The 56,998-nt window shown below is 64.5% G+C and carries 54 protein-coding genes and 1 tRNA gene (2 of these 55 cut by a window edge); 27 read left to right on the plus strand and 28 right to left on the minus strand.

Annotated elements, in window-relative coordinates; all coding sequences use genetic code 11:
* From QM797_RS09205 to QM797_RS09230, 6 genes are all read right to left on the minus strand, one after another.
* Positions 1-821 carry the 5' portion of a DEAD/DEAH box helicase gene (locus tag QM797_RS09205; RefSeq protein WP_283275041.1) on the minus strand. 562 nt of this gene lie to the left of the window's left edge, so the window shows 821 of its 1,383 coding nt (coding positions 1-821); the start codon lies at positions 819-821; the stop codon falls past the left edge of the window.
* Positions 822-1,043: 222 nt separating this feature from the next.
* Positions 1,044-2,390 (minus strand): HNH endonuclease, encoded by a 1,347-nt coding sequence (locus QM797_RS09210; RefSeq protein ID WP_283275043.1) that lies wholly within the window; start codon positions 2,388-2,390, stop codon positions 1,044-1,046.
* A 103-nt stretch (positions 2,391-2,493) separates the two neighbouring features.
* Positions 2,494-2,569: transfer RNA gene (locus QM797_RS09215), tRNA-Arg, on the minus strand.
* A gap of 407 nt (positions 2,570-2,976) precedes the next feature.
* Complete coding sequence (locus QM797_RS09220; RefSeq protein WP_283275045.1) at positions 2,977-5,394, minus strand: ABC transporter permease; 2,418 nt, start codon at positions 5,392-5,394, stop codon at positions 2,977-2,979.
* 50 nt (positions 5,395-5,444) lie between these two features.
* Positions 5,445-6,146, minus strand: coding sequence for an ABC transporter ATP-binding protein (locus QM797_RS09225; RefSeq protein WP_057479335.1), 702 nt, complete (start codon positions 6,144-6,146; stop codon positions 5,445-5,447).
* An 87-nt stretch (positions 6,147-6,233) separates the two neighbouring features.
* Positions 6,234-7,433, minus strand: a complete 1,200-nt coding sequence (locus QM797_RS09230) for a PucR family transcriptional regulator (protein ID WP_230592574.1) — start codon at positions 7,431-7,433, stop codon at positions 6,234-6,236.
* A gap of 360 nt (positions 7,434-7,793) precedes the next feature.
* On the opposite strand from QM797_RS09230, the gene QM797_RS09235 reads away from it, so the two are divergent.
* Positions 7,794-8,699 carry an acyl-ACP desaturase gene (locus QM797_RS09235; protein ID WP_283275047.1) on the plus strand — a complete coding sequence of 302 codons (906 nt, stop codon included), beginning with the start codon at positions 7,794-7,796 and terminating at the stop codon, positions 8,697-8,699.
* A gap of 98 nt (positions 8,700-8,797) precedes the next feature.
* Positions 8,798-9,658, plus strand: a complete 861-nt coding sequence (locus tag QM797_RS09240) for a universal stress protein (protein ID WP_283275048.1) — start codon at positions 8,798-8,800, stop codon at positions 9,656-9,658.
* On the opposite strand, the gene QM797_RS09245 is transcribed toward QM797_RS09240, so the two are convergent.
* From QM797_RS09245 to QM797_RS09255, 3 genes are read right to left on the minus strand one after another with little or no spacing between them, the layout of a single operon-like run.
* Entirely contained in the window at positions 9,651-9,977 is a 327-nt protein-coding gene (locus QM797_RS09245) for a cupin domain-containing protein (RefSeq protein WP_032395790.1), read from the minus strand. The genes QM797_RS09240 and QM797_RS09245 overlap by 8 nt on opposite strands.
* Before the next feature lie 54 nt (positions 9,978-10,031).
* Positions 10,032-10,541 carry a dihydrofolate reductase gene (locus QM797_RS09250; RefSeq protein ID WP_283275049.1) on the minus strand — a complete coding sequence of 170 codons (510 nt, stop codon included), beginning with the start codon at positions 10,539-10,541 and terminating at the stop codon, positions 10,032-10,034.
* Positions 10,538-11,338 carry a thymidylate synthase gene (locus QM797_RS09255; RefSeq protein WP_283275333.1) on the minus strand — a complete coding sequence of 267 codons (801 nt, stop codon included), beginning with the start codon at positions 11,336-11,338 and terminating at the stop codon, positions 10,538-10,540. Before QM797_RS09255 ends, QM797_RS09250 begins: the two co-directional genes overlap by 4 nt.
* 29 nt (positions 11,339-11,367) lie before the next feature.
* Between QM797_RS09255 and QM797_RS09260 the strand changes: the two genes are divergently transcribed.
* Positions 11,368-12,234 (plus strand): DNA-formamidopyrimidine glycosylase family protein, encoded by an 867-nt coding sequence (locus tag QM797_RS09260; RefSeq protein ID WP_283275050.1) that lies wholly within the window; start codon positions 11,368-11,370, stop codon positions 12,232-12,234.
* Here QM797_RS09260 and QM797_RS09265 read toward each other — a convergent pair.
* A complete protein-coding gene (locus QM797_RS09265) occupies positions 12,227-13,771 on the minus strand; it encodes a carboxylesterase/lipase family protein (protein ID WP_283275051.1) in 1,545 nt (514 codons plus the stop codon). The two genes, QM797_RS09260 and QM797_RS09265, sit on opposite strands and share 8 nt — an antisense overlap.
* A gap of 74 nt (positions 13,772-13,845) precedes the next feature.
* Between QM797_RS09265 and QM797_RS09270 the strand changes: the two genes are divergently transcribed.
* The 4 genes from QM797_RS09270 (at position 13,846) to QM797_RS09285 (ending at position 17,800) form a co-directional block, all read left to right on the plus strand.
* Complete coding sequence (locus tag QM797_RS09270) at positions 13,846-14,406, plus strand: molybdenum cofactor biosysynthesis protein (protein WP_283275052.1); 561 nt, start codon at positions 13,846-13,848, stop codon at positions 14,404-14,406.
* A gap of 263 nt (positions 14,407-14,669) precedes the next feature.
* Positions 14,670-15,890 carry a CaiB/BaiF CoA transferase family protein gene (locus QM797_RS09275; protein ID WP_283275054.1) on the plus strand — a complete coding sequence of 407 codons (1,221 nt, stop codon included), beginning with the start codon at positions 14,670-14,672 and terminating at the stop codon, positions 15,888-15,890.
* On the plus strand, positions 15,891-16,814 hold the full coding sequence (locus QM797_RS09280; protein WP_283275056.1) for a hydroxymethylglutaryl-CoA lyase-like TIM-barrel protein: 924 nt from the start codon (positions 15,891-15,893) through the stop codon (positions 16,812-16,814).
* Positions 16,811-17,800: a 2-hydroxyacid dehydrogenase gene (locus QM797_RS09285; protein WP_283275057.1), complete on the plus strand. Its 990-nt coding sequence runs from the start codon at positions 16,811-16,813 to the stop codon at positions 17,798-17,800. Before QM797_RS09280 ends, QM797_RS09285 begins: the two co-directional genes overlap by 4 nt.
* Here the strand turns inward: QM797_RS09285 and QM797_RS09290 are convergent.
* The gene (locus QM797_RS09290) at positions 17,788-18,564 is read right to left on the minus strand and encodes an IclR family transcriptional regulator (protein WP_283275058.1); all 777 of its coding nucleotides are present in this window, start codon (positions 18,562-18,564) and stop codon (positions 17,788-17,790) included. The two genes, QM797_RS09285 and QM797_RS09290, sit on opposite strands and share 13 nt — an antisense overlap.
* A gap of 9 nt (positions 18,565-18,573) precedes the next feature.
* Positions 18,574-18,741: a hypothetical protein gene (locus QM797_RS09295; protein ID WP_283275059.1), complete on the minus strand. Its 168-nt coding sequence runs from the start codon at positions 18,739-18,741 to the stop codon at positions 18,574-18,576.
* An 81-nt stretch (positions 18,742-18,822) separates the two neighbouring features.
* Between QM797_RS09295 and QM797_RS09300 the strand changes: the two genes are divergently transcribed.
* Positions 18,823-20,229, plus strand: coding sequence for an APC family permease (locus tag QM797_RS09300; protein ID WP_283275060.1), 1,407 nt, complete (start codon positions 18,823-18,825; stop codon positions 20,227-20,229).
* Here the strand turns inward: QM797_RS09300 and QM797_RS09305 are convergent.
* A complete protein-coding gene (locus tag QM797_RS09305) occupies positions 20,223-21,665 on the minus strand; it encodes a dihydrolipoyl dehydrogenase family protein (protein WP_283275061.1) in 1,443 nt (480 codons plus the stop codon). The genes QM797_RS09300 and QM797_RS09305 overlap by 7 nt on opposite strands.
* 29 nt (positions 21,666-21,694) lie before the next feature.
* Here QM797_RS09305 and QM797_RS09310 point away from each other — a divergent pair, with 29 nt between their 5' ends.
* The gene (locus tag QM797_RS09310; RefSeq protein WP_283275062.1) at positions 21,695-22,453 is read left to right on the plus strand and encodes an SDR family oxidoreductase; all 759 of its coding nucleotides are present in this window, start codon (positions 21,695-21,697) and stop codon (positions 22,451-22,453) included.
* Between the two features lie 37 nt (positions 22,454-22,490).
* On the opposite strand, the gene QM797_RS09315 is transcribed toward QM797_RS09310, so the two are convergent.
* The 3 genes from QM797_RS09315 to QM797_RS09325 are packed head-to-tail and all read right to left on the minus strand — an operon-like array spanning position 22,491 to position 24,764.
* Positions 22,491-22,736, minus strand: coding sequence for a DUF2630 family protein (locus QM797_RS09315; RefSeq protein ID WP_283275063.1), 246 nt, complete (start codon positions 22,734-22,736; stop codon positions 22,491-22,493).
* A 16-nt stretch (positions 22,737-22,752) separates the two neighbouring features.
* Positions 22,753-24,003: a hypothetical protein gene (locus QM797_RS09320; RefSeq protein WP_283275064.1), complete on the minus strand. Its 1,251-nt coding sequence runs from the start codon at positions 24,001-24,003 to the stop codon at positions 22,753-22,755.
* Positions 24,000-24,764, minus strand: a complete 765-nt coding sequence (locus QM797_RS09325; RefSeq protein WP_283275065.1) for a crotonase/enoyl-CoA hydratase family protein — start codon at positions 24,762-24,764, stop codon at positions 24,000-24,002. The genes QM797_RS09320 and QM797_RS09325 overlap by 4 nt, the downstream gene beginning before the upstream one ends.
* A gap of 62 nt (positions 24,765-24,826) precedes the next feature.
* On the opposite strand from QM797_RS09325, the gene QM797_RS09330 reads away from it, so the two are divergent.
* On the plus strand, positions 24,827-25,429 hold the full coding sequence (locus QM797_RS09330; protein WP_283275066.1) for a TetR/AcrR family transcriptional regulator: 603 nt from the start codon (positions 24,827-24,829) through the stop codon (positions 25,427-25,429).
* On the plus strand, positions 25,416-27,032 hold the full coding sequence (locus QM797_RS09335) for an acyl-CoA dehydrogenase family protein (protein ID WP_283275067.1): 1,617 nt from the start codon (positions 25,416-25,418) through the stop codon (positions 27,030-27,032). The genes QM797_RS09330 and QM797_RS09335 overlap by 14 nt, the downstream gene beginning before the upstream one ends.
* A gap of 15 nt (positions 27,033-27,047) precedes the next feature.
* On the opposite strand, the gene QM797_RS09340 is transcribed toward QM797_RS09335, so the two are convergent.
* Positions 27,048-28,088: a type IV toxin-antitoxin system AbiEi family antitoxin domain-containing protein gene (locus tag QM797_RS09340; protein WP_283275068.1), complete on the minus strand. Its 1,041-nt coding sequence runs from the start codon at positions 28,086-28,088 to the stop codon at positions 27,048-27,050.
* Positions 28,089-28,214: 126 nt separating this feature from the next.
* Complete coding sequence (gene pgi, locus QM797_RS09345) at positions 28,215-29,864, minus strand: glucose-6-phosphate isomerase (RefSeq protein WP_283275071.1); 1,650 nt, start codon at positions 29,862-29,864, stop codon at positions 28,215-28,217.
* 83 nt (positions 29,865-29,947) lie between these two features.
* On the opposite strand from pgi, the gene QM797_RS09350 reads away from it, so the two are divergent.
* Positions 29,948-31,399: an NAD-dependent succinate-semialdehyde dehydrogenase gene (locus tag QM797_RS09350; RefSeq protein WP_283275334.1), complete on the plus strand. Its 1,452-nt coding sequence runs from the start codon at positions 29,948-29,950 to the stop codon at positions 31,397-31,399.
* Between the two features lie 46 nt (positions 31,400-31,445).
* Here the strand turns inward: QM797_RS09350 and QM797_RS09355 are convergent, their stop codons facing one another.
* Complete coding sequence (locus QM797_RS09355; RefSeq protein ID WP_283275336.1) at positions 31,446-31,736, minus strand: chorismate mutase; 291 nt, start codon at positions 31,734-31,736, stop codon at positions 31,446-31,448.
* Positions 31,737-32,067: 331 nt separating this feature from the next.
* Here QM797_RS09355 and QM797_RS09360 point away from each other — a divergent pair, with 331 nt between their 5' ends.
* The gene (locus QM797_RS09360; RefSeq protein ID WP_283275073.1) at positions 32,068-34,548 is read left to right on the plus strand and encodes a UvrD-helicase domain-containing protein; all 2,481 of its coding nucleotides are present in this window, start codon (positions 32,068-32,070) and stop codon (positions 34,546-34,548) included.
* Positions 34,549-34,620: 72 nt separating this feature from the next.
* On the opposite strand, the gene QM797_RS09365 is transcribed toward QM797_RS09360, so the two are convergent.
* Complete coding sequence (locus tag QM797_RS09365; protein ID WP_283275074.1) at positions 34,621-35,631, minus strand: M23 family metallopeptidase; 1,011 nt, start codon at positions 35,629-35,631, stop codon at positions 34,621-34,623.
* 222 nt (positions 35,632-35,853) lie between these two features.
* Between QM797_RS09365 and QM797_RS09370 the strand changes: the two genes are divergently transcribed.
* The 10 genes from QM797_RS09370 (at position 35,854) to purH (ending at position 47,947) form a co-directional block, all read left to right on the plus strand.
* Positions 35,854-37,734, plus strand: a complete 1,881-nt coding sequence (locus QM797_RS09370; RefSeq protein ID WP_283275077.1) for a hypothetical protein — start codon at positions 35,854-35,856, stop codon at positions 37,732-37,734.
* A gap of 146 nt (positions 37,735-37,880) precedes the next feature.
* Complete coding sequence (gene sucC, locus QM797_RS09375; RefSeq protein WP_283275079.1) at positions 37,881-39,044, plus strand: ADP-forming succinate--CoA ligase subunit beta; 1,164 nt, start codon at positions 37,881-37,883, stop codon at positions 39,042-39,044.
* An 8-nt stretch (positions 39,045-39,052) separates the two neighbouring features.
* Entirely contained in the window at positions 39,053-39,964 is a 912-nt protein-coding gene (gene sucD, locus QM797_RS09380; protein WP_222096109.1) for a succinate--CoA ligase subunit alpha, read from the plus strand.
* Between the two features lie 154 nt (positions 39,965-40,118).
* Positions 40,119-40,463, plus strand: coding sequence for a DUF2200 domain-containing protein (locus QM797_RS09385; protein WP_502942305.1), 345 nt, complete (start codon positions 40,119-40,121; stop codon positions 40,461-40,463).
* Positions 40,464-40,531: 68 nt separating this feature from the next.
* The gene (locus QM797_RS09390) at positions 40,532-41,755 is read left to right on the plus strand and encodes an acyl-CoA dehydrogenase family protein (RefSeq protein WP_283275080.1); all 1,224 of its coding nucleotides are present in this window, start codon (positions 40,532-40,534) and stop codon (positions 41,753-41,755) included.
* A gap of 23 nt (positions 41,756-41,778) precedes the next feature.
* Entirely contained in the window at positions 41,779-42,903 is a 1,125-nt protein-coding gene (gene sfnG / locus QM797_RS09395) for a dimethylsulfone monooxygenase SfnG (protein WP_283275081.1), read from the plus strand.
* 95 nt (positions 42,904-42,998) lie between these two features.
* Entirely contained in the window at positions 42,999-44,186 is a 1,188-nt protein-coding gene (locus QM797_RS09400; RefSeq protein WP_283275082.1) for a DUF5336 domain-containing protein, read from the plus strand.
* Positions 44,187-44,257: 71 nt separating this feature from the next.
* Entirely contained in the window at positions 44,258-45,697 is a 1,440-nt protein-coding gene (locus QM797_RS09405; protein ID WP_283275083.1) for a cell division protein PerM, read from the plus strand.
* Positions 45,698-45,779: 82 nt separating this feature from the next.
* Positions 45,780-46,394, plus strand: coding sequence for a phosphoribosylglycinamide formyltransferase (gene purN, locus QM797_RS09410; protein WP_283275085.1), 615 nt, complete (start codon positions 45,780-45,782; stop codon positions 46,392-46,394).
* Positions 46,391-47,947 (plus strand): bifunctional phosphoribosylaminoimidazolecarboxamide formyltransferase/IMP cyclohydrolase, encoded by a 1,557-nt coding sequence (purH, locus tag QM797_RS09415; protein WP_283275086.1) that lies wholly within the window; start codon positions 46,391-46,393, stop codon positions 47,945-47,947. Before purN ends, purH begins: the two co-directional genes overlap by 4 nt.
* A 67-nt stretch (positions 47,948-48,014) precedes the next feature.
* On the opposite strand, the gene QM797_RS09420 is transcribed toward purH, so the two are convergent.
* Positions 48,015-48,878, minus strand: a complete 864-nt coding sequence (locus tag QM797_RS09420; protein WP_283275087.1) for a PDDEXK-like endonuclease domain-containing protein — start codon at positions 48,876-48,878, stop codon at positions 48,015-48,017.
* A 237-nt stretch (positions 48,879-49,115) separates the two neighbouring features.
* On the opposite strand from QM797_RS09420, the gene QM797_RS09425 reads away from it, so the two are divergent.
* Together QM797_RS09425 and QM797_RS09430 are read left to right on the plus strand one after the other, a co-directional pair.
* Positions 49,116-50,501 (plus strand): sigma 54-interacting transcriptional regulator, encoded by a 1,386-nt coding sequence (locus QM797_RS09425; RefSeq protein WP_283275088.1) that lies wholly within the window; start codon positions 49,116-49,118, stop codon positions 50,499-50,501.
* Entirely contained in the window at positions 50,501-52,447 is a 1,947-nt protein-coding gene (locus QM797_RS09430) for a vWA domain-containing protein (protein ID WP_283275089.1), read from the plus strand. Before QM797_RS09425 ends, QM797_RS09430 begins: the two co-directional genes overlap by 1 nt.
* Before the next feature lies 1 nt (position 52,448).
* Here the strand turns inward: QM797_RS09430 and QM797_RS09435 are convergent, their stop codons facing one another.
* The 7 genes from QM797_RS09435 to rpmB form a co-directional block, all read right to left on the minus strand.
* The gene (locus QM797_RS09435; RefSeq protein ID WP_283275090.1) at positions 52,449-53,021 is read right to left on the minus strand and encodes a DUF1707 SHOCT-like domain-containing protein; all 573 of its coding nucleotides are present in this window, start codon (positions 53,019-53,021) and stop codon (positions 52,449-52,451) included.
* A gap of 25 nt (positions 53,022-53,046) precedes the next feature.
* Complete coding sequence (locus QM797_RS09440; protein ID WP_283275091.1) at positions 53,047-53,511, minus strand: metal ABC transporter substrate-binding protein; 465 nt, start codon at positions 53,509-53,511, stop codon at positions 53,047-53,049.
* A gap of 46 nt (positions 53,512-53,557) precedes the next feature.
* Entirely contained in the window at positions 53,558-54,484 is a 927-nt protein-coding gene (locus QM797_RS09445) for an AEC family transporter (protein ID WP_283275338.1), read from the minus strand.
* 82 nt (positions 54,485-54,566) lie between these two features.
* Positions 54,567-54,821, minus strand: a complete 255-nt coding sequence (rpsR, locus tag QM797_RS09450) for a 30S ribosomal protein S18 (RefSeq protein ID WP_008719028.1) — start codon at positions 54,819-54,821, stop codon at positions 54,567-54,569.
* A 14-nt stretch (positions 54,822-54,835) separates the two neighbouring features.
* The gene (rpsN, locus tag QM797_RS09455; protein ID WP_283275093.1) at positions 54,836-55,141 is read right to left on the minus strand and encodes a 30S ribosomal protein S14; all 306 of its coding nucleotides are present in this window, start codon (positions 55,139-55,141) and stop codon (positions 54,836-54,838) included.
* Positions 55,142-55,143: 2 nt separating this feature from the next.
* Positions 55,144-55,314 (minus strand): 50S ribosomal protein L33, encoded by a 171-nt coding sequence (gene rpmG, locus QM797_RS09460; RefSeq protein ID WP_170944568.1) that lies wholly within the window; start codon positions 55,312-55,314, stop codon positions 55,144-55,146.
* The gene (gene rpmB / locus QM797_RS09465; RefSeq protein WP_032395753.1) at positions 55,311-55,547 is read right to left on the minus strand and encodes a 50S ribosomal protein L28; all 237 of its coding nucleotides are present in this window, start codon (positions 55,545-55,547) and stop codon (positions 55,311-55,313) included. The genes rpmG and rpmB overlap by 4 nt, the downstream gene beginning before the upstream one ends.
* Before the next feature lie 137 nt (positions 55,548-55,684).
* Here rpmB and mrf point away from each other — a divergent pair, with 137 nt between their 5' ends.
* Together mrf and QM797_RS09475 are read left to right on the plus strand one after the other, a co-directional pair.
* Entirely contained in the window at positions 55,685-56,917 is a 1,233-nt protein-coding gene (gene mrf / locus QM797_RS09470) for a ribosome hibernation factor-recruiting GTPase MRF (protein ID WP_283275339.1), read from the plus strand.
* Positions 56,914-56,998: the 5' end (the start) of a type B 50S ribosomal protein L31 gene (locus QM797_RS09475; RefSeq protein ID WP_283275094.1), read on the plus strand. It continues 176 nt past the right edge of the window; only the first 85 of its 261 coding nucleotides appear in the window; the start codon lies at positions 56,914-56,916; the stop codon falls past the right edge of the window. Before mrf ends, QM797_RS09475 begins: the two co-directional genes overlap by 4 nt.

The following is a 56,998-nucleotide window of genomic DNA, read 5'->3' on the forward strand; positions in this document are numbered from 1 at the left end:
GGGATTCCGGCGTCGGTGAGCTGCTTGGCCAGCTTGCGGGCCTGGTGCTTGGTGCGCATGAACAGGATGCGTCGTCCGGTGCCCGAGGCGAGCTGATGGACGAGCTTCTTCTTGGCTTCGACGCCGTCGACCTCGAAGACGCTGTGTGTCATGGCCTCGACGTGTGAGGTGGCCTCGTCGACTGAGTGCGTGATCTGGTTGTGCAGGAAGCGCTTGACCAGCTTGTCGACGCCGTTGTCCAGGGTCGCCGAGAACAGCATGCGCTGGCCCTTGTCCGGGGTGGCGGCGAGGATGCGGGTGACGACGGGCAGGAAGCCCAGATCGGCCATGTGGTCGGCCTCGTCGAGGACGGTGATCTGAACGCCGTCGAGCGTGAGGTGGCGCTGCTTCATCAGGTCTTCGAGGCGACCGGGGCAGGCGACGACGATGTCTACTCCGCCCTTGAGTGCGGAGACCTGGCGAACCTGCGACACACCACCGAAGATCGTGGTGACCTTCAGCGAGTATGCGGAGGCGAGCGGCTCGATCGCGACGGCGATCTGGGTGGCGAGCTCACGCGTCGGCGCGAGAATCAGGCCACGCGGGCGGCCGGGCTTGCGGTTGCCGGCAAGCTGGCCTGCGAGGCGAGCGACCATCGGGATGGCGAATGCGAGTGTTTTACCGCTGCCGGTCTTTCCGCGTCCGAGTACGTCGCGTCCCTGCAGCGTGTCGGGGAGTGTGTCGGCCTGGATTGGGAATGCCTCGGTCTTGCCCTGGCTCGCGAGTACATCCGCGATGGCCTGGGGTACGCCGAGTGCAGCAAAAGTTTGTGGGGTCGTCATAGTGATGAAAAGTGCCTTTCGGGCAGGGTGTTGCACCTGCGGGCCTTGGGCCGAGATGCAAGGTGGCGAGACTGCCGGTGGGCAGTTTCGATCGCCGTAAGAGAAGCCTGTGCAGGGTGCACATGGAGGTTCGGGAGCATTCCACGACGTCTGACGTGCAGTTACGCGCGTCGTCACCGAGTGTAACCGAGTTGTGGCTCGGTCTCTTCCCGCAGCGACCTGTCATGCGGCATCGTCGTCGAAGAGACCGGTGATCATCACGTTCTCGATCCGCGAGTTGTAGAGCTCGACCACCGGCATCGGCGGCGCACTCGAGTCATAGGTGTGCCCCGTGGGTGAGATGAGCCTGTAGCGATGTCGCGCATTGCGTTTGTCTCGCAGCGCTTCGGCCGTCCACCCTTCCCCTTCTTTCGCGTAATTGCATGCGGCACAAAGGCCTGCGCCGTTCTCGGCGCTGGTTTTGCCACCTGCGGAGTATGGCCTGATGTGATCGTGGTGTCGGATCGGCGCGTCACACCACGGGGTGCGGCAGGTGCGATCTCGGAGATCGATGAGGCGTCCCAGCGCGGTGGGAAAAGCCCGCGATACGGACTCCACAGCCGTCAGTGCTTCGGATTTCGGATGGGCATAGAGGCGTCGCAATGCGACGTGTGTCTCACTGTCGAGTGCGTCTCGGATGAGTTGCCGGGCGACGTCGGACGGAATGTCGCCGTAGCCGTGCAGATATGCGGACGTGTCACCACCGGCAAGGAGGGTCGAGTCCGAGATCACGATGTCGACGGTCACCGGCGGACCTTGAGCCGCCGATGCGCCGGTGATCCTCTCGAACACCAGGTCGGCCATGATCTGGTCGCGGGTGCGTGTGTCGCCGCCGCCGGAATTGATGATGGTGTCGGCATCGCGCCGCAGCGTGGCCCACATACAGACTGTCTTCTCCATCGACGTCAATGCAGTGAAGAAGCCCATCGATTCGGGTGCCGGGCGGGTGCTGGTGCGACGTGCTGCGTAGGCCTTGGCGCGTCTCTTGACCTGGGAGGCGGCGTCGAGCTCGTTGGCGAGTGCGCGGGCGCGACCCTCGACGGTGCGGTCGCCTGCACCGGCCAGGGTGGCGGGGTCTGCACACAGTCGTTCGTCTATGGTGCGGCGATCGTCGACGGTGAGGCACGCGGTCTCGCGAGCGAGGATCATGACGCGCCATTCGTTCAGTTCGCCGGCTCTCAGGCGCGCGAGAGTGTGCGGCATTTCGTGCACCAGGGCACGAGCGAGTCCCAGATGAGTGCCCCCGCGGTTCGGTGATTCGCGTCGGGCCAGACCGATCTGCGACGCAATCCCACTGCGCCACTGAGCTTTCGGCTTGCCGAGTTCTTTGCGCTCGGCGCTGATGGCTGTTGCGACGGCATCGGTCACCACGGCTTGCGTTGCCACGCTGACGCACTTGACCGTCTCGAGAGCGGAGATCAAATCGATCCCGGCTGCTGCGTCGACATCGAAATCGGACGACTGAAGACGCGCGACGAAGCGCAGCACTTCATCTGATGTGAGTGGCGAATCTGGTACAGCTGTGACCACGAGTTCCTCCCCAGCACTCGAATGCATGTTCGATAGTACGGGCGTTTTTGTGGGTTCGCAACAGGTATACGAAACTGCGGGAGGGGTCGCGGAATCTGCTCTGTGGTGCCCTCGGCAGGATTCGAACCTGCGACCTACCCTTTAGGAGAGGGTTGCTCTATCCCCTGAGCTACGAAGGCTGGCAACTGTTCTGTTGGTCGTAAACTGCTGCACAGCAACACTTTTCGATCCTTGGAACAATCGGTTGCGGGTGGGTTCGCTGTCGAGATGCTCAGCTGGCCCACATCGCGCTCGCTAGTCTAGCGGCCCACCGTGTCGATCGTGAAGCAGGCTGCCGCTGCTCGTCACTTTCCCGGTCAGTGACGAGATCAGGTTCAGGGCGGTGCGGTGCTGGTGAGCGGTGTAGTCGGCGACCATTCGATGCCGACGAAACACTGGATATCGCGGGCGATCACTCCTCCACAAACGCGCCCGCATTCGCGACACGCGAGCGCATTCGTCAGACGCGCGCAGGCTCGTCACACTATTGCGCTCGCACCTGACAGACGCGCGCGCATTTGCGAATTCCGGAGGCCCCGCCCGCCACCTAATCCGCCGCAATGGCGTCGACGATGTTCAGTCGAGAGGCGTGTACGGCAGGTGGAGCGGAACCCAGCAGTGACAGCCCGAGGGCTACGAGTCCGTACAGCAGCACCGACCAGCTCGCGGTGTAGGCGACCGGAATTCCGATGCTGGCTCCCAGGATCAGCGTGCTCAGGTATTGCAGACCCGCACCGATGATCAGGCCGAGCACACCGCCCACGATGCCGACCGACAGTGCCTCCGCCAACACCATTCGGGCAAGAGTTCCCCGTCCACCGCCCATGGCCCGTAGTACGCCGAGTTCACGTCGACGCTCCAGGACCGACAGCGTCAATGTGTTGAGCAACGCGACCGCAGCCACGAGCGCGACGATCCATTGCAACGCGATGGCCAATGCGCCGGACTGTCTGATGGCAGCGCTTGTGCCCTCGAGTGCGGCATCTCCGGTGTAGACAAAGGCCTCGGGCGGCAATGTCGAACGCAACGAATCCTGAACGGCGGCAACGTCTCCGTCGACGCTGATCTCGAGATAGGTCGCGCCGGGTCGGTCGTACCAGCGCTGCATCGAGTCCAACGAGATCGCCATCGTGCCGCCCGCGGCATTGATGTAGTCCACCAGATCCAGCACCCGCACGTTCTGCACGCCGGTCGGCGTCGGGAGGTCGATGTAGTCGCCCACCGAGACACCCAACGTTCTGCCGAACCCCTGGGACAGCACCACACCGTCACCGGCGAGCACCTGGGAACGCACGTCGTCGGTGAGCGACGCGAGTGTCACCGCATTGCTGCCATCGGCGACGCCCTGGATGGACACCAGTTCGTCGTCGATCGTGGCGTAGGCCCACTGCCCCTCGACGATGCGAGACACACCGGGAGTCGATGCGACGGTTTCTTCCACCTCGTTAGGAACGATGGGGCCCGACGGTATGGCGTCGGGTGAAGTCATCGACACGTACAGGTCGGTGTCCGCCAACGAAGACAGCGATTCGGCCGCCGAGTCGGTCATGTTGGTCAAGGAACCCGACACTCCAACACTGACTCCCACCGCAATCACGATCGTCATCACCGTTGCCCAGATCCGTCGCGGCGCCCGTTCGATGGTGGCGGTGGCCAGTCGGCCGGCACCACCCCAGCGGCGAGGGACTGCGGCCGTGGCCGACACGATCGGTCCTGTCCCCCCGACGCACAGCGCGACGACCCCGAACATGAACAACGCACCGGCACCGAGGGTCAGTTGTCCGTCGACGTTGACGGCGAACACGAACGATCCGGCGATAGCGACGAGGCCGAACGCAGAGGCAGCAGCAACAAATCGGCGACGCGGTCCGGCTGCCGTTTCCCCGCCGCCGACGGCGAGTGCCTCGATCGGCGAGATGCGATACACCTGTACCGCAGCGACGGCCGAGGCACCGACACAGGCGAGTACGCACGCCGCGATCGCCACGGGAATCGCAAAACCGGGCAACACGTACTCGATTCGTGCGTCGAATGCCTGCGACAGGAACGGTGGAAGGCTCTCGATGGCAATGCGGCCCATCGCGATTCCCAGGGGAACACCGACGGCACCGCCGACCAGTCCGACGAGAACGGACTCGAACAGCAAGTCGCGGACGATATCCGCGCGGCGTCCCCCGACGGCTCGAAGAAGCGAGATGGTGGGTCGACGCTTCGCGATGGCCATGTTCATGACGTTGAAGACGAGGAAGGCCGCGACGACGAACGCGATGAGCGAGACCATCAGCGTGGCATTGCGCGTCAAGCTCATCGCCTGGTTCGCGCGCTCGGCCCGGAAGTCCGGATTCATCACCGACACTCGGCCGGAGACCGCGGCGTCGAGGTCGGAACGCAGACTGTCGCCGCTGCCGAGGACGAAGATCGAGTCGAGCTCACCAGGGCGGTCGGTCAGCGCCTGCGCAGCGGGAAGGAGCGCGACTGCGAACATGCCCCCACCGATGCGCTGTGTACCCGGGCCGTCGACCACGCCGACCACCGCCGTCGGAACGTCGTCGATGGTGACGGTGTCACCCTGTTTCAGACCCGTTGCGGCACCGACCAGTACACCGGAAGGATCAGTCAACAGCCCTGCCGCATTGCCGACCGCGCCCTGCAGATCCGACTGCAGTGCCGTGATGGACGCGTCGACACCGAGAACCGTCAGATCACCGATATCGGACCGAACGGTGCTGCGCAGCAGGGGAACCGCGGTGTCGACGCCGGGAACGGTGCGCACCACGTCGAGTTCGCTCTGGTCGAAGCCCGAGTCGGTGACGCCGACGACTTCGTAACTCGCGTTGCCTGCGATCGTCACCGCGAGACGTTCGACCGATCCGGTCAACGACCCGTACGTGCCGAGCACGGCGATGAGCAACCCGGCTGCAACCGCGACGACTCCGGCCGAGACGAGCGAACGCACCCAGTGCATGCGGAGGTCGCGAAGGCTGATGACTCGAAATCTGCTGAGCGCGGTCCCGATCACCGATCGAGACCGGCCGTCGGTGTGTCGGTCTCGACGCGGCCGTCGATCATGCTGACGATGCGATCGGTGGAGCGCGCCGCCTCGAGATCGTGGGTTGCCATCACCACTGCTCGCCGCCCCTCGCTGGCGTGTGCCACGTCGGCCAGTATTTCGAGGATGTTGTGGGAGGTCTTCGAGTCGAGATTGCCGGTGGGTTCGTCGGCGATCAACAGTGCCGGGTTCATCATCAATGCTCGGGCGATCGCGATGCGTTGGATCTGGCCGCCGGACAGCTGCGCCGGCCGGTGCTCGGATCGTTGCGAGAGACCCACCATCTCGAGCAGTCGCATCGCGTCGGCCTTGGCCTTCTTGATGGGTGTGCCGTCCAGCAACTTGGGGACAGCGACGTTCTCCCACGCCGACATCGTCGGCAACAGATTGAAGAACTGAAAGACGAAGCCCACCTGATGACGTCGGAAATCGGATTGTGCGTTGTCGTCGAGGGTCGTGACCTCGACGTCGTTGAACCGGATGGAACCCGACGTGGGGGTGTCGAGAGCGCCGAGCATGTGCAGCAGCGTCGACTTGCCGGCACCGGATGGTGCGACGAGCGAGACGAACTGGCCGCCCTCGATCGTGAGATCGATGCCGTCCAACGCCCGTACCGGTTGCTCCCCGGTGGGGTACTCCTTGACCACCCCGGACAACTCCAGCATCAACTTCGCCACGGACGAATCCCCTTGCTTCTCGAATGTATCTTCGACGCTACCTGCCGTCGGATCGAGAAACCGGTCGGAACTGTCAGATCAGGCTGCGCCGCGTGAGGATTCGAGTCGACGGGCCACCAGTGCCGCCTGCAGGTGTCGAATTCCGGACGGACGCGTGGGGTCGAAGCCGGTGAGCTGTGCGATCCGCTTGAGGCGGTAGTCCACGGTGTTGGTGTGCAGATGGAGCTGGCGAGCAGACCGCTGCCGGTTCAGATCGTGCGAGATGTGGATCTCGAGGGTCTCGAGCAGCTCGGGTGACGAATCGAGCGGCTCGAGGATCTGAGTCAGGTGGCGTCGGCCGGGGCCCGGACGCGTCAGCTGGTACTCCAGCACGAGGTCGTCCATGCGGTACAGGCCGGACGGGCGGTGCAGTTGATGGGCCAGGGACAGCAGTTCGTGGACCTGATCGGCTGCGGTGGGGATGTCCGCGGTGGCGGCCTGCTCGGCTGTGACGGTGACGGGCACCTCCGCGGCGGTACCGATACGATGCACCAGGGCTTCGACCCACTCGTCGTCGTGGACACCGGGAATCAGGACGGTGCCACCCTCGGTGCTCAGCAGGGACAGGGGAGTACGGCCGCAGATCGTGGCCAGTTCGGCCTGCACGCGACGCAGCTTTCTGCGAGCGGCAACCGTCTTTTGGATGTTGGGGTCGTTCTCGTCCGGGTGCGGCGGCACCGAGATGGCGAGCACGAGGTAACTGTCGGCGAGTTCGATGCCGGACTGACGTGCCATCGACACCGCGTTGTGGCCGCTGAGAAGTGAGGTGACCAGAGTGTGCGCTGCAGTGTGGTGTTCGCTGGCCACTGCTTGCAGTTCTTCGACGTAGCTCTTGCTGGCGGCGATGGATACCTTCTCCGACAGCAGCACGAACATGCGCGCGGCCTCGATCAGCTGTGCTGCGTCGCCCTCGCCCGCCCGCTTCGACACCAGGTTCCAACCGATCTGGATGCCCTCGTGGTAGACGCTGAGCACGGATTCGAGCGGAACTCCTTCGCGAGCCCACTGACTGGCCTTGGCGCGGAGCTCGGCCAGGTCGGACTCGGCCGGAGCGCGGCGTTCGTCGAGCATCTGCACGGCGATGCTGATGCACTTGACGGTGAATTCGGTGACGTCGCCGTGGAGCTGCTCACCCGGCAACGACCCGCAGGGTGTGTTGGCTGCGAAATGCCCTACCAGGAGCCGTGCCACCGCGCGGAAGTCGCGAAGAGGAGCCGACGCAGGCTGACCCGCGACCATAATTCCGAGGCTAGTCGAGTTGTGAACGGTCACAGATCAACCCTTCGTGTTGGTTCTTCAGGTCATTCGGACTGCAAACTTACTCACGCGTATCAACGCGCTTCCACGGCTCAATCTATGCAATCGAGCGTAAAACCGCGGTGTTTTCGTACTTCAAGTTTGTTTCCTGGCCTCTAACAGGATCGATCATAGGTTGTTAACTACGTGTGATCCATGGTTTCGGCAAAACTCGTTGTGATCTATCTCGAGGGAGTGGCGTGGTCGGCTGCGACTTGCACTAAACAATCGCGAAGCCGTTCACGGCGTGTGCAGCGCACATCTACCTTGATCTCGCTGGGAGTGGGCGACGAAAGGACGAGCATGCACAGTGATATCGGTCAGTTCACTGTTCTCCGGGAATTGCGCCCGACCATCGAGGAGAATCTCGCCCGTCACCGCGCCGAGTCCGTTCAGTGGGAACCGGCCGACTTCGTCCGCGCCGAGATGTACTGGGGATCGCGTCCCTCGACGCTGACCGAAACTGCGAAAGCCGCGTTGGTGACCAATCTTCTCGTCGAGCAGAACATTCCGCTCTACCGGCGGGATGCGGTGGCAACCGAGATCGGTGCCTGGCCGTCCTGGCTCACGGACTGGAGCAACGAACGTCGTCGGCATGCGGCGGCTGTCACCGATTACCTGGTCGCCACCCGTAGCGTCGATCCGGTCGCCCTCGGACGAGCTCGAGCGCAATGTATGACGGTGGGATTCGACTCCCCGATGAACGGCGCACACCTGCTCCGGTCACTGGTTCAGGTGGCCCTGGACGAGTCGGTCTCGAGCATCAGTCATCGCAACACCGCGGACCAGTGCCATGATCCGGTAGCGGATCGTCTCCTCGGACGCATCATCGCGGATCAGGAACTGCACGTCCGATTCTTCGCGGACCTGGTTTCGGCTGCGCTCGCCGTGGCACCAGGCCTTACGGTCACCGCCATCACCGAGGTCGTCATGAACTTCCAGCTGCCGGGTACCAACCTGCCGGGTTTCGCCCGCAGTGCGATGCTCATTGCGCGCGATGGCATCTACGACCTCGGCCGCCACCTCGACGAGGTGCTGCGACCCATGTTGGCCCAGTGGCGCATCTTCGAGCGGACCGATCTCGGTGCCGGAGCGCGCAGTCGCGATCAACTGGCGGACTATCTGGACCACCTCGATGCCCAGGCCGCCACCACCGAGCGCAGCGCCATGCGAACCCAGGAGTACGCAAACGCATTGCGCGCCAGCTGACACCACCTACCTCGGCGGGGTCCATCGGCTAACCTGAACTCCTGCTCTTCTTCACGCTCCACACCTCGTATTCGGGGCAACGACCGGAGGCCCCCATCGTGACAGGCTCTCGACCGATCATCGTCGGTATAGACGGATCCGCCGCGGCGGACAAGGCAGTGATCTGGGCCGCCCTCTGCGCGTACCGACGCGATCGGCGGTTGCACATCGTCACAGCCGTCGACATGCCGGGAGTTGTCGACCTGAGCGAATTTGCTGGAGAAGCAACGGAATTCGTTGCGACAGCCAAGTCCAGGTTGGTCGCGGCAGAGACTCTGGCCGCTCTGGTCGTCGACGATCCCGCGTTCGAGGTGACGTCGAGTGCCATCGAGGGGGGCGTCATGGACGTTCTCATCGGCGTCTCGGCGCAGGCCGAGATTCTGGTGATCGGTGCGAGTGAATCCGGCGCTGTCACATTGTCTTTGGCGGCGCACACCGTCTCGCCGGTGGCAGTGGTGCGGGGCCGTGACATCGACGGTCGCCCGGTAGCCGAGGGCCCGGTCGTCGTCGGCATCGATGGATCGGACGTCAACCAGGCTGCCGTCGAGTGGGCGTTCGCCGAAGCGTCGGCTCGTGCGGCCGTGTTGATCGCGGTACACGTGTGGTCAGATGTGGATCTGACGCAATCGTTCGGCCGCGCGCCCAAGGATTGGCACGCCATTGCCGAGGGTGAAGAGGCGCTGCTGGCCGAGAGTCTCGCCGGCTGGCAGGAGCGGTTTCCCGAGGTGGAGGTGCAGCGCATCGTGGCTCAGGACCGACCGGTACGAGTTCTCAGTGGCCTGTCCGAAACCGCGGCATTGGTTGTGGTGGGCAACCGGGGACGCGGCGGATTCGGTGGAATGCTGCTGGGGTCCACGAGTTTCGCACTCGTCAACACTGCGGACTGCCCGGTGCTGGTAGTGAGGAAAGCGCTCACATAGCGACGGTCAGCAGAAAGCTCACGTCTTCGAGGGCCTCGACGCTGTGGCGGGCGTCGGGGATGACGAGCAAGTCGCCGGTCGAGCCCTTCCAGGATCGCTCGCCGCTGATCAGTTCGAGCTTTCCACTCAGGACCAGGACCGTGGATTCGCCGGACAGGTCGTGTTCGGCCAACTTGTTACCGGCGGCCAGAGCCACGACGGTCTGCCTCAAGTGGCGTCGATGACCGCCGTACACCGTCTGCGAACTGCGGCCACTCGACGCGCCGACGGCAAGCTTGAGTTGTTGGCGGGCAAGTGCGGTGAGTGACTTCTTGTCCATGATCGTCAGTATGACGCACGGCCTGCGGTCGCGACGGGGGAATCCTGAACGCGCTCAGGAAGGTTGGGTAGCCTTTCCGTACTCCACCCAGCGGAACCGAGTTCCGTTCACACGGCTGCTCTGCCACTCGCCCGCCTTCGCGGTCCAGCCGGCCGGAATTTCAGGAGCGCCGGTGTCGCCGTGGACGTCGAGATCGACCTCGGTGACTTCGAGGTGGGTCGCGATACTCATTGCACTGCGATAGATTTCGCCGCCGCCGATGATCCAGACCGGGTCGTCACCCACCCGGGCCACGGCGTCGGCGACACTCGATGCGCTCTCGGCACCGTCTTCGGACCACGAGGAATTGCGGGTGACCACGATGTTGCGACGCCCAGGCAACGGACGGAACTTCGCGGGCAGTGAATCCCAGGTCTTGCGGCCCATGATGACCGAGTGTTCGGCCGTCGTGGCTTTGAAGTGCGCCATGTCCTCGGGAATCCGCCAGGGGATGCCACCCTCATCACCGATGGTTCCGGCCCGGCTCTGAGCCCAGATCAGACCGACGAATCGCTCGGCACTCACACCGCGACCGGGGCCTTGATTGCCGGGTGATGCCGGTAGTCCACTATCTCGATGTCCTCGAAGGTGTAGTCGAAGATCGAATCCCGTTGTGCCAGTTTCAGAGTGGGGTACGGATATGCCTCACGGGAGAGCTGCTCGGCAACCTGCTCGCGGTGGTTGTCGTAGATGTGGCAATCGCCGCCGGTCCACACGAACTCGCCCACTTCGAGCCCGGTCTGCGCCGCCACCATGTGCGTGAGCAGTGCGTAGCTGGCGATGTTGAACGGCACGCCGAGGAACATGTCCGCGCTGCGCTGGTACAGCTGGCACGAGAGCTTGCCGTCGGCCACGTAGAACTGGAAGAACGCATGGCAGGGCGGCAGTGCCATCCGCGGGATCTCGCCGACGTTCCAGGCCGAGACGATCATCCGACGCGAATCCGGATTCGTCTTCAGAGTCTCGATGACCTGGCTGATCTGGTCGATGTGCTCGCCGGACGGGGTGGGCCACGATCGCCACTGAACTCCGTAGACCGGGCCGAGTTCACCGTCCGGAGCTGCCCACTCGTCCCAGATGCTCACGCCGCGCTCCTGTAGCCACGTGGCGTTGGAATCGCCCCGCAGGAACCACAGCAACTCGTACACGATCGACTTGAGATGGACCTTCTTGGTGGTGATCAACGGGAAACCCGCTGCCAGATCGAAGCGCATCTGATGCCCGAACACGCTGGTGGTGCCCGTGCCAGTCCGGTCGGACTTCGCAGTCCCGGTGCCTTGGATGTGGCGCAGCAGATCTTCGTACGGAGTCGGAACCATCACGACGGTCATGGTAGCTGCATACTGGACACATGCCGGAATTACCCGAGGTGGAAGCCCTTGCCGGCTTTCTGCGCGAGCACGCCGTCGGTGCCGTGATCGGACGCATCGACATCGCAGCGCTCAGTGTTCTCAAGACGTTCGATCCGCCGCTCACCGAGCTGCAGGGCAAGGACGTCACCGATGCCGCCCGTTTCGGCAAGCACCTGGCACTGCGAGCCGGTGACCTGTGGTTGATCACGCACCTCTCGCGCGGCGGGTGGCTGCGGTGGGTGGACAATCCCAGCGCCGCGCCGCCCAAGCCCGGCAAGGGCCCGTTGGCCCTGCGCATCCATTTCTTCACCCCCGAAGGAGCGACGCCCGCCATCGACCTGACCGAAGCCGGTACCAAAAAGCGGTTGGCGGTCTGGGTGGTCCGTGATCCTGCGCAGGTCGCGAGCATCGCGCGGCTCGGACCCGATGCGCTGACGGTCACCGAGCTCGAGTTCGCCGAGATTCTCGGAAGCACCACTGCGCGACTGAAGACCTCATTGGTGGACCAGTCCTTGTTGGCCGGCATCGGCAACGCCTACTCGGATGAGATATTGCACGTCGCGAAGCTCTCGCCGTTCGCGTCGTCGAGCAAGCTCGATCCCGAATCCGTCGCGGCGCTCTACGCGGCGATGCGCTCGGTGCTGTCCGACGCGGTGGCGCGCTCGGCCGGGCAGGACGCGGCGCGGCTGAAGGGGGAGAAGCGATCGGGCATGCGGGTGCATTCCAGGACCGGACTGCCGTGCCCGGTGTGCGGCGACCCGGTACGCGAAGTCGCGTACGTCGATCGATCGTTTCAGTACTGCGCCACGTGCCAGACGGCCGGCAAGATTCTCGCCGACCGCCGCATGTCGCGTCTGCTCAAGTAACGGGTTCGAGTTTCTGGCTGTCGTAGCCGCGGTAGCCTTCCCACGCCTTGCGCCGGTCGCTGCGCGGATCCTTCTGTACCCGGGTGCGGGTGTCGAAGATCAAAGTCTTGCGGTCGGTCTCGTCGTACTCCGGCCACGTGTCCAGCGGCTTTCCGTTGGTGGCGAACGCAATCCACTGCGACTGCACGTGCTCGGTGACGTCGGAAAAGGCCTTTCGCCCGCCGGCGAGCGTGAGCGCCTTGCCGAACAGCGTTTCGCTGATGCCGAACACGGCGAACAACTCGAACCCGTGGGTGGCGTCGAGGCCCAGTACCTTCATCGACCGCGGCGCGAAGTCGAACCGGTAGAAGTACGTCGATGCGTAACGCGAATGTCCCTCGGCCACTTCCAGTGACGGCTTCCAGAAGGTGAAATCCCCACCGAAGTCGATGGCGGCGCGTTCGTTCGGGTAGCCCCGGTAGCCTGAAGTAACCACGGCTTCGGCGTCGGGGTCGGTGAGCGAGAACAGCTTGGTGATGCGCTCGGGGTTGGTGGGTAGTGCGTCGAGGAACTTCGGAAACAGTGTTCCTTCACGGGCATTGGTGCCGATGATGAGTGGGACGCGGTGTGCGGTGCCGTTCGCATAGGCCTCGACCGGGCTTACCGGCAGAAAGTCGCCGTCGATCACCGGGCCGAACGGGAGCAGGCCCGGAGTGCGGTGCAATGTGGTGAGGCCGAGCTTGGTGCCGGCCCGTCCGAGCCGCAGTACCTCGGCGTTCTCCAGGGTCTCGGCAGCGTTCTCGGCGGTGCCGCCGAGATAGCCCACGTACTCGCGCGCCCACTGATCGGCGCGCTCCTTGGTGGCGGTCATGCCGGGTGCCGAACTCTCGGAAATAGCCTGGGCGAACAGACCTTTCGCGGAGGGGACGGTCATCAGCGTGGTGACGGCGTTTCCACCGGCCGACTCGCCGAAGACGGTGACGTTGTTCGGATCGCCGCCGAACTCGGCGATATTGCGCTGTACCCATTCCAGGGCCGCAACTTGATCCCGTAAACCGAGGTTGGAGTCGAACGGCCGTTCGGGAGTGGAGAACTGGGACATGTCGAGGTAGCCCAATGCGCCGAGTCGGTAGTTGACCGAGACGTAGATGATGCCGTCGCCGTCCTTCAGCGAGCGGCGCACCAGCGAGCCGCCGCCGTACAGGGGCGTGGCCGACGTGCCCAGGGTGTACGCGCCGCCATGGATGAACACCATGACCGGACGCGGGTTCGCGCTCGGTGCACTGGGAGAGAGCACATTGAGCGTCAGGCAGTCCTCGCTGGACGGCTGGTACTTGCCGATCGCCAACATCGTGCCGCGCTTGTGCTGGATCGAGGCGTTGCCCCACTCGGTGGCGTCGCGCACGCCCTCCCACGGCTGAGTGGGTTGCGGCGCTCGAAATCGAAGCGGGCCGACGGGCGGAGCGGCATAGGGAATGCCTCGCCAGGTGGTGAGGTCACCGACGGGCTTGCCCTCGATGATGCCGTCGGAGGTGGTCACGCGTGTCGTCACAGCCATGTCGCGAGTGTACTGATCGGTCCTTACTCTCGGGTAAGAACCGGCGGGGTTCGGCACCGGGCAGACTCGAATGCATGTCTTTCGAATATCGCGCCGAGATCGTGCAGCTGCTGCGAGCACCGACGCACGCGTACTTCGGGAGGTCCAAGGACGGCCCGGCCGAGGTACCGACCGATCTGCCGTCCAGTGTCGAGATCGTGGCCCACAAGGGCATCCGCGGTGATCGCTTCTTCGGCGTGAAGGCACACACGGAAGCTGCGGTGAGCCTCCTGGCCGTCGAGGCCTGGGAAGCGGTGGGGGTCGTGCTCGGTGTCGAGGTGCCCGATCCGGCCGTGGCCAGGCGCAACGTCGTGGTTCGCGGGCTCGAACTGGACCCGCTGCGAGGGGTGGAGTTTCAGCTGAACTCCGGCGACGGCTGGATCACGTTCCGCGGCGGCCGGCCGGCTCACCCGTGCGCCTGGATGGACCGCATGGTGGCCGACGGTGCGCGCAAGGCGCTTATCGGTCGCGGCGGGCTTCGTATCGAACCGCTGTCCGACGGCACTTTGCGGGTCGGGGAGTTGGCGGTGCGCTCCCCGGTCGAGCTGGATGCGGCACGTGCAGCGCTGTCGGTCATGCGTGCCCAGCCGATCTGACCTCATCGTCATTGCACCTCCGGCGGCGAAGGCGACCCACCTGCTTGCTCACGAAGCAAATCTGTGCCCATAATATGAGTATTGGTGTGACGGATCACATCGAACCGCGCGCCATGGCGTCGGTCATTGAATCCAGCGGGAAGAATTGCCGATGTCCGATATGTGGATCGTGATCAACACCGTCGTCGCTGTGCCATCGCGCTGATCGTGCCCATGAACTGGATCCTGTGAGCTTTTCTCCTGTGAGTATCGAAAGGAACACGATGGCACTGCCGCTCAGCGGAGTTCGAGTTCTCGAACTCGGCAACTACATCGCCGCCCCCACTGCGGCTCGCATGCTCGCCGATTTCGGTGCCGAGGTGATCAAGGTCGAACGGCCGGGAACCGGAGACGAACTGCGAAACTGGCGGTTGTACTCGGGCACCACGTCGATGCTCTACCGCACGATCAACCGGAACAAGAAGTCGATCGTGCTGGACCTGCGCACCGAGCAGGGGCGTAAGGACGTCGTCGAGCTCGCCGCCAAATGCGACATCGTGCTCGAGAACTTCCGGCCCGGCACTCTGGAGAAATGGGGCATCTCACCGGAGGTGCTCAGCGCAGCCAACCCCGAACTGATCATCACGCGTATCTCGGCCTTCGGGCAGACCGGCCCGATGTCGCAACGACCCGGATTCGCCGCTGTCGCAGAGGCATACGGCGGTTTCCGTAACCTCGTCGGTGATCCGGACCGGCCACCGGTGCGAGTCGGTGTCTCGATCGGCGACTCGATTGCTGGTCTGTACGCGGCCTTCGGATGTGTCATGGCCCTGTTTCAGCGACAGACTTTGCGGGCGGCGCAGGCACCGGATCAGCAGACCCCGCTCACGCTGGCGCAACGTTCCATCGATGTGGCACTGAACGAATCGATTCTGTCGATGATGGAATCGCTGATCCCGGATTACCTCGCCTATGGCGTCGAGCGTGAACGGACGGGCGGCCGGATGGAGGGCATCGCACCGTCGAACGCATACCCGTGCAACGATGGTCATTCGATCATCATCGCCGGCAACGGCGACGCCATCTTCCAGCGCTACATGGAGACCATCGACCGTCCCGATCTGGGAGCCGATCCAGAACTGGCATCCAACGCCGGTCGGTGGCGTCGACGCGACGAGTTGGACGCCGCTATCTCGGCCTGGACCGGATTGCACTCGCGCGAACAGGCTTTGAAGATTCTCGACGCCGCCGGGGTGCCGTCGGGACCGATCTACACGGCGGCCGATATCGTCGCCGACGAACAATACGCCGCCCGCAACATGATTCAGCACTTCCAGGTCGACACCGGAGGCGACGAGCCGGCCGACGTCGGATTTGTCGGTGTCGTTCCGGTGATCGGCGATGCGTCCCTGCCGATTCGTTCGGTCGGACCGGATCTGGGCGAACACACCCGAGAAGTACTGTCGACCCTGCTCGGTCGCACCGACGAAGAGATGGGCCTGTAGATGTACCGATTCACTCCCGCTGCGGAGCTGCGCGACGTCACGATGCGCGATGGACTTCAGCTCACCGGCAAGATGCTCTCCACCGAACGCAAGCTCGAAATCATCAGGGCGCTCATCGAACTCGGTGTACCGTCGCTCGAGATCGGGTCGATGGCGAGGGGCGACAAGGTGCCGCCGATGGCCAACACCCTCGAGGTCATCGGTGAACTGACCGCCGAGGAACTCGCGCGATGCTGGGTGTGGGTCGCCACTCCACGTCACGTCGAGAAGGCCGCTGCCGCCGGGGCTCGAAACTTTCAGTACTGCTTCTCCGCGTCGGACTCGCACAATCAGGCCAACATCGGTCGTACCACCGAGGTGTCGCTGGCGGCCATGCCCGATGCCATCGACATCACGCGATCGGTGGGCGGTGAGATCGAGCTGTGCATCGCGACGTCCTTCACCTGCCCGTTCGAGGGGCAGGTGCCACCGGATCGGGTAATCGCGATCGCCAACGACGAACGAGCAACGGGCGCAACCGACATCGTTGTGTGCGACACCCTAGGACAGGCCGTGCCGGTTCAGGTGTCGTCACTGATCTCGCGGGTGCGCGCCGAAACTCCGGATCGCAGAGTGGTGTTCCACGGTCACGACACCTGGGGCCTGGGCGTTGCGAACACTCTTGCTGCGATCTCCGCCGGAGCAACGATGGTCGACGGTTCGCTCGGCGGACTGGGCGGTTGTCCTTTCGCCCCCGGTGCCAGCGGCAACACCTCGTCGGAGGACATTCTCTTTGCGACACGGCCGGCCTGGTTCGAGCCGAAAACCCTTGCCGCCATGGCGACTCTGTCGGAGGAGTTGCTCACCGAACTGGGCGAGCCCATGAGATCGAAAGCTGTTCAGGGTGCACGGTCCGAGGCACGTGCTTTCGAGTGGGTCGCATGAGTCGCATCCTCGTCACCACCGAGATCCCGGCCCCGGGAATGGAAATCCTGCGCGCCGCCGGGGAAGTGGACCTACGGGAGGTCGATCACGAGCAGTTGGTCGAGGCCTGCGCTTCGGGGGACTACGCGGTTGTGGTCTCCCAGTTGCGCGACCGGTTCGACGCCGAGCTGCTGGCCTCGGCATCGATCACCGGGATCTCCAACTACGCCGTCGGATTCGACAACATCGACATCGCGGCCGCAACCGAACGCGGCGTCACGGTCGCCAATACCCCTGGGGTGTTGACAGATTCGACCGCGGACATCGCGATGCTGCTCATCCTGTCCACTGCGCGCCGCGCCGTCGAGGCCGACGCGTTCGTCCGCTCTGGCTCGTTCACCGGATGGGAGCCGGAACTGCTTCTCGGCAGCGATGTCTCGGGTCGGGTGCTGGGGTTGGCCGGCTTCGGTCGCATTGCCCGCGCCACCGCTCGCCGAGCACTCGGCTTCGGTATGACGGTCAAGTTCTGTCCCCGCCCGCCCGGCGACCGAGAGGTCTCCGAGAACGAGCTCGGGGAGTTCGCGGGCCGTGTCGTGCACGCGTCCTGGGAAGAGATCGTCACGACCAGCGACTTCCTGTCCCTCCATGTGCCGTTGTCGGATTCCACGCAGCATCTGGTGAACGCGCAAGTACTCGCGGCGATGAAGCCGTCGGCGATCGTGATCAACACTGCGCGGGGTCCGGTGATCGACGAGGCTGCATTGGTGACTGCGCTTCGCGAGGGCACCGTTGCCGCAGCGGGTTTGGACGTCTACGAGCGTGAGCCAGCCCTCGAGCCGGGGCTGGCGTCGCTACCGAACACGGTGTTGCTCCCACACGTGGGGAGCGCAACGGTGTCGGTGCGTTCGGAGATGGCACGGCTGTGCGCCACCAACGCAGCAGCGATGTTCGGTGGCTCGATGCCGCCGCATCCGGTGAATCCCGACGCGTGGGGTCACGCGGGGTAGCGGCCGCCCAGGGTTCTCGTCATCTGCTCGGCATGCGAAATCAGCAGATCCACCCAGCCCTCGCACTGCAATTGCGGCATCCGCAAGGTCGGGCCGCTGATCGTGACCGCACCGACGATGTCCGCCGCCGAGTCGAACACCGGAGCGGACAGGCCCGACGCTCCGGTTTCGCGCTCACCGGTAGTGATCGCGTAGCCGTCGGACCTGGTCTGCGCCAACAGGGCTCGCATCGTCTCGGCCTCGGTCACCGTCTGCTCGGTCATCGATTCGAGCTCGCGGGAGAGAACACGCTCGGCCAGTTCCGAATCCCAGGCCAGCAGGACGCGACTGGCCGATCCCGCGCTGAGCGGGATGACCTTGCCTACATACATGTCTCGTCGCAACGCATGCCGCGTCTCGGCGATCGCGACGCACACACGATAACTCTGTTCGGGCCGAAAGAAGCACGCCGTTTCGGTCGTCAGATCGCGCATGTCCTTGAGTATCGGGTTGACGACCGATAGTACGTCGAGGTCCTTGGTCGCCGTCGCGGCCCAGTAGGCCATACGCACCCCGATGCGAATGCGATCGCCGCTCCGGTCCAGAAATCCCTGCTGCACCAGATTGGTGACCAGACGCTGCACAGTCGATGTCGGCAGTCCGGTGGTCTGTTGAATCTCACCGAGAGTCAACGAGGGACGGTCGAACGAGAAGGCGTCGAGTATCTCGGTGATCTTGCCCAGCACGAGAAGCGGCTGTTGCTTCGACGTGCTCTCGGTACTCACCAGGCCAATCTACCCGGTCGCCCGCTTCACCAGGAGATCGATGGGCTTGGTCAGGAACAGGATCATCAGCGACCACAGTGCGGGCAAGGTGAACGCGACACCGAACGGGATCAGGATCAACACCGAACTGATCGCGCCGTTGCGGACGCGCTCGAGGTGTGTCGAATCGGCGGCCACGATGGACGGGTGCTGCGAGACTTGTCAGCCCTGTCGTTTCCACGTCAGCATTCTGCTCCCTCTGCGAGTAGCGTCCGGACGATGTCCGATCGACGCACTCTCACCACCGGTCGAGTTGTCTTTCTCGTTGTCGCCGCCGCGGCGCCGATGGCGGCCATGATCGGCAACGTACCGTTGGCTCTGATACGTGGAAACGGTGCCGGTCTGCCGGCTGCCTATGCGATCAGTGCTGTTGTGCTGCTGTGCTTCTCGGTGGGATTCGCGGCGATCAGCCAGCAGGTGTACAGCACCGGTGCGTTCTACACCTACATCGGTCTGGCGCTGGGGAAGCCGCCCGGCGTTGCTGCCGCATATGTCGCAGTTGTCGCGTATACCTCGCTGGCGTGCGGGCTTTCGGGCGCATTCGGATATTTCACGCATCTGGTATTCGCCGATTCCGGTATCGACATTCCGTGGTACATCTTCACGGCAGCCGCTGTCGTGATTGTCGCTTTCCTCGGCTTCCGAAATGCCGACCTCTCGGCCAAGGTGTTGGGAACGCTGATGGTGCTCGAGTTTGCTTTTCTGACGGTGTTCAACGTCTTGGTGGTGGGTGACAAGGGAACCGCGGCGGTGCCATTGGAGTCGTTCACCCCGACGCAGGTGTTCTCCGGATCGCTGGGGATAGCGATGATGTTCGCCTTTTCGAGTTTCATCGGTTTCGAGTCTGCAGCACTGTACGGCGAGGAAACCAAGGATCCCAGGCGCAGCATCCCGCGCGCGACATTCATCGCGGTGACGCTCATCGCGGTCTTCTACGTGCTGACGAGTTGGATCATCGTCGGGGCCGCGGGGGGAGTCGACGCACCGGTGCTGGCCCAGACCGAACTGGGCAATCTTCTGTTCACGCTGGCGCGGCAGTACGGAGGAACAGTGCTGTACGACGGTACCGCGGTGCTGCTGTGCACCAGTGTGCTCGCGTCGTATCTCGCCGTGCACAACGCGGCCAGTCGATATCTGTTCGCTCTGGGGCGAGAGCGCGTACTTCCGGTGCGGCTGGGCCGAATTCACCCGCGTCACTCGAGCCCGCACATCGGCAGCGTCACCGCCTCGGTCGTTGCCGCACTCTCGCTGGTCGCGTTCGCGGTGACCGGTGCCGACCCGTACCTGATCTACGCCGCCGGTGCCATCGGCCTCGGCACCCTCGGGGTGATCGCCCTTCAAGCCGCTGCGGCGCTGTCGGTGGTGGTGTTCTTCATCGGCCATCCGGATCGCTCACTGTGGCGCACCGGAATTGCCCCCGGCATCGGCTTCGCCGGGTTCATGACCGGATTGGTACTCGCCGGAACGCATTACAGCATCCTGACCGGCTCCGATTCTGCGATCGTCAACGCGATTCCCGTGGTGCTGATCCTCGCCGCGATCCTCGGGGTCCTGGTGGCCCTGCGTATAAAGCGTGCCGACCCGAAGACTTACGAGGGCATCGCCGCCGCCTACATGCGTCAGTGATCGGCTGTTCGACGAACCTCGAGGAGCCGGAGCCAGATCTCGCTGACCGTCGGATACGACGGCACCGCATGCCATAGATCGTCGAGCGAAACCTTACCGACCACCGCGACAGTGGCGGCATGAACTAGCTCGGCCACGCCCGGCCCGACGAACGTTGCGCCCACTATCGTGTCGGTGGCGCGGTCGATCACCAGCTGCGCCCGGCCCGAGTAATCGTCCTGCTGCAGAGACGAACCCGCGACGGCGATGTCCTGCGCGACGATCTCGACGTCGATGCCTTCTTCTCGGGCCTGTGCCTCGGTCAGTCCGACGGACGCCACCTCGACCGGCGTGAACACCACCTGGGGGATCTGACCGTGGTCTGCCGTGGCGCGGAATCGCTTCTGGTTTAGCGGCTTTCCTTCGGCCCTGGCGGCAATGACGTCGCCGGCCACCCGGCCCTGATACTTCCCCATGTGCGTCAGCGGCGCACGGCCGTTGACGTCACCCACTGCGTACAGCCAGTCGTGACCCGGAACCGACAGGTGATCGTCGACGTCGATGTAGTGGCCCTCGTCGAGGCCGAGGCTCGACAAGCCGAGGTCCGAGCTGGCCGGAGTACGTCCCGCAGCGACGAGCACTTCGTCGACCGTGATCTCGCCACCGTCGACGACGAGAGAGACCGGGCCGCCGTGAATTCGACCGATGCCGGTGGCGGCAGGGTTCTCTCGTGACACGGACTCGAGGGAGGCGTCGAGCATGATCGTTGCGCCGCGCTGTTTCAGTGCGTCGGCGACCAGTTCACCGGCGAACGGTTCGGAACCGGCCAGCAGCGACGATCCGCGCACGATCATCGTCACCTTCGCTCCGAGAGAGAGCAACCAGGTGGCCGCCTCCGTCGCGACGACGCCACCGCCGATCACCGCGATGTGCCCGGGCGTCTCGTGAATGTTGGTGGCATCGCGGGAGATCCACGGCTGGGCGTCGCGCAGGCCGGGGGTGTTCGGTACCGATGCGGTGGTTCCGGTGGCGAGGACAACAGCGTGGCGGGCAGTGAGTGTGCGGCCGTCGACCTCGACGGTCTTGGCCCCGGTGAGTCGCCCGTGGCCACGGATCACCGAGATGCCGGCCGACTCGGCCCACGTCACCTGCGAGGAATCGTCCAGGCTGTGGGTGTAGGACTCGCGTCGTGCCAGAACGGCGTCGGCATCGAGGGGCTGATCACCGACCAACTCTTTGACTCCCGGCATGTTTCGCGCGATGTCGAGAACCTCGCTCGGACGCAGCAGAGCCTTGCTGGGCATGCAGGCCCAGTAGGAGCATTCACCGCCGAGTAGTTCATGTTCGACGATCACGGCGGTGCGATCGCTGCCCTGTATTGCGTACTGTGCGGCGTTCTCGCCGACCGGGCCACCGCCGATGACGATGACATCGAATTTCGAGCTCTCTGGGGCCATCGGTCCACAGTGACATAGGCTCGCCGTTTATGGCGACCACTCGGAACAAGATTCTGATCACCGGAGCGAGCTCGGGGCTCGGTGAGGAAATGGCCCGACGGTTCGCCGCCATGGGCCGCGATCTGGCACTGTGTGCCAGACGGGTGGAGCGACTCGACGAACTTCGCGTCGAGTTGATGCACCAGAACCCGAACATCACCGTCTCGGTCCGTGCCCTCGACGTCACCGATCACGACGCGGTGGGCGAGGTGTTCAGCACGTTGCGAGACGAACTGGGTGGCCTCGATCGAGTCATCGTCAATGCTGGGCTCGGCAAGGGCGCGAAGATCGGCACAGGGCGGGCCGAGGCCAATCTGCAGACCGCACGCACCAACTTCGTCGGGGCCCTGTCGCAGGCCGAGGCCGCGCTGTCGATCTTCCGCGAGCAGAAACGTGGGCACCTGGTGTTCGTCTCGTCCATCAGTGCCGACCGCGGACTGCCGGGAGCCAAGGCGGCCTACTCGGCGAGCAAGGCTGCAGTGGCCTCGCTGGGCGAATCGCTGGCGACCGAACTGGCCCGAACCGACATCGCCGTCACCACCCTGCTGCCGGGCTTCATCGCCACCGACATGTCCGCCAAGGCAGGCGACAGTGCCGCTCTCACAGCCACTCTGGACCAGGGTGTGACCGCGATGGTCGACGCGATCGAGAGCGAAACCCGCCGCGCCGCGCTGCCCGGCCTCAAGTGGCGAGGCATCGACGCGGCGCTGCGGTTTCTGCCGAACGTGCTGACGGATCGAATGGTCTGACTACTGGCGGGAGTGGAGCCTGCAGGAACGACCAGATTTATTGCAAGTACCCCTCGACTTGGCCAACGCTGTTGGCGGTTGCGGTATCGGGGTTCTTGCCTGCGTCGATGCGTGCGCGGCGCTGGCGCAGCAGGTCCCAGCACTGATCGAGGGCGTGCTCGAGGGAGGCCAATTCGGCCTTCTCGGTATCCGTGTCGATGTCGCCGGCCTGGGTCTCGCTGCGGAGCTTGTGCTCGGTGGCGATGAGCTGCTGGATCTTGGTGTGGATATCGTGCTCGTTCATGGCGACCACGGTAGACCTACCAGGGTTTACCGGCCAGGTTTCGCGTCGCGAGAGCTCGTTGTACCGCTGAGGTGAGCTCGGCCGACGAACCGACCAGGGCGTCGTCGGTGCACACGAGCGAGAGCGTGTAGTTGCCGTTCATTCGAGAGATGTAGGTCGACATTCTGATGGTGGACACTGCGTCCGACGTATTCGGGTGGATCGCCCGAGTGGCCAGCCCACACGATCGGTGGGGACCGAGGGTGGTAACGGCTCTCGGGATATCGCCGATGTTGGAGCACAACACTTCTCCGCGTCCCGGTGTCGACGTCAGTTTCGCGGCGATGCGGTGGGGGAGCAGCTGGACGATCTCCGGTGGATAGCCGGCCGGCGCTCCGACGGGAGCTCCGAATGCGGCCTTGCAGGCGATCCGGATGTCCGCGGGCGAGTCGTCTCCACGGACGGCGACGGTGGCCATGCCGATCGAGTTTGCATCACCGGATCCGGTGCGGAAGGGGATGTCGACGGTCATGGCGGGTGAGCCGAGTTCTCTCATCGCGGCAGCCACGACGGAGACGAACAAGGAATTGGCCGAACCGCCGACACTCTTTGCCGCCGAATCCCATTCCTCGGCATCGACGTCGACGATGACCGCGTACATCTGCCGAGCCCGGTGCGGGGCGACGCCACCGGTGTCGGCGGCGGTGAACGCACGTAGTTCGGCGCGGGCCTTCTTGCTGACCCACAACTTTGCCGTCGCTGCGATGGATCGAACGAGGACGGTCAGGATCATCGTGATCGAGTCCCTGGCATCCGAGCCAGGGCGCGGGACGGGCGCGGGTGTTGTGCCGCCGGAGAATGCCTGTGCGGCAGCATCTATGAGACCTCGCGCGTCTGCCAGTGCGTGCGAGCACACCAACGACACCACGGTGCCACCGGGTGCGAGGGGAGTGGCCGTCAATCGCCAACCGGGGCCGTACTGCGGGTCGAGTGGAACGTCGGCCTGCGAATCGGCCCATCCGATGATGTCGTCGACCGGCTCGGTGCCGTACACGAGCGGAAGCGACTGCGGTGAGATGTCCCAGCGGAGTCGGGCACCGGGTATGCGGGGCTTGCCGACTCGGCGGCCGAGTTGCCCGACGGCCAATTCGCGGTGTACCCGGGCGAGTTCTTGCTTGTCCACCGTCTCGGTCGTACGCCAGATACCCTGCAGTGCAATGGGTATGCCATATCCACGATGGGTGCGGAGGAAGATCTCGTCGATCACCGACAGGCGCGTGGAGATCACGGACTCGGGGTGCCGTGGCGTCCCGCGCCCGAGACGAACCTGCTCGCGCCGGAGAGCGCGTCGGCGGTGATCGAGATGGCACCGTGCCGAAACTCGTTTCTCAGCGCGGACTCTTCGTCCATGCCGTCCTGTTCGAGGACGGACAGCCGATCCTCGCGCATGCAGGTCTGGGGCAGCAGAGCGAGTTCGGCGGCCAAGGCCTCGGCTTCCGAGCGGGCCCGCCCCACCGGAACGACTCGGCTGATCAGCCCGATGTTCAGAGCTTCCTGTGCATCGACGGCGCGACCGGTGAGGATCATGTCCATCGCCCGACCGGTACCGATGACGCGCGGCAATCGCACTGTGCCGCCGTCGATCAACGGAACACCCCACCGGCGGCAGAACACGCCGAATGTGGCGTCGTCCTCGGCGATGCGTAGGTCGCACCACAGTGCCAGTTCGAGTCCGCCTGCGACGGCGTACCCGGAGACCGCCGCGATGACCGGCTTGGACAACCGCATTCGCGTCGGACCCATCGGGCCGTCACCGTGTTCGGTCGCGTGGTTCGAGCGGGTTGTGCCGAGCGCCTCGAGGTCGGCTCCCGAGCAGAACGTGCCACCCTCGCCCCACAGCACCGCCACCGATGCGGCCTCGTCGGCATCGAACTCCTCGAAAGCCTGAGTCAGCTCTTGGGCGGTGGGGCCGTCGACGGCGTTCCGCACCTCCGGGCGCGACAGAACAATTGTGGTGACGGGGCCTGATCGTTCGATCCGTACCGGCATGTCTGTGAACCCTACTCGAGTTCTCTTGCGTGAAGCAGCGAATCAGTGCTTCAATCCTTGGCATGCCCTATCGCCGAACCCCCGCGGTGCAAGCCAGGCTCGACGCCGGCCGCGAGAAGCTGTTCGCAGCGGCCATCGAGGTGCTCTCGACGCACGGCTACGCAGGGCTGTCGATCGCGTCGGTCGCCGCGGCCGCGGGAGTATCCGCAGGCAGCGTCTATACCCACTTCGAAGGCAAGGCGGACCTGGTGGTCGCCATCTTCCGCGAGGTCTGCGGCCGCGAGGTCGCCGCCGTGGTCGCCGTTGCCGGGTACGGAAGCACGGCCGAGCGGGTGACGGCAGTGGTGGAGACCTTCGCCGGACGAGCCCTGAAGAACCGAACGATGGCGTACGCGCTGCTCGCCGAACCGGTGGATCCGGCCGTCGACGCCGAGCGGTTGGTTTTCCGGCGGAAATTCACCGAGGCATTCGCCGACGCGATCGCGGCAGGCATCGCCGCCGGAGAGATCCCCGAGCAGGACGCGGCGATCTCGGCAGCAGGTCTGGTCGGTGCCGTCGGTGAAGTGCTGGTCGGTCCGTTGTCTTCACACGAATCCAAGGATCCGGTCCCGGGTCTGGTCGCTTTGTCGTTGCGCGCGTTAGGAGTTCGAGATGGACACGCATGAGGTATTCAATCAGGCAGTCGACCTGAGTCCGTACGACACATCCGCAGACACGTCGTTGCTCGACGGCCTGGCGCGGGCCGGTGGCGGCTGGGCGCTCGACGAGGTTCGGCAGCTGGGAGCCCTCGCCGGCGGAGCTGAGGCCCAGGACTGGGGGCGGCTCGCCAACGAGAACCCACCGGTGTTGAAGACTCACGATCGCTACGGTCATCGCATCGACGAGGTCGAATTCCACCCGCACTGGCACGATTTGATGACCGTCGCCGTCGAGCACGGACTGCATGCCAGCCCCTGGACCGACGATCGTGTGGGTGCACATGTTGCCCGCGCCGCGAAGTTCTACGTCTGGGGACAAACCGAGGCGGGTCATATGTGTCCCATCTCGATGACCTACGCCGTCGTACCGGCGTTGCGGCACAACCCCTCTCTGGCAGCACAATACGAGCCGCTGTTGGCCTCGCGGGAATACGACTTCGGTCTGCGTGTGCCGTCCGAGAAACGTGGACTGATCGCCGGTATGTCGATGACGGAGAAGCAGGGCGGATCCGACGTCCGCGCCAACACCACCACCGCCACCCCGTCGTCGGACGGGACGTATTCGATCGTCGGCCACAAGTGGTTCACCTCTGCGCCGATGTCGGACATGTTTCTCACCTTGGCGCAGGCACCGGGCGGGCTGTCGTGTTTCATGCTGCCGCGCGTCCTGCCCGACGGCACCCGTAACCGAATGATGCTGCAGCGCTTGAAGGACAAGCTGGGCAACAAGTCGAATGCATCCGGCGAGCTCGAGTATCACGGGGCGACCGGTTGGCTCGTCGGCGAGGAGGGACGCGGCGTGCGCACCATCATCGAGATGGTCAACATGACCAGGTTGGACTGCGTCATCGGATCTGCGGCGGGAATTCGCAACGCCACCGTCCGCGCGGTTCATCATGCCCGTCATCGAGCAGCGTTCGGCGCGCAGCTGATCGATCAGCCACTGATGCGAAACGTGCTGGCAGACTTGACCATCGAATCCGAGGCCGCGACCGCCGCGATGATTCGCTTGGCGCAGGCTACCGACGGATCGGCCCGCGGCGACGAGCAAGAAAGTGCGCTGCGCCGAATCGCGTTGGCCATCACCAAGTACTGGGTGTGCAAGCGGGCACCGGCACATGCCGCCGAAGCCCTCGAATGTCTCGGCGGCAACGGCTATGTCGAGGAATCGGGTATGCCTCGGTTGTTCCGCGAATCGCCGTTGATGTCGATCTGGGAAGGCTCCGGCAACGTTGCCGCACTCGATTCCCTGCGTGCGTTGGCACGGCAGCCGGACAGCGTCGAGGCCTTCTTCGGTGAGATCGGCCAGGCGTCGGGCGTGGATTCTCGACTGGACGACGCCATCGCCCGCGTCGGCAAGGAGCTCTCCGATACCTCCGACATGGAGTACCGGGCCAGGCGAGTCGTCGAGCTGATGGCTCTGACCTTCCAGGGTGCGCAGCTGGTGATGCACGGGAATCCCGCTGTGGCCGATGCCTTCTGTGCCACTCGACTCGACCGCGACTGGGGCATCGCCTTCGGCACCCTGCCGACGGGAGTCGATACGGCGGCGGTGTTGGCTCGGGTGTGATGGCCGTTCGGGGATTTACGCCCCTCGTGGTAATCCACTCCCTCTGAACGGTGCGTCGATTACCGGTAGCGGCGTGGATTTGGGTAGCGGCAGCTCGGTGAACCAACCACTAGGCGGGCCTTGCCGCAACGCGCGACGGTGCGCGGCCGACAACCGTTCAATCAACACGCTGGGGTTCGCGAGATCGCCCCAGCCGTAGCGGAACACTGTCCGCCCCTGCTCGAGCAGGCGGTTGTGGCGCTCCTTCTCGGCCAGAACGGCGCGGCGCGGTTCGGCACCGTACTTGTACACTCCGTCGAACTCACCGATCACTTCGCCGAGATCAGGAAACACGTGGTCCACCCGAGCGAGGAAGTCCCCGTTGTCGTCGTACACGGACTGATTGCACAGCACAGGCGTGACTGCTTCGAAGATCAAGCGCGCACGTGTTTCTCCGACACTGTCGCTTCGGTCCGACATCATCTCGACCGCACGTCGAGCACGTCCGATGCCGGTGCGGTGCTTGGCCGACATGATCGACTGTGCCAGCTCCACGTGCGTGACGCGAGCGTGTCTCAGGGCGTAGTCGCCTGTGCAGACGGCTTGCTCGAGCGGAACGGATCGCGCGATATCGACAATCGTCCGTGCGGGGTTGGTGACCGGCAGTGAGCCCGGTTGAAAGGTCTGCCGAGCGCCCGATGTGAGGTGGACCCACTCGTTGTCTTCGAGCGTGGTTCCGTGCAGCTCACGCCTACGGGTGCGCTTACTCGGATATCCCGCTCCGATTGTCATGTGTACCCGGTCGAGCGGGACGTTCCAGACGTCGAAGCCATGGATGACTGCCGCCGACACATGACTGAGGACCGCGCCGTCGACGGAATCGAGATAGGTGGCCTGGGCGAGAATCGCGTGTTGCTGCGGGCCGTCGAGCGTGCGGAGCACGTGGTCTCGCAGGTACCACCCTGGGCGAATTGCAACGATCGACCCTTGTGTTCGCGCGCGCCGTAGATCGTTGTCGGTGAAGCCCGCCCGGTGTGCGTCGGCGCGACTGAACAGCCCAGGTCGATCGAAGTCCATGCCCGATTGGACGCAGCGGGAGCCTGTGCGGATCCATGTGCAGAAGATTCACGCCCTCCGCAGCAATCTGCGCCCCGCGGGTGGGGTGTCGATTACGACGAAGGGCGTGGATCCGCGGACTGAGGTCTAACTCGAACGACCCCGCTGCGATCGGTACCAGCGCACCAGGGAGTCGGTCGATGAATCCGACTGTGCAGCAGGAGCTTCGGAATCGATGAGTACCGGTGTCAGTTCGAGGGCCTGGGTCTTGCCCAGTTCGACGCCCCATTGATCGTAGGAGTCGACGCCCCAGATGACGCCTTCGACGAAGACCTGATGCTCGTACAGGGCGATCAATTGGCCGACCACCGACGGCGTGAGTTTCGACGCGAGAATCGAGGTGGACGGTCGATTGCCGGGCATCACCCTGTGCGGCACCACATCTGCCGGTGTGTCCTCGGCGGCGATCTCCTCGGCCGTCTTGCCGAAGGCGAGCACCTTGGTCTGGGCGAAGAAGTTGCTCATCAGCAGGTCGTGCATCGAGCCGGTGCCGTCGCGGGTGGGTAGATCGTCGGTGGGCTCGGCAAATCCGATGAAGTCTGCAGGCACCAAACGTGTTCCCTGGTGCAGCAATTGGTAGAAGGCATGCTGGCCGTTGGTGCCCGGCTCGCCCCAGAAGATCTCGCCGGTGGGTGTGGTGACGGGGGAGCCGTCGGCCTTGACGGACTTGCCGTTGGATTCCATCGTCAACTGCTGCAGGTACGCGGCGAAGCGGGAGAGGTCATTCGAATACGGCAGCACTGCACGGGTTTCCGCGCCGAAGAAGGAGCTGTACCACAGGCCGATCAAGCCGAGCAGAACCGGCGCGTTCTCGGCGAGCGGCGTCAACCGGAAGTGCTCGTCGATGCGATGAAACCCGTCCAGGAATTCGCTGAACGCCTCTTTGCCCACAACGGCCATGACCGACAACCCGATTGCGGAATCGACGGAGTACCGTCCGCCGACCCAGTCCCAGAAGCCGAACATGTTGGCGGTGTCGATACCGAAGTCCGCGACGCGCTCGGCGTTGGTCGACACGGCGACGAAGTGCTTGGCGACGGCGTCTTCACCGAGTGCGTCGACGAGCCAGCGACGGGCCGCGGTCGCGTTGGTCAACGTCTCGAGGGTGGAGAACGTCTTGGACGCGATGATGAACAGCGTCGATGCCGGATCGAGTCCGTCGAGCGCACCGACGAGATCGGCTGGGTCGACGTTCGAGACGAACTTCGCGGAAATCCCCGCATCGGCGTAGTGCCGGAGCGCGTTGTAGACCATGACCGGTCCGAGGTCGGATCCGCCGATGCCGATGTTGACGACGGTGGAGATCTTGTCGCCGGTGGCACCGACCCATTCGCCCGAACGTACTCGATCGGTGAATTCGCCCATGGCAGTGAGGACTTCGTGGACATCGGCGACGACGTTCTGGCCGTCGACGGTCAACGACGCGTCGGCTGGTAGACGCAGCGCGGTGTGCAGAACGGCGCGGTCCTCGGAGGTGTTGATGTGCTCGCCCGAGAACATCGCGTCGCGCTTGCCTTCGACATCGGCGGTGCGGGCGAGCTCGACGAGCAACTCGACGGTCTCGCGAGTGATTCGGTGCTTGCTGTAGTCGATATGAAGATCGGCGGCGTCGAGGGTGAACGTGCGTGCTCGGTCGGCGTCCTCGGCGAACAATGTCCGAAGATGAGTATCAGCGATCGTGGAGTGGTGATCGGTCAGCTTCTGCCAGGCATCCGTGCCGGTGATATCGACGCTCATACGAACCAACAGTAATGCGGTGCCGAGTCGCGCGCGCGTCGTTTGTCGTTTGCATCAGGCGCTGCGGAGGCATCATGGACGGTATGGACCAACGTGCATTGATCGAATCGATTCCGGCAAAACTGTGGATCGGCGGCAAGGCCGTCGACGCGGAGGGAGGCAAGACGTTCGCGGTGAACGATCCGGCGACCGGCAAGCCCCTGACCGAGGTGGCCGACGCATCGCCCGCCGACGCGATGAAGGCGCTCGACGCCGCCGCTGCGGCGCAGAAGAGTTGGGCGGCAACGCCCGCGCGCGAGCGCAGCGAGATCCTGCGAGCGGCCTTCGAGAAGGTCACCGAACGCGCCGACGACATCGCGCTGCTGATGACACTCGAGATGGGCAAAGCACTCGCCGAGTCCAAGGCCGAAGTGAAGTACGGGGCCGAGTTCTTTCGTTGGTTCGCCGAGGAAGCAGTGCGCATCGGCGGCCGCTACACCCCGGCACCCGCGGGCAACGGTCGAATTCTCGTCACCAAGGCTCCGGTCGGTCCGGTGTTGGCGATCACCCCGTGGAACTTCCCGTTGGCGATGGGCACCAGGAAGATCGGGCCTGCTCTGGCTGCCGGCTGCACCATCGTGGTCAAGCCGGCCCGCGAGACCCCGCTGACGATGCTGCTGCTCGCGCAGATCTTCGACGAGGTCGGCTTGCCCGAAGGTGTGCTCTCGGTACTGACGACGTCGAAGTCCGGCGACGTCACCGGGCCGCTGCTGGAAGATTCGCGGCTACGCAAACTCACCTTCACCGGGTCCACGGGCGTCGGCAAATCACTCGTCCAGAAGTCCACGACGAGGTTGCTGCGGACGTCGATGGAACTCGGTGGCAATGCCCCGTTCGTGGTGTTCGACGACGCGAACATAGACGACGCAGTGGACGGCGCGATGCTGGCGAAGATGCGCAACGGCGGAGAGGCCTGCACGGCGGCGAACCGGCTGCACGTGCACAACAGCGTTCGTGAGGAGTTCACCACCAAGTTGGTGGCGAAGATGTCCGAGATGAAACTCGGACCCGGCGTCGACCCCGACACCAAGCTGGGCCCGCTGATCAACGCAGACCAACTCGAGACCGTGCAGGAGCTCGTCGACGACGCAGTGGAGAAGGGCGCGACGGTCGCGCTGGGCGGTACCGCACCGGGCGGAGATGGGTACTTCTACCCGGCGACCGTGCTCACCGACGTTCCAGCGAAGGCCAGGATCCTGAAAGAGGAAGTGTTCGGCCCCGTGGCTCCCATCGTCGGCTTCGACACCGAACAGCAAGGTATCGACGCGGCCAACGCCACCGAGTACGGACTGGCGTCGTACATCTACACCGAGAACCTGGACCGCGCGCTACGGGTCGCCGACGCCATCGACAGCGGCATGGTGGGCGTCAACCGCGGAGTGATCTCGGACGCGGCAGCGCCGTTCGGTGGAGTCAAGGAATCCGGATTCGGCCGTGAGGGCGGATCCGAGGGCATCGAGGAGTACCTCGAGACCAAGTACATCGCATTGAAGTAGAGCTAACGGTTGGGCGTGCACACCGCGCGCCCAACCGGAGGGTCGATCAGTGTCCGAGGCGACCGCGACCGAGACGGAGCAGGAGCATGGCCAGCGTGTGGCCTTCCTGACCGAGGCTGCTGAAACGCTCGAGGACCTTCATTTCGCGGCTGTGCACCAGGCGCGGACCGCCGGAGGCCATACGGGTGCGGCCGATGATCTGCGAGACCTCGGAGCGACGCTTGATGGCCGTCAGGATCTCGGCATCGAGGCGGTCGATTTCCTGCCGCAAATCGTTGATCTCGGCCTCGCTGGAAGGCACTGCAGTCTCTGAGTCGATCTTCGTCGTCATGGCCATCGTCTCTCCTCGGGTCACATCTTGGATCGCTGCGTCGTCCGTCACCGTTACGCCTTTCGTATTCGGAACTGCATCACCTGGCGGCTCGGTTCCGGCTCGAATTTCCTGTCCGGGCCTTCGAGCCCCCCGCCTGGAACCAGGGGCGTTGCGTCTATCGACAGGCTCCCGCACGTGTGGCCGAGGAGCGGCCGACCCGACGCAGGCGATGACGTACGGTTTTTTCGATCACCGATCCAGTGTGCCACGGGCCGACCGTCCTGAAAAGTCATCCGTCGAGGCCGGGACCACGCGATGTGGGTTTGTCGGTACGCGCCGGTAACCTGACCTGACGATGAACACATTCCTCCAAGGCCTCGCGTCCCGTAAGAACTCTGCGTCCGACGCGCTGCTGGAAGGGCTCAATCCGCAGCAGCGTGAGGCCGTTGTACACACCGGATCGCCGCTGCTCATCGTGGCTGGAGCCGGTTCGGGCAAGACGGCGGTGCTGACGCGTCGTATCGCGTATCTGCTCGCCGAACGCGGGGTGTCGCCAGGTCAGATTCTGGCCATCACGTTCACCAACAAGGCCGCCGCAGAGATGCGCGAGCGAGTCGCCGGTCTGGTGGGACCGCGGGCTAATGCGATGTGGGTATCGACGTTCCACTCGAGTTGTGTGCGAATTCTGCGGGCGCAGGCGGCGTTGCTGCCGGGTCTGAATTCGAACTTCTCGATCTACGACGCCGACGACTCACGGCGATTGCTGACGATGATCTCCAAGGATCTGCAGATCGACACCAAGAAGTTCTCGGCGCGACTGCTGTCGACGGCGATCTCGAATCTGAAGAACGAGCTGATCGTGCCCGACAAGGCGGCCCTGGACGCCGACGGTGATCCCGCCGAACTGCCGCGGCTCGTCGCCAAGATCTACGGCATCTACCAGCAGCGGCTGCGCGCGGCCAATGCCATGGACTTCGACGACCTCATCGGCGAAACGGTGGGAATGCTGCAGGCCTTCCCTCAGGTGGCGCAGTACTACCGCCGCCGGTTCCGGCACGTTCTGGTCGACGAGTACCAGGACACCAACCACGCGCAGTACATGTTGGTCCGCGAACTGGTCGGCACCCCCGATGCCGACGGCGCACTCGAAGGCACCGTCGCTCCGGGTGAGCTGTGCGTGGTGGGCGACGCAGATCAATCCATCTATGCCTTCCGTGGCGCGACGATCCGCAACATCGAGGAATTCGAGCGCGACTACCCCGACGCGCGCACCATCTTGCTCGAGCAGAACTACCGATCGACGCAGAACATTCTCTCGGCCGCCAATGCCGTGATCTCACGCAACACCGGCCGACGCGAGAAGAAGTTGTGGACCGACACCGGCGAAGGCGAGCTGATCGTCGGCTATGTCGCAGACAACGAGCACGACGAGGCGTCGTTCGTGGCTTCGGAGATCGATCGACTCGTCGACGGCAAAGACGTGCGCTTCGACGAGGTAGCGGTGTTCTATCGAACCAACAACTCCTCGCGTGCGCTCGAGGAGATCTTCATTCGACTCGGTCTGCCCTACAAGGTCGTCGGCGGCGTCCGGTTCTACGAGCGCAAGGAAGTCCGGGACCTGGTTGCGTATCTGCGGGTGCTGTCCAACGAGGACGACACCGTCAGCATGCGACGCATCCTGAACACCCCGCGCCGAGGTATCGGCGATCGTGCCGAGGCGTGTGTCGCCGTCCACGCGGAGCAACGTGACATCAGCTTCTCGCGCGCCCTGCACGACGCGGCTGCGGGCAAGGTGGCGTTGCTCAACTCTCGGCAGCAGAAGCTGATCGCACAGTTCATGGAACTGCTCGACGAACTGCGTGCCGTACTCACCGCGACCGACGGCGACGGAAACGACATCGCGGATATCGGCGATGTCGTCGAAGCCGTTCTCGACCGCACGGGCTACCGCGCCGAACTCGAAGCCAGCAGTGACCCGCAGGACGGTGCGCGGCTCGATAACCTCAACGAACTCGTCAGTGTGGCAAGGGAGTTCACGTCAGAGGCGCGAAACCAAGCCGCGGTGGCGGAAGAGGCGCTCGAGACAGGCGACGACCGAAGCGAGGACGACGGCGGCGTCGACGGGTTGGCCGAACCCGGTTCGCTAGCTGCGTTCCTCGAACGGGTCTCCCTGGTGGCCGATACCGATCAGATTCCCGACTCCGGCACCGGAGTCGTCACATTGATGACGCTGCACACCGCGAAAGGCCTGGAGTTTCCGGTCGTTTTCGTGACGGGTTGGGAGGACGGCCAATTCCCGCACATGCGAGCACTGGGTGACCCCAACGAACTGTCCGAGGAACGCCGCCTGGCCTACGTGGGTATCACGCGCGCACGGCAGCGGCTCTACCTCACGCGCGCGATCATGCGGTCGGCGTGGGGCCAGCCCATCGCGAACCCGGAATCTCGATTCCTGCAAGAAGTTCCGCAACACCTGATCGATTGGCGACGTGAGGATCCCGGCACCGGGGGCGGCCGCGCGATCGGGGGTGGCAGATCCGGCAGCTACGGCTCGAACAGTTACGGCTCTGGCGGCGGGTACGGCTCCGGTGGTTATGGCTCAGGCGGCTCCTCGTCACGCGGCCAGGGCTCGTCGCCCAGCTTCGGTGCCGCCAAGGGGCGCAATTCCAATCTCGTTCTTGCCGTGGGGGATCGAGTCAGTCACGACAAATATGGACTGGGTACGGTGCTTGAATCGACCGGTGCCGGAATCAAAGCGATGGTCCTGATCGACTTCGGTTCGGCCGGCCGCGTCAAGATGATGCTCATCGGTGGCGTGCCGATGACCAAGCTGTAGAAGCGCCGACAACGCGAAAGCCGGGCCCTGCGAAAGCGGGGTCCGGCTTGTTGTGCAGTAGTGGAAGTGAACTCAGTCCATTTCGGGTCCGAGGGAGATCCCTCGGGAGGCGAGCCAGGGGAGCGGGTCGATCTTGACTTCGCCCGGGAGGTGGACCTCGAAGTGCAGGTGCGGTCCGGTGGAGAAGCCGCGGTTGCCCATGGTGGCGATCTGGTCTCCCGCCATGACGTCTTGACCGACCGAGACCGTAGTGGTGTCGACGTGGCCGTAGACGGTGATCGTGCCGTCGGCGTGCTGTACACGTACCCACATACCGAAGCCTGCAGCCGGACCGGAGTCGATGACCTTGCCGTCGGCAACAGCGTAGATCGGAGTTCCGATGGCGTTGGCGACGTCGACACCGGCATGCAGAACGCCCCAGCGTGTGCCGAAGTTGGAGGTGTAGGTGCCCTGCGCGGGGAGAGCGAACAGCGGCCGGCGGGCGGCTGCTTCACGTGCGGCACGCTCTTCGCTGAAGCGCTGACCCTTGGCGAGCAAGTCGTTGAACTGGCTCAGATCGGCCGGTGCCGCGACGCTGAGAATCTGCGGTGCCTGCGACGGCATTGCGCTCGACGAATCTGCGTCGAGTGCGGCCGTTTGCGGGGCAGTGGTGGCTGCGATTGCAGCGGCCGCGGGTGCTTCACCGGCGGCGAGCGCGTACTCGGAGGTGGCGACCGTCGCGGGCGAGTCGTCGTTGATGACGGCCTGGCCTGCAGCTACGACAGCGCCTGCGGCCACGGCGAGAACGGCAGCGCGGCCTTTGAGGGCGGTGGGGGGAAGCGGAATTCTGTGGGCGCCGCCGCGACGGGCCACGGGGGTGGCGTCTGCGGTGGTCGCGAACGTCGTGACGACGGTCGGTGCTTCGTCGGGTGCGACGTAGGCGGTGTCGACGAACTCGGCCTCGGCATATTGATACGCGGGGTAGGAGTAGGCGTCGTACGCGCTGTGGTCGTCGGCAGGTTCGTAGCTGTAGACCGTGGTCGCGTCTTCAGCGGCGGGTCGAGAGAACCGGCTGGAGGTGAAGGACGCACGGTGTTGCTGCAAGACCTACAACCTCCGTTATCCGTGACCTGGCCGTTACTGAAAGACTCGGCAGACGGTAACGAAATGATTGCGGGGCGCGCAAGTTAACAGACCAAACTCGTGTCATATGTGAGATGGCTCACAGCCCCACCAGGGTTTATGTCGTGACGGACCACATCCTGCAAGAGACACCGGGTCGACAGTAACGGTTCTTCCTTCGATCCAGCCGATACCGTGGTCCGAATGCCGACTCCCACCTTCGACGACTCGTCCGCCCGCGGTTCCGAGCGTGCGGAACCGCAACGAATCGAGCCGCTGGATGGGCCGGGCGGAAGAGCGGACGATCCGTCACCCACGTCGCGCTTCGTAGCTGCTGTCGTATTCGCTCTGATCGCTGCAGCAGCCGCGGTGGCGGCCCCACTCATCGGCGTCGTCCGAAGCGTCGACGGTTCGCCGGTGGGAAGCGGTGCCGCGTCGGCCGCCCTTCTTTCCGTTGCTCTTCCGGTCCTGGTCGCCGTCGCAGCGGCGGTGGGTGCGGCCACGAGGCGTATCGAGTTCGCCGCGGCACTGCTGGCCGGGTACGGCGCGGTGGCACTCGGCATCGCACTACTGGACGTCGCCCTGCTGTCGGATCCGATCGACGCGAATCGGCTCGAACTCTTCCGTCCCCTGAGCGCCGCCATGCTCGACGCCACCGCCGGTGCCCAGATTCTGCTCGTCGGTCACGCAGCGTCGGTTCTGGCGGGCGTTGCGGGGTGGTCCGCCGTGCATCGCGCCGGGCTGGGTGACGGGTATGGCCACTCGGTGTATTCCGAGCATGTGGGGCGCGCGTCGGCGGGGCGGGTCGGTTCGCTGCTCGGGGCGCTTCTCGGCGCGTTCGGTGTGCTCGCGGCCGTCGCGGCGTTCTCGTCGCTGTATCGCTCGGATGACCCGGTGGTGATCGTGACCGCCGTCGTGGAATCGCCAGTGTTCGTCGCCGTGGGATCCGGCCTCGTCGGTATCGCGGCACTCGTGGTGGTTGCGTCGGCGCTGGCCTCGCTGTCGCCGCTGGTGGCGTCGGGCGCGGCCGTGGGAGCCGGACTCGGCGTGCTGGGGTTCGCGGGCGTAGGTCTGCTCGCCGGACTGAGCACCGGCGCTCGGGTGAGTGCCGGTCTCGGTGCCTATCTGGGGACGGCGGCCGGGATCGGACTGCTGATCTGCGGCGCAGCGCTTGCACCCGTCGCCGCTGCCCGCGACCGTCGCGCGCTGCAGAGAGCGCAGGAACGCGAAGTGGGTGCGCGAGGTGCCCGCGGCGTTGCCGGTCCGGGATCGACCAATCCCGGATCGAACAAGTGGCATGCCGCAGCAGGCGGTGCAGGTGTTCTCGCCGGCGCGCTGTTCGTCGTCGGATCGTTGCTGCCGATTCTCGAGACCGACTCGGGCACCGCCGTGCCGCAGATTCTGGCCACCCGGGTGGTGTTGGTCGCCGGCTTCGTGATGATTCTGGGTTCGGTGCCGCTGCTGTTCTCCGAGTTCGCCTCTGCTGCACGCCCGTTCGTGGGATTGTTCTGGCTCGGCGCGGTGTCGGCGGCGGCGTCGGTGTTGCAATCGGTGGTGCTTGCCGAGGACGTGGACGGAGTGAGTACCGGCATCGGCGCTCTTGCGATCATCGCGGGCGTCGTTGCAGCGGCAGTCACCGGACTGCTGGCACTGTTCGCCGGATCGGCCGAACGCGACGATGTCGACACATCCATGGACGTGTCGACGGACGGCGTCGTGCTGGGCGTCGGGTTGTTCGGTGCGGCTCTCCTCGCGATCGGCCTGGCGCTGCCGCTGTATCGGGGCAGCGACGTCACCGCTGCAACCGTCACCGAATTTCCGTGGGGTTGGGATACCTGGGGGCAGATGGTGCTCGCCGTCGGCATCGTCGTCGCAGCCCTCGTCGCCGCGCGTGCCCGGGCCGCCCGGGGCAGCGTTCTGCTCGCGGCTGCGGCCGTCGCCGGCATCGTTCATCTCGCGTCGTGGCCGCTGACATCTGCGCGTGCAACGGATCCGGTGATGGGGCCCGCCGTTCTGCCTTTGGTGGTGGGAATCGTCGTTCTCGGTGTCGCTGCGGCACTTTCGGCCCGCCGCGCCGATCGGTGACGGCCATTTCATCCCACCCGTAGCGGTGAGATAGGCCACATAGCATGCATGCGCCCGATGCGCCGTCGGGGCACCTGGATAAAGTCCATGCTCAGACCCGCTCACACCCCTGGAGCGGGCGTCAACGTAGACGAGACGGTGAGCTGATGGATCTCTTCGAATACCAGGCGAAGGAATTGTTCGCCAAGCATGGCGTACCCACCTCCGCCGGTCGTGTCACCGACACGGTCGCCGGAGCAACACAGATTGCCGAAGAAATCGGCAAGCCAGTAATGGTCAAGGCGCAGGTCAAGGTCGGCGGCCGCGGCAAGGCCGGCGGAGTCAAGTACTCCAAGGACGTCGCAGCAGCCACCGAGAACGCAGAGGCGATTCTCGGACTCGACATCAAGGGCCATGTCGTCAAGAAGCTTCTCGTCGCAGAAGCCTCCGACATCGCCGAGGAGTACTACATCTCCTTCCTGCTCGATCGCACCAACCGCACCTACCTCGCGATGTGTTCGGTCGAGGGTGGAGTCGAGATCGAGGTGACGGCGGAGGAGAACCCCGACGCACTCGCACGTATCCCGGTCGACGCAGTCAAGGGCGTCGACCTCGCTTTCGCTCGTGAGATCGCCGAGAAGGGCAAGCTGCCCGCCGAGGTGCTCGACGCCGCTGCGGTGACCATCCAGAAGCTGTGGGAGGTCTTCATCAACGAAGACGCTCTCCTGGTCGAGGTCAACCCGCTGGTTCGCACCCCCGACGATCAGATCCTGGCCCTCGACGGCAAGGTGACGCTCGACGCCAACGCAGACTTCCGCCAGGCCGGCCACGCCGAGTTCGAGGACAAGGACGCAGCCGACCCCCTCGAGGCCAAGGCCAAGGAGAACGACCTCAACTACGTCAAGCTCGACGGACAGGTCGGAATCATCGGAAACGGTGCAGGACTTGTCATGTCGACCCTCGACGTCGTCGCATACGCAGGCGAGGCACACGGCGGCGTCAAGCCCGCCAACTTCCTCGACATCGGCGGCGGAGCTTCGGCCGAGGTCATGGCCGCAGGCCTCGACGTCATCCTCGGTGACGAGCAGGTCAAGAGCGTGTTCGTCAACGTCTTCGGTGGCATCACCTCGTGTGACGCGGTCGCCAACGGCATCGTCGGCGCGCTGAAGAAGCTGGGCGACGACGCCAACAAGCCGCTGGTCGTCCGTCTCGACGGCAACAAGGTCGAAGAGGGCCGCAAGATTCTCGCCGACGCCGCGCACCCGCTGGTGACGCTCGCCGGAACCATGGACGAGGGCGCCGACAAGGCCGCCGAGCTGGCAGCGAAGTAGAGGAAAATATGTCTATCTTTCTGAACAAGGACAACAAGGTCATCGTCCAGGGCATCACCGGCGGCGAAGGCACCAAGCACACCGCCCTGATGCTGAAGGCCGGCACCCAGGTCGTCGGTGGCGTCAACGCACGCAAGGCCGGAACCACGGTCAAGCACGTCGACGCTCAGGGCAACGACATCGAATTGCCGGTGTTCGCTTCGGTCGCCGAGGCCATGGAGAAGACCGGAGCCGACGTGTCCATCGCGTTCGTGCCGCCGGCATTCTCCAAGGACGCCATCGTCGAGGCGATCGACGCGGAGATCCCGCTGCTCGTCGTCATCACCGAGGGCATCCCCGTGCAGGACTCCGCGTACGCGTGGGCCTACAACGTGGAGAAGGGCAAGAAGACCCGCATCATCGGCCCGAACTGCCCCGGAATCATCACTCCCGGTGAGGCATTGGTCGGCATCACGCCCGCCAACATCTCGGGAACCGGCCCCATCGGCCTGGTCTCCAAGAGCGGCACGCTGACCTACCAGATGATGTTCGAGCTCCGCGACTTCGGATTCTCGACGGCCATCGGCATCGGCGGCGACCCGGTCATCGGAACCACCCACATCGACGCCATCGAGGCGTTCGAGGCGGACCCCGAGACCAAGATCATCGTCATGATCGGTGAGATCGGCGGCGACGCCGAAGAGCGTGCAGCCGATTACATCAAGGCCAACGTGACCAAGCCGGTCGTCGGCTACGTCGCAGGCTTCACCGCTCCCGAGGGCAAGACCATGGGCCACGCCGGTGCCATCGTCTCCGGCTCGCTGGGAACGGCGCAGGCGAAGAAGGACGCACTCGAGGCCGCAGGCGTCAAGGTCGGCAAGACGCCGTCCGAGACCGCTGCCCTCGCGCGCGAAATCCTGGAATCGCTTTCTGTGAAGTAAGTTTCACTCGTAAGAAGCCCGCCACCGAATCCGGTGGCGGGCTTTTTCGTGCGCTCGCGCCGCGATCCGGGCGCGTGAATGGACCACTGCATACGTCTGGGCGCGGCAATGTGACATTCACGCGGTGCGGGCACACCAGTGGACTAGATTGACCATCGTGCACAACATCTTCACCACCGCTTTTGTGACGGTCCATCGGCTCTACATCAACAAGGTCGAGCGAAAGGGCCGCACCGCAGCGGAGGTCGACGAGATCATTCGGTGGTTCACCGGATTCGACCAAGCCACCCTCGATCGACATCTCGAGGCCGAGACGACGTTCGAGGACTTCTTCGCGGCAGCGAACCTGAATCCGAACGCGACGCTGATCACCGGAGTGGTCTGCGGCATCCGCGTCGAGAATGTCGAGGACCCGCTGATGAAGAGGATCCGGCTGTTGGACAAACTGATCGACGAACTCGCCAAGGGCAAGGCGATGACGAAGATTCTGCGTAGCTGACGATCGGGTTGGAATCACGATGAATCGAACTGTGGTCATTGCTTCGGCGCAGGACTTCACTGTGCGTCATGACAACCACAGAAAATCGTGCTCTCACCAAGAACTGGCCCGACGCTCCCACCGCCGCTGCCGGATGGATTTCTCGCGCCGGTGAGGTGGCTCAACTCCTCGCCGTCGACGCTGTCGCCCGCGACAAGGGACGTGAGGCCCCCTCCGCCGAAATTCAGCTACTCAAGGACGCCGGTCTCGTCACCCTGCTCGGCCCCGTCGAACACGGTGGCGCAGGCCAGGATTGGCCGACGGCGTACCAGGTGATCAGAACCGTCGCCGCAGCCGACGGTTCCATCGGCCAGCTGCTGGGCTACCACCTGTTGTGGTTCTGGGCTGCGCGTCTGGTCGGTACCCCCGAGCAGATCGAGGCCGTCGAAGCCGACGCCACGAAGAACAAGTGGTTCTTCGGCGGAGCCGTCAATCCCCGCGACAACGACGTTGCCGTCACCGACGAGGGTGACACCATCGTGTTCGACGGTTCCAAGACCTTCTCCACCGGCAGCCGCGTCTCGGACGTGACCGTGCTCGAAGGTGCGCTCGAGGGCAGCACCGATCACGTGTTCGCGATTGTGCCGTCCAACATCGAGGGCTTGTCTTTCCACGATGACTGGGACAACATCGGCCAGCGTCAGACCGAGAGCGGCAGCGTGACCATCGACAAGGTTCGCGTCGACTGGGCCAGCGCAGCAGGATTCGTGGACAAAGCCTTTCAGTCACGTGTGTACAACACGCTCAACGTTCCGACCATCCAGCTGGTATTCGTCAACTTCTACCTCGGAATCGCGAGGGGTGCTCTCGAGGAGGCGGCGTCGTACACCAAGGACAAGACCCGTGCGTGGCTGCACAGCACCGTCGACAAGGCCGTCGACGAGCCGTACATCATCGACATCTACGGAGACCTGACGTCCAAGCTGTGGGCCGTCGAAGCTCTGGCCGATGCCGTGGCGTTGGACGGTAGGAAGATTCACGACAACGCCTGGAACGTCACCGCCGAGGAGCGCGGTGATCACGAGGTTCGGGTGGCAGCAGTCAAGGCTCGCGCCACCGAGGTGTCGCTCGAGATCACCTCGACGGTGTTCGAGGCCCTCGGTGCGCGTGCGACGGCCAGCAAGTACGGCTTCGACCGCTTCTGGCGCAACGTGCGAACCCACACCCTGCACGATCCGGTTGCCTACAAGCGACGCGAGGTGGGCCGCTGGGTTCTCACCGGCGAGCTGCCCGAGCCCACCTGGTACTCGTAGAACACGTCCGTAGGAGGAGCACTGTGAGCACCGAAAAGATCTCCGACGCAATCAAGTTCGCGTATTGGGTCCCCAATGTCTCGGGTGGTCTGGTCACCAGCACCATCGAGCAACGCACCAGCTGGGATTACGAGTACAACAAGAAGCTGGCGCAGACCGCCGAGAACAACGGCTTCGAGTACGCGCTCAGTCAGGTGCGGTACGAGGCAAGTTACGGCGCGGAGTTCCAGCACGAATCCACCAGCTTCTCGCTCGCGCTCCTGCTGGCCACCGAACGCCTCAAAGTGATTGCAGCCGTGCACCCCGGGCTGTGGCAACCGGCGGTACTGGCCAAGCTCGGCGCGACCGCGGATCACCTGTCCAACGGCCGCTTCGCAGTGAACGTCGTCAGTGGCTGGTTCAAGGACGAGTTCACCCACCTGGGTGAACCGTGGCTCGAGCACGACGAAAGATACCGTCGCAGCGCCGAATTCCTGCAGGTACTACGCAAGATCTGGACCGAGGACGATGTCGACTTCCGGGGCGACTTCTATCGGATCCATGACTTCACCCTCAAGCCCAAGCCGCTGAACACTCCTGACCGACCCAACCCCGAATTGTTCCAGGGCGGCAATTCTTCTGCAGCACAGGAGAATGCCGGCCGATACTCGGATTGGTACTTCAGCAACGGCAAGGATTTCGACGGCGTCACCGAGCAACTCGACAATCTCCGACGCATCGCGCGTGATCACCAGCGCGAGGTGAAGTTCGGGCTGAACGGGTTCATCATCGCGCGTGATACCGAGAAGGAAGCCCGAGACACGTTGCGCGAGATCATCGAGAAGGCCAACAAGCCTGCTGTCGAAGGTTTCAAGGGAGCAGTGCAGCAGGCCGGTAACTCGACCGGGGACAAGAAGGGAATGTGGGCCGATTCGTCGTTCGAGGATCTCGTGCAGTACAACGACGGGTTCAAGACGCAGTTGATCGGAACACCGGAGCAAGTGGCCGAGCGGATCGTTGCCTACCGTCGCCGTGGCGTCGACCTGATTCTCGGTGGCTTCCTGCACTTCCAGGAGGAGATCGAGTACTTCGGAGCCAGGGTGCTACCGCTGGTGCGGGAACTCGAGGCTGCCGAGGCCGACGAGCAGGAGCTCGTCGCGGCCCGTTGACCTGGAGTGCCTGGATCGGTCGGGTCCGTGCAGTAGCGTGAGTCGACAGGACCCGACCGACCCTGGGTACGTAACTATCAGGATGAGGAGACGCGATGACCTACTCGCCCGGCAGCCCTGAAAACGGGGGCTCCAACCCTGGTGGCTACGGCGGAGGCGGACCGTCGTACGGACCGTCCTCCTCGCCGAATCAGCCTCCGTCGCCTGCGCAGGGCCACGGTCAGGGCCAGCCGTTCCACCAACCGTCGGTATCCAATCCTTTCGGGCCTCCTGTGCCGGGCACCTCGGCGCCCGGCGCGCCTGGGACCTCGGCGCCCGGATCTGCTGCACCCGAACGTAAGTCGCCCGGATCGGGCCTGACGAACCTGCCGAGGATTCTCACGTTCGTGGTGCTCGGCCTCGGTGTCGTGAACTTCCTGCTCGGATTGCTCGATCTCGTCACTGCCGAAGTCAGCTCGGCGCAGGAACTGCCGAGCAGCATCCAAACGTCGTTCAGCACTACGTTCTTCGCTTCCGGTGGCAGCGCGGTGTCGGTAGCGCTGTTGCTGGCCGCCGGCTTGATCGCCGGCGCGTCGCTGCTGCAGAAGGATGCCAAGAACCAGGCCGTGGTTGCCGCCTTGGCGATCACCGGCTTCCTGGTACTGGTCTTCCAGTCGTTCAGTCTGCCGAGCGCCGAGGGCAACGAGTTCGCCAGCACCACCAGCTCGCTCGGTATCGGCGCAATCCTGGTGCTGGTGCTCGGCTTCGTTCAGGCCGCCGCCGCCGTGGTCGCATTGCTGTTCGACGCGGGCATCGTCAAGGCACCTGCCCCCAAGCCCGCGGGCTACGGCAGTCAGAACCAGCAGGCCGGCTACGGCCAGCAGAACCCGTACAACGCGCCCACGACATCGTTCGGTGGGCCGTCGCAGCCCCAGAACTACAGCAATCCGCCGTCGTACGGGCAGGCTCCGGGAGCTCCCTCGAACTACGGTCAGGCTCCGAGTGGACAGGCGTCGGGTCAGCATTCGTACAACCCAGGTGGGCAGCCGGCGTACGGCGGTCAATCCGCGCCCAACACCTCGCCGCAGGGCGGCTACTCACCGCCGCCGTACACCGGTCCGGGAACTCCCGCCGCGGGGCAGGCGTACCCCCCGAATCAGTATCAGTACGGTCAGCCGTCGGGCTACGGCCAGCCCCCGGTGAAGCCCGAGGAGTCCGCATCGGGCGATCAGTCGACGCCCTACGGCGCGCCCACACAGTCGTTCGGCGCCACGCCCGCAGTCGACGACGAGAAGCGCGACTGATTCTGGCATCACATCCAGCTTCGCGGCGCGCCTGACCGGCGTGCCGCGAAGTTGATGCGACTCTCGTTGCGATGAGCGATCTATTGAACCGAGACACTCGACGCGCGGCCGCGAGGACTGCCCGGGTCGGCACCGGGCCTACCCCGGACCAGTCGCGCATGCTTGCCGCCGTGGCGTTCAAGACCTCCGGGCTGGTCGTGGTGATCGCCACCACCCTCGTTCTGCTCACTCTCGTCTCGGTGAACAGTGATCTCACCGGAACCCTCGGAGCGATCGCCGGCACGTGGTTTGCCGTGCATCTGGTTCCCCTGACCATCGGCGGTACGTCCCTCGGTGTCGCACCACTACTGCCGACCCTGATCATCGGCTGGTCCGTTGCCCGCACCGTCCACCGCGCGGTGGATCCGGACACCGAACGCCGCATGGTTCGATGGGTGTTCGCCGCCTCGATGGCCGGCCCGCTCGCCGTCACCGCTATCGCCTTGGCCGTTGCCGGGGACGCGTCCACCGTTATCGGCCTGTCGAGCCCCAATGCTCTCGCGGCTTTCTCCTGGGTAGCCGGCGTGCACGCGGCTGCGTCCGGAACCGGGTTGATCCTTGCGCGCTGGGATTCCCAGGTCCTCCGCCGCGGTCTCCCGGAATGGGTTCGTGCCCTCGTCGCACCGTTCGTGCGCGCACTGTCGATCCTCGTCGCAGGTGGCGCGGCCGTGGTTCTGCTCGCCCTGCTCGCCTCCTGGGAAACCGTCGGTGCATTGGTCGAAGGTGGCCGAGATGTCGTCGGAATGCTCGGCCTGACTGTCCTGTCGGTGCTCTACCTCCCCAACGTCTTGATCGGCGCGCTCGCGGTGGCGACCGGGTCCACAGCTGGTTTCGGCGACGCATCGGTGAGCCTCTTCGCGACGAGTGGTGGCCCGCTTCCGCCGTTGCCGATCCTGGCCGTCCTCCCTGAAGGGCCTGCGCAGACGATCTGGGTCGTCATGCTCGCCGTCCCGATCGGTGCGGGGCTGTTGCTCGGCCGAGACTGCGCCATCCGCAGCGCCGACATCCAGGTAGCAGTGTCTTCGGTGTGGGTGGTGGCAGCTGCTGCCGGAGTACTCGCAGCCCTGTTCGGATACGCCGCAGGTGGAAGCCTCGGCACCTTCGGAACCGTCGAGGTGACCGTCTGGAGCTTCGGACTGTTGACCTTCGCATGGCTCGCCGTCGCGGGCACGATATCCGCGGCCATCGTCGTGTGGCGTCGAGCAGAACCCGAACCCGAACCCGACGAACCGACCCCGGTGGTGGTGCCCGCCGCCGAGGTGGCGATCGAAGCTGCTCCCGCCGAGCAAAAGGCAGACGATCACGTCGAGGAGGTCGTCGAGGCCGAGGTCGTGGACGAACTTCCGGCCGAGCCAGCCCAGGAACCGACTGCTGAGCCGGCGGTCGATGCCGATAACGACGAACCGTTGGACGCCGAGATCGTCGCCCCACCCGGGGACAAGGACGCCGCGGAGGACGGACCTGCCCGGTAGTCGGTGTGTGGGGCGCAGCGACTAGGCTTTCTGCTGGCTCGAACGATCCCCTCGATACCTCAGGAGTAGTGCGCTGACTGCCTTGCGTGAGACACCCGCGCGGGTCGTCGTCCTCGCGTCGGGGACCGGCTCGCTGCTGCAGTCGCTCGTCGATGCGACGGTGACCGAGAATTATCCCGCGCGCATCGTCGCCGTCGGAGTCGATCGGGACTGCGACGCAGTCCGGCGTGCGGACGAGGCCGGGATACCGCACTTTCGGATCGGGCTGCGGGACTATGCCGATCGTGCCGAGTGGGATGTTGCGCTCACCGATGCTGCCTCGAGCTTCGAGCCGGATCTGGTCGTCACCGCGGGCTTCATGAAGATTCTCGGCGAGCGATTTCTCGAGGACTTCGCCGGACGTATCGTCAACACTCACCCCGCGCTCCTGCCGTCGTTTCCGGGTGCGCACGCCGTTCGGGATGCACTCGATCACGGCGTCAAACTGACCGGTTCGACGGTTCATCTGGTCGATTCCGGCGTCGATACCGGGCCGATCCTGGCGCAGGAAGCCGTTCCCGTTCTCGACGACGACGACGAAGCCGCGTTGCACGAACGCATCAAGACTGTCGAGCGACGGTTGCTGGTCGATGTGATCGCAGCCATGGCCACCACAGGTGTCACCTCCGATGGACGAAAGGCTCAGATAATCCGATGAGTGAACGTAAAGCAGTGCGCCGCGCACTGGTCAGCGTCTACGACAAGACCGGACTGATCGAACTGGCGACCGGCTTGCACGGCGCGGGCGTCGCTTTGGTGTCCACCGGATCGACGGCGAGCAAGATCGCCGACGCCGGAATCCCGGTGACCAAGGTCGAGGACCTCACCGGATTTCCCGAGACCCTCGAGGGACGCGTCAAGACACTGCATCCTCGGGTACACGCCGGAGTGCTCGCCGATACCCGTAAGCCCGAACATCTCTCGCAGCTGGAAGAGCTGGGCATCGAAGCGTTCGAGCTCGTCGTGGTGAACCTGTATCCGTTCACCGAGACCGTCGCCAGTGGTGCGACGCCCGACGAATGCGTCGAGCAGATCGACATCGGCGGACCGTCGATGGTGCGTGCCGCGGCCAAGAACCACCCGTCGGTTGCCGTGGTTGTCGACCCCAACCGTTACGAGGACGTGCTGACTGCCGTCGCAGGTGGCGGATTCACCCTCGCCGAGCGGACTTCGCTTGCAGCGCAGGCATTTCAGCACACCGCTGCCTACGACGTCGCGGTGGCGTCGTGGATGAGTAGTGTGCTGGTCGAGTCCGAGTCCGAGTCCTCGTTCCCCGAGTGGATCGGCGGAACCTGGGACCGTGCGGCCGTGCTTCGCTACGGCGAGAACCCGCACCAGGCTGCGGCGCTGTACGTCGATCCTGCGGGCACGGGCATCGCGCAGGCGGAGCAGATGCACGGTAAAGAGATGTCGTACAACAACTTCACCGATTCCGACGCGGCCTGGCGGGCGGCCTTCGATCATGCCGAACCCACCGTCGCGATCATCAAGCACGCGAACCCGTGCGGCATCGCCGTCGGCAAAGACATCGCGGAGGCGCATCGCAAGGCGCACGCATGTGATCCGGTGAGCGCATACGGTGGCGTCATCGCAGCCAACCGTGAGATCACCGTCGAGATGGCCGAGCAGGTTGCCGAGATCTTCACCGAGGTCATCATCGCGCCGTCCTACGCCGACGGTGCCCTCGGAGTATTGCAGCGCAAGAAGAACATTCGCGTCCTTCTGGCGGAGGCACCGCCCACGTCCGGCGTCGAGCTCAAGCCGATTTCGGGCGGCGCATTGCTGCAGCAGCGCGACGTACTCGACGCAGACGGCGACAATCCGGCCAACTGGACACTCGCGGCCGGCGAACCTGCTGACGAGCAGACTCTGAAGGATCTCGAATTCGCTTGGCGCGCAGGAAGAGCCGTCAAGTCGAACGCGATTCTGCTCGCCCACGACGGTGCGTCGGTCGGCGTCGGAATGGGCCAGGTCAACCGCGTCGACGCGGCCCATCTCGCCGTGCAGCGGGCCGGGGATCGCGCCGCCGGTTCGGTGGCGTCCTCCGATGCCTTCTTCCCGTTCCCCGACGGTTTGCAGGTCCTGATGAGTGCAGGCGTCAAAGCGGTTGTGCAGCCGGGTGGTTCGGTGCGCGACAACGAAGTGATCGCTGCCGCACAGGACGCAGGCGTGACGCTGTACCTGACGGGTTCGCGGCACTTCGCTCACTAGCCCCTGGTGCCGAGCTCGAAGTTATGGATGGATTTCTGGAGAAATCCGTCCATAACTTCGAGCTCGGCTAGACCTTTGCCCCCGCGGCGCGCAATTTGTCGCGAACCCGCGCTGCGACGCCCCACGGATCGGTGCGCAGTTGCAGTGCGCTCACCCTGATCACGGTCCAGCCGAGTGCCTCGAGTAAGTGTTGACGCTCGATGTCCCAGGCTCGCTGCCTTTCGTCGGACCAGTGCTGCTCGCCGTCGTACTCCACCGCGACTTTCCAGCGTGCCCATCCGATGTCGATGCGTGCGAACACTCTGCCGTCGGACCCCACCACCTCGATCTGGGTTTGCGGTCGAGGCAGGCCGGCGGCCATCAGTGCCAGTCTGGTGCGTGTCTCCTGCGGTGATTCGGCGCCGGCATCGACGACGTCGAGCACTTTCCTCAACTGGACGATCCCGCGAGCCCCGCCATGACGTTCGGCAAGCCGGGTGATGTCCGAGATGCCTACCCCGGTCGCACGACACAGTGCATCCAGGCGCGCCACAGCGGAACCGAAGGGTGCACGACGCCCCAGATCGTAGGCAGTTCGGGCGGCAGTGGTGACGATCAACCCGTCGATAGTCTCGATTTCGTTCGGTGCCAGCTCGTCGAAGCCGATCCGAAGCCCGTCGAACTTCCGTCTGTGTTCAGCCCAGATGAGCTCGGCATCGTGGTCTGCCGAGATCCAGCCCGATCCGTGGATTGCCGCGGCACTGACGCCGGAGACCACTCCCTTGCCTCGGGAGAACAACCACGCTGCTCTGGCTTTGGTCGGCGCATCCAGTTCGCAGCCCGGGTCGATGTAAACGTCACGATAGATGCGACGGAAGTGATGTCGCAGGTCTTGGCGGGTGACCAATCCGTTGGCCATAGCCTCGGATCCGACGAACGGTGCGCTGTCCATCCATGCACAGTGGCATCGGATTCATGCGAAAAGTGGGCCGAGCGCTGGCTGTGGATGAACAAAATAGTTGTCCACAGTTACAAAGCTGTGCTCGACTTCGGGCTTAGGTGTGCATCGACCGCCGAACTCGAAGTTATGGACGGAATTTGCCCGATTTATGTCCATAACTTCGAGTTGGGCGGGACGGGAACTCCGCTCTCGATGGCAGCAATTGCCAAACGCTCGTAGCGTGGAGAAGTGACCTCTACCAAACCTGGCATCTCCACTCTCGGCGAACTCAAGGCATCCGGACATCGGCAGCGGTCGATCAAGGAGGAGTTGCGGGAGAATCTTCTGAAGGCATTGCGTGACGGCGACGATCCGTGGCCGGGGATCGTCGGCTTCGGCTCCACTGTGTTGCCGCAATTCGAGCGTGCGATTCTGGCCGGTCACGACGTGGTTCTGCTCGGCGAGCGTGGTCAGGGCAAGACGCGACTGCTGCGCACCCTGAATCTGCTGCTCGACGAGTGGGTGCCGGTGATCGCCGGAGCCGAACTCGGGGAACATCCGTACGAGCCGATCACGCCTGCCAGTATTCGTAAAGCCGGAGAACTCGGCGACGACCTGCCTGTCGAGTGGCGGCACCGCAGCGAGCGATACGCCGAGAAGCTCGCCACCCCGGATACGTCGGTGGCCGACCTCGTCGGCGATGTCGATCCGGTGAAGGTGGCCGAGGGCCGCAGCCTCGGCGACCCGGAGACCATTCACTTCGGGCTCGTTCCGCGCAGCCATCGCGGCATCGTGGCGATCAACGAGCTACCGGACCTCGCCGAGCGCATCCAGGTCTCGCTGCTCAACGTCATGGAAGAGCGCGACATCCAGGTCCGCGGCTACACCCTCCGGCTGCCACTCGACGTCATGCTGGTGGCGAGCGCCAACCCCGAGGACTACACCAATCGCGGACGCATCATCACCCCGCTCAAGGACCGCTTCGGTGCCGAGATCAGGACGCACTACCCCCTCGAACTGGACGACGAAGTAGCCGTCATCGATCAGGAAGCGGATCTTCAGGCCGCCGTCCCGACCTACCTGCTCGAGGTGCTCGCTCGCTTCACTCGACTGCTGCGGGAGTCGCCGTCGGTGGACCAGCGCTCCGGCGTCTCCGCTCGATTCGCGATCGCGGCCGCCGAAACCATTGCTGCCGCAGCCGTTCACCGGGCCGCGATACTCGGCGAGGCCGAGCCCGTGGCCCGGCCCGTCGATCTCGGCACCATCATCGAGGTGCTGCGCGGCAAGGTCGAATTCGAGTCCGGCGAGGAAGGACGCGAAATCGAAGTTCTCGAGCACATGCTGCGCCGCGCGACGGCGGATACCGTTCGAGCACATCTCGGCGGCATCAACCTCGCAGCGCTGGTGACAGCGGTCGAGACGGGCGAGCCGATCGTGACCGGCGACCGGATCACCGCCAAAGCTCTGCTCGACGAGCTACCCGACGTCGAGGTCATCGGCGACATCCACGAGCGGCTGAACGCGACCTCGGACGGCGAGAAGGCAGCCGCGGTCGAACTCGCGCTCGAAGGTCTCTACCTCGCGCGCCGGATCTCCAAGGACCCGGACGACGACGGTCAGACGGTGTACAGCTGATGCGTCGCTCCAGATACGGGCGGTATCACGACGGGCCGGATCCCCTTGCACCACCGGTGGATCTGCGCGAGGCGCTCGACGCCATCGGCGAGGATGTGCTCGAGGGCGCGTCGCCGCGTCGGGCATTGCAGGAGATGCTGCGGCGTGGGACGAAGAACATGCGTGGGCTCGACGACCTGGCCGCTCAGGCCGCCAAGCGGCGACGAGACCTGTTGAAGAAGAACAACCTCGACGGCACCCTGCAGGAGGTGCGTGAGCTGCTGGACAAGGCTGTGCTCGAGGAGCGCAAGGCGTTGGCGCGTGCCCTCGACGATGATGCGCGGTTCCAGGAGATGCAGATCGGCGATCTCTCACCGTCCACTGCCCAAGCGGTGCAGGAGCTTTCGGACTACGACTGGCGTTCGTCGGAGGGGCGAGAGAACTACGAGAAGATCAAGGACCTGCTCGGACGCGAAATGCTCGATCAGCGTTTTGCGGGCATGAAGCAGGCCCTCGAAGGTGCCACCGACGAGGACCGCCAGGCCATCAGCGAGATGTTGAAGGACCTCAACGAATTGCTCGACGCCCACAACAAGGGTGAGGACACCGACGAGCAATTCGACGAGTTCATGAACAAGCACGGTCAGCACTTCCCGGAGAACCCGAAGAACGTCGACGAGTTGCTGGACTCGCTCGCGCAGCGGGCCGCGGCGGCGCAGCGGCTGCGTAACTCTCTGACCCCCGAGCAGCGGGCCGAGTTGGATGCATTGGCGCAGCAGGCTTTCGGTGACTCGAACCTGCTCAGTCAGCTCGATCAACTCGATCAGAACCTGCAGCAGGCACGGCCCGGTGAGGACTGGGACGGCTCGCAGAACTTCCGCGGCGAGAACGGTATGGGTCTGGGCGACGGCACCGGCGCACTTCAGGACATCGCCGATCTCGAGAATTTGGGAAACCAACTCTCGCAGCAGTACAACGGAGCTGCCCTCGACGACATCGACGCCGATGCTCTGCTGAAGCAACTCGGGCCGGAGGCTGCGGCCGATGCGCGGATGCTCTCGGAGCTCGAAAAGGCTCTGCAGCAGCAGGGATTCATGGACAAGGGTGCCGACGGGCAATGGCGTCTGTCACCCAAGGCAATGCGTCAGCTGGGGCAGTCCGCGCTCAAGGACGTCGCGGGAAAGTTGTCTCGACGCGGCGGCGAGCGGGACACTCGCAAGGCGGGTGCGATGGGCGAGCCGACGGGAGCGTCGCGGGCGTGGGAGTTCGGCGACACCGAACCGTGGGATGTCACGCGCACGGTCAACAACGCGGTACTGCGCTCGGCGGCAACAGGATCGGGTTTTCCGGTGCAGCTGCAGGTGACCGATGTCGAGATCAGCGAGACCGAGACTCGAACGCAGGCGGCCGTGGCCCTGCTGGTCGATACCTCGTTCTCGATGGTGATGGACGGCCGTTGGGTGCCGATGAAGCGCACCGCACTGGCTCTCAATCACCTCGTCAGCACCAGGTTTCGCGGAGACGATCTGCAACTGATCGGATTCGGCAGGCACGCAAAGACATTGACGGCGTCGGAGCTGGCGGGGTTGGATGGTGCCTACGATCAGGGCACCAATCTGCACCACGCACTGATGTTGGCAGTACGGCATCTGCGGCGTTATCCCAACGCACAGCCGGTGGTCCTGATCGTCACCGACGGTGAGCCGACTGCTCATCTCGAGCCGGACGGCCATGCGTACTTCGACTACCCGCCGTCCTCCAAGACATTGGGACTGACCGTTCGCGAGCTCGATACCGTCGCGAAACTCGGTGCGCAGGTGACGATCTTCCGGCTCGGTGACGACCCCGGCCTGGCCAGAGTTGTCGACAAGATGGCCGAACGAGTGGGCGGGCGAGTCATCGCGCCGGACCTGGACGGGCTGGGTGCTGCGGTGGTGAGCGACTACCTCAAGCGTCGGCGGTCCTAGCTCACTTGTGGGGAGCCTTGATATCGACGCTGACGCCACCCCAGAAAGCGAAGCCGGTGATGATCACGCGCGGCGCACCCGGATGCGTCGCGCTGACGTGCTCGAAACCGCCCATGATGCCCATGCCGCGGACTTCGACGCTCACTCCGGGCGGCACGGTGACCTCGATGCCGCCCATGATGGCCACACAGTTGATGGTGGTGTCGGCTGCGGAGAACGAGGCTCGGCGTAGGTCGAGTTCGATGCCACCCCAGAAGGCGAACGCATCGATGCGCGACGCGGCGGCCCACTCTCCCTTGCGCACGGCACCACTCATGATCGCGATCACGCGGTCGTTCGCGGAACCACCCGACGGTGCGGACGCGGGAGGCGGAGTCAGTGCCAGATCGCCGGTCAGCAGATCCAGTTCGCCGTAGGTTTTGGCCTGGTACACCGCGGCAGTGCGTTCGTCGTACTCGCTCACGGTGAGCTGGCCGTTCGCGAAAGCATCGCTGAGTAACTGCGCGACGAGGTTCCTGTCTGCGTCGGCAGCCCGTACTCGGCTTCGATCTCGGTCGGGGAGATGATCGCTCACCGCTCGGACCCTACCTGCGTAGCGGTCAGGCCGCATTCAGGATGGTGCGGCTACCGAGAGGCGATGCCAATGTCATCTGCATGGTCGCGTAGACAGCGACCATGATGCAGGACTTGTCGGCAGCGTCGGGCCTGGTGCCGGTGCGCAACTCGACGGTGACGGTCGAGTCGGTCTCGGTCACCGTGGCGTCGGCCCCGTAGCACTCCGGAGTTCCGGTCACGAAGTGCACCGCGATGGTGTTGGGGGAAACCTGGCTCCACGACTCGAAGGGAGTGGTGGTGGCGCGGATCAGGTCAGGAGTCGGCTCGAACATCGTGCCGACGTCGCCGACGGGAACCTCGTGTGGAACCGGAGGGGCGCTGGGCTGCTGGATGTGGCCGACGGGTGTGGTGGAACCGACCGTGGGCGTTGTGTCCTCGTCGCCACCGGAGGCCGTACTGCAGCCCGCCAGCAGCAGGCACAACATGACACCTGCAGCGAGAAACCTCATGCTTCCAAACTAGCGCCGGGAGCTGAGGAGAACCTTTGTGTTCGGCTCACGCGAGGAACACCGTCACGAGTGCGATGACGGGGATCGACACGAGCGTGGTCACGAACGCAGTGTCACGGGCGAGTACCACTCCGCGCTGGTAGCGGCTGGCGAAGACGAACACGTTCTGCGCGGTGGGCAGTGCCGACACGACGACGATGGCGAACAGGTCGTGACCGTCGAGACCGAAGACGAACCGGGCCATGAGGTAGCCGAGCAGTGGCTGCAGCGCCATTTTGAACACTGTTGCCAAGGCAACATCCCGCCGCGGACTGATGCCCTTCTGCAGTACGCGGGCACCGTAGAGGGACAGACCGAAGGCGAGCAAAGCGCCGGGTACGGACGCATTTCCGACGAGTTGGAACGGCTGCATCAACGCCTCGGGCAGCTCGAATCCCGTGATCGACAGAACGAGCCCCGCGGCTCCGGCCAGCACGATCGGGTTTCTGAACGGTGTGGTTATGGTCTTGAACAGTGAGACCTCGTCGATCTTGGTGGAGATGTCGAGGATGGTCACGGCGATCGGCGTGTAGATCATGATCTGGAACAGCAGCAGGGGAGCGACGAAGTTGGCGTCGCCCAGTACGAACACGGCGATCGGGATGCCCAGGTTGGCGGCGTTGACGTACGAACTTGCCAGCGCACCGACAGTCGCGTCGGGCACGGCCCGTTTCAGCGCGAGCTTCGCTATGACGAAATAGATGGCTCCGACGAGCAGTGCAGTGGAGCCGGCGACGGCCAACACTGGCGAGAGGATGACCGACAGGTCCGAGTTCGCCAAGGTGACGAACAGCAGTGACGGAGTCGCGACGAAGAACACGAGACGACTGAGGACGAATTGGCCATGCTCGCCGAGCACTTTCAGATGTGCCAGCAGGTAACCCAGTGCGATGACCACGAAAATGACGGTGAAGCCTTCGAGAACGCCGGACATCGTCGAAGTGCTCATCTCTTGATAGGGAACGACAGAAAGGCCACGTAGCCGGATGGCTACGTGGCCTTTCTCGAAAGCTGATTCAGCGGCTGGTGAACGGCAGCAATGCCATTTCACGAGCGTTCTTCACTGCGACAGCGACCTGGCGCTGCTGCTGCGGGGTGAGCCCGGTGACCCGACGGCTACGGATCTTGCCGCGGTCGGAAATGAACTGACGAAGAAGGTTGATGTCCTTGTAGTCCACCGTGGTGACCTTGGCGGCATTCAACGGGTTCTTCTTCGGTCGACGACCCGCCTCTGCGCGGACCTTCTTCGACGGTGCTCTCTTGACTGCCATCTCTACCTTTTCCCTTACCAGCTCGACTTGTGGACGCCTGGCAGCTCCCCACGGTGTGCCATCTCGCGCATTTTCACGCGGGACAGCCCGAATTTCCGTAGGTAACCGCGCGGACGTCCATCCGCAGCGTCACGATTGCGCAATCGTACCGGACTCGAATCGCGTGGCAGACGCTGCAGTGCTGCTTGGGCCCGTGCGCGCTCGGAATCGCTGCTCGAGGGCTTGCGAACGATCTCCTTGAGCTCCGCGCGACGCGTTGCCCAGCGGGCGACGATCACCTTGCGCTGCTCGTTCTTCTCGATCTTGGACTTCTTCGCCATAACTAACGCTCTTCCCGAAAATCGACGTGCTTGCGGACGACCGGGTCGTACTTCTTCATCACCAAGCGGTCGGGGTCGTTGCGACGGTTCTTGCGGGTGACGTAGGTGTAGCCGGTACCGGCAGTCGATTTGAGTTTCACGATCGGTCGGACGTCGGTGCTCTTGCCCATCAGATCTTCTCCCCACGTGCGCGGATCTTGGCGACCACGGCATCGATGCCGTCGCGGTCGATGGTCTTGATGCCCTTGGTCGAGAGGGTGAGGGTGACGCGTCGGCCGAGGCTCGGTGCGTAGTACGTCTTGCGCTGGATGTTGGGGTCCCACCTGCGGCTGGTGCGCACGTGGGAGTGCGAGACCGACTTTCCGAAGCCGGGGGTGCGGCCGGTGACTTGGCAGTGCGCAGACATGAGCACTCCTTTCTTGCCGTTATGACAATCGTTTTCGACAAAGCGTGTTCACGAATGTAGCGTGCATTCGTAGGTAATGAAAATCGTTGTCGAGAAGAAGGGTGCTCGTGAACAACTCACCGGACGATCGAACCCCGATGGTCCTCGTCTCCGGCTGGACCGGAGCCATGGACGCAGTGGTGACGTCGCTACTCGCGCCCGGGACCGTTGCAGTCCGCCACGACCTGAGCCGCGTCACCGAGGGCGTCGTGCGGCGCACGCTCTCTGTACTGGGCGAGAATCCCCGAGAGACCATCCTGGAACTGGCGCACGGCTGTGTGTCCTGCACGCTCCGCGAGGACCTGCTGCCGCTGCTGCGTGCTCTGTCGACGCGCAGCAGTGTCGATCGCATCGTGCTCGCGATGGACCCCGCACTCGAACCCGAGGCGTTGTGCTGGGCCGTCGAGAACGTCGTCGTGGCGGGCGTCGTCGGGCAGATCGACGGCCCGGCCTCGCGGGATGTGCGTATCGATGCCGTGATCGGCTGCCTCGATGCCGCAACCTGGTTGGCCGACGCCACCGGCGACGACGCGTTGGCCGATCGAGGCGTCGTCGCCAGTGGTGACGACGATCGAACCGTCGCGCAGTTGGTCGTCGGCCAGGTCGATTACGCCGACGCCCTCGTCGTCACCGCCGGTCCCGAGGTCGATGCGTGGGAACGTGCTCGGCTTTCTGCTGTCCTCGCGCGGTTGGCCCCGAACGCACCTGTTGTCTGGGTCGCTCACGACGCAATGGTCGACGCCCCGGCGCTTCTCGCGTCTGTGCCCGCCGACGCCCGGCGCGGTGCGATCATCGATGCCCATTCGCCGCTGCTGCGGGGTCAGCCCCCATTGACGGTCGACTGCGGAGTCGCACTCGTCGAATTCACCGCAACCCGGCCCTTTCATCCCGAACGTTTGCACGAGGCCATCGACGTGTTGCTCGACGGCGTCGTCACTGCCCGCGGACGGGCCTGGGTTGCGACGCAGCCCGACGAGGCGCTGTGGATCGAATCAGCCGGCGGCGGATTGCGGGTGGCGAGCGCCGGAAAGTGGCTTGCTGCAATGACTCCGGTGCAACAAGAGCGTATCGATACCACTCGACGAGCGATGGCAGCGCTGCGGTGGGACGAGCAGTTCGGTGATCGAGACACTTCCCTGGTGATTTTGATCCATCAGGCCGACCCCACCGAGATCGACCGCACTCTGCAGTGGGCGTTGGTCTCCGACGACGAGATGACCGACCCCGCTTTGTGGTCCACCTGGACCGACCCGTTCGGCCAGTGGCACGAAGACCCCTGCGAGAGCAGTGAATCCCCGTACGCAGAACAGTCACGAGAGGCAACAGAATGAAGCCAGACATCCATCCCGACTACCACCCTGTGGTGTTTCAGGATTCGAGTACCGGAAACAAGTTTCTCACCAGATCGACCG

This window comes from Rhodococcus sp. IEGM 1381 (genome assembly GCF_030056795.1).
Lineage (GTDB): Bacteria > Actinomycetota > Actinomycetes > Mycobacteriales > Mycobacteriaceae > Rhodococcoides.

Coding starts and splice junctions, on each gene's coding strand:
- QM797_RS09330 (WP_283275066.1), top strand. CDS start 24,827: ATGCCCTATCGCCGAACCCCCGCGGTGCAAGCCAGGCTCGACGCCGGC.
- QM797_RS09235 (WP_283275047.1), top strand. CDS start 7,794: ATGCACAGTGATATCGGTCAGTTCACTGTTCTCCGGGAATTGCGCCCG.
- QM797_RS09280 (WP_283275056.1), top strand. CDS start 15,891: ATGTACCGATTCACTCCCGCTGCGGAGCTGCGCGACGTCACGATGCGC.
- QM797_RS09420 (WP_283275087.1), bottom strand. CDS start 48,878: ATGGACAGCGCACCGTTCGTCGGATCCGAGGCTATGGCCAACGGATTG.
- QM797_RS09315 (WP_283275063.1), bottom strand. CDS start 22,736: ATGAACGAGCACGATATCCACACCAAGATCCAGCAGCTCATCGCCACC.
- sucD (WP_222096109.1), top strand. CDS start 39,053: ATGTCTATCTTTCTGAACAAGGACAACAAGGTCATCGTCCAGGGCATC.
- rpsN (WP_283275093.1), bottom strand. CDS start 55,141: ATGGCGAAGAAGTCCAAGATCGAGAAGAACGAGCAGCGCAAGGTGATC.
- QM797_RS09350 (WP_283275334.1), top strand. CDS start 29,948: ATGGACCAACGTGCATTGATCGAATCGATTCCGGCAAAACTGTGGATC.
- rpmB (WP_032395753.1), bottom strand. CDS start 55,547: ATGTCTGCGCACTGCCAAGTCACCGGCCGCACCCCCGGCTTCGGAAAG.
- QM797_RS09230 (WP_230592574.1), bottom strand. CDS start 7,433: ATGGTCGCGGGTCAGCCTGCGTCGGCTCCTCTTCGCGACTTCCGCGCG.
- QM797_RS09405 (WP_283275083.1), top strand. CDS start 44,258: ATGAGCGATCTATTGAACCGAGACACTCGACGCGCGGCCGCGAGGACT.
- QM797_RS09260 (WP_283275050.1), top strand. CDS start 11,368: ATGCCGGAATTACCCGAGGTGGAAGCCCTTGCCGGCTTTCTGCGCGAG.
- rpsR (WP_008719028.1), bottom strand. CDS start 54,821: ATGGCAGTCAAGAGAGCACCGTCGAAGAAGGTCCGCGCAGAGGCGGGT.
- QM797_RS09360 (WP_283275073.1), top strand. CDS start 32,068: ATGAACACATTCCTCCAAGGCCTCGCGTCCCGTAAGAACTCTGCGTCC.
- QM797_RS09400 (WP_283275082.1), top strand. CDS start 42,999: ATGACCTACTCGCCCGGCAGCCCTGAAAACGGGGGCTCCAACCCTGGT.
- QM797_RS09445 (WP_283275338.1), bottom strand. CDS start 54,484: ATGTCCGGCGTTCTCGAAGGCTTCACCGTCATTTTCGTGGTCATCGCA.
- QM797_RS09310 (WP_283275062.1), top strand. CDS start 21,695: ATGGCGACCACTCGGAACAAGATTCTGATCACCGGAGCGAGCTCGGGG.
- QM797_RS09285 (WP_283275057.1), top strand. CDS start 16,811: ATGAGTCGCATCCTCGTCACCACCGAGATCCCGGCCCCGGGAATGGAA.
- QM797_RS09325 (WP_283275065.1), bottom strand. CDS start 24,764: ATGCCGGTACGGATCGAACGATCAGGCCCCGTCACCACAATTGTTCTG.
- QM797_RS09390 (WP_283275080.1), top strand. CDS start 40,532: ATGACAACCACAGAAAATCGTGCTCTCACCAAGAACTGGCCCGACGCT.
- purH (WP_283275086.1), top strand. CDS start 46,391: ATGAGTGAACGTAAAGCAGTGCGCCGCGCACTGGTCAGCGTCTACGAC.
- QM797_RS09340 (WP_283275068.1), bottom strand. CDS start 28,088: ATGGACTTCGATCGACCTGGGCTGTTCAGTCGCGCCGACGCACACCGG.
- QM797_RS09440 (WP_283275091.1), bottom strand. CDS start 53,511: ATGAGGTTTCTCGCTGCAGGTGTCATGTTGTGCCTGCTGCTGGCGGGC.
- sucC (WP_283275079.1), top strand. CDS start 37,881: ATGGATCTCTTCGAATACCAGGCGAAGGAATTGTTCGCCAAGCATGGC.
- QM797_RS09305 (WP_283275061.1), bottom strand. CDS start 21,665: ATGGCCCCAGAGAGCTCGAAATTCGATGTCATCGTCATCGGCGGTGGC.
- QM797_RS09355 (WP_283275336.1), bottom strand. CDS start 31,736: ATGGCCATGACGACGAAGATCGACTCAGAGACTGCAGTGCCTTCCAGC.
- QM797_RS09335 (WP_283275067.1), top strand. CDS start 25,416: ATGGACACGCATGAGGTATTCAATCAGGCAGTCGACCTGAGTCCGTAC.
- QM797_RS09245 (WP_032395790.1), bottom strand. CDS start 9,977: ATGGACAAGAAGTCACTCACCGCACTTGCCCGCCAACAACTCAAGCTT.
- pgi (WP_283275071.1), bottom strand. CDS start 29,864: ATGAGCGTCGATATCACCGGCACGGATGCCTGGCAGAAGCTGACCGAT.
- QM797_RS09370 (WP_283275077.1), top strand. CDS start 35,854: ATGCCGACTCCCACCTTCGACGACTCGTCCGCCCGCGGTTCCGAGCGT.
- QM797_RS09220 (WP_283275045.1), bottom strand. CDS start 5,394: ATGCACTGGGTGCGTTCGCTCGTCTCGGCCGGAGTCGTCGCGGTTGCA.
- QM797_RS09275 (WP_283275054.1), top strand. CDS start 14,670: ATGGCACTGCCGCTCAGCGGAGTTCGAGTTCTCGAACTCGGCAACTAC.
- QM797_RS09300 (WP_283275060.1), top strand. CDS start 18,823: ATGTCCGATCGACGCACTCTCACCACCGGTCGAGTTGTCTTTCTCGTT.
- QM797_RS09430 (WP_283275089.1), top strand. CDS start 50,501: ATGCGTCGCTCCAGATACGGGCGGTATCACGACGGGCCGGATCCCCTT.
- QM797_RS09265 (WP_283275051.1), bottom strand. CDS start 13,771: ATGGCTGTGACGACACGCGTGACCACCTCCGACGGCATCATCGAGGGC.
- QM797_RS09270 (WP_283275052.1), top strand. CDS start 13,846: ATGTCTTTCGAATATCGCGCCGAGATCGTGCAGCTGCTGCGAGCACCG.
- mrf (WP_283275339.1), top strand. CDS start 55,685: ATGGTCCTCGTCTCCGGCTGGACCGGAGCCATGGACGCAGTGGTGACG.